Source organism: Streptomyces sp. NPDC032091 (assembly GCF_055580265.1).
This window is the reverse complement of record NZ_JBVILR010000012.1, coordinates 53,907-106,655: the sequence shown is the minus strand read 5'-3', so window position 1 is coordinate 106,655 and position 52,749 is coordinate 53,907. Positions and strand designations below refer to the sequence as shown.

54 protein-coding genes, 1 tRNA gene and 3 pseudogenes (2 of these 58 running past the window's edge) are annotated in these 52,749 nt (G+C 74.3%); 34 read left to right on the top strand and 24 right to left on the bottom strand.

The features are described 5' to 3' along the window. The 3 genes in view from ACZ5NJ_RS20605 to ACZ5NJ_RS20595 are tightly spaced (at most 34 nt apart) and all read right to left on the bottom strand, a layout consistent with a single transcriptional unit that may run on beyond the window. A protein-coding gene (locus ACZ5NJ_RS20605) for a GvpL/GvpF family gas vesicle protein (protein WP_468766493.1) crosses the window boundary here: on the bottom strand, positions 1 to 461 show its 5' portion. 256 nt of this gene lie to the left of the window's left edge; the window shows 461 of its 717 coding nt (coding positions 1-461); its start codon is at positions 459 to 461; its stop codon lies off the left edge, out of view. Positions 462 to 464: 3 nt separating this feature from the next. Further along, positions 465 to 965 (bottom strand): gas vesicle protein GvpJ, encoded by a 501-nt coding sequence (gene gvpJ, locus ACZ5NJ_RS20600; protein WP_468766492.1) that lies wholly within the window; start codon positions 963 to 965, stop codon positions 465 to 467. Between the two features lie 34 nt (positions 966 to 999). Continuing rightward, a complete protein-coding gene (locus ACZ5NJ_RS20595; RefSeq protein ID WP_468766491.1) occupies positions 1,000 to 1,296 on the bottom strand; it encodes a gas vesicle protein GvpO in 297 nt (98 codons plus the stop codon). Between the two features lie 158 nt (positions 1,297 to 1,454). On the opposite strand from ACZ5NJ_RS20595, the gene ACZ5NJ_RS20590 reads away from it, so the two are divergent. Together ACZ5NJ_RS20590 and ACZ5NJ_RS20585 are read left to right on the top strand one after the other, a co-directional pair. After that, on the top strand, positions 1,455 to 2,366 hold the full coding sequence (locus ACZ5NJ_RS20590) for a histone protein (RefSeq protein WP_468766490.1): 912 nt from the start codon (positions 1,455 to 1,457) through the stop codon (positions 2,364 to 2,366). Positions 2,367 to 2,370: 4 nt separating this feature from the next. After that, on the top strand, positions 2,371 to 3,405 hold the full coding sequence (locus tag ACZ5NJ_RS20585; RefSeq protein WP_468766489.1) for an SRPBCC family protein: 1,035 nt from the start codon (positions 2,371 to 2,373) through the stop codon (positions 3,403 to 3,405). 101 nt (positions 3,406 to 3,506) lie between these two features. Here the strand turns inward: ACZ5NJ_RS20585 and ACZ5NJ_RS20580 are convergent, their stop codons facing one another. Beyond that, positions 3,507 to 3,680: a CsbD family protein gene (locus tag ACZ5NJ_RS20580; RefSeq protein ID WP_468766488.1), complete on the bottom strand. Its 174-nt coding sequence runs from the start codon at positions 3,678 to 3,680 to the stop codon at positions 3,507 to 3,509. Between the two features lie 88 nt (positions 3,681 to 3,768). Continuing rightward, positions 3,769 to 4,320 carry a DUF6328 family protein gene (locus ACZ5NJ_RS20575; RefSeq protein ID WP_468766487.1) on the bottom strand — a complete coding sequence of 184 codons (552 nt, stop codon included), beginning with the start codon at positions 4,318 to 4,320 and terminating at the stop codon, positions 3,769 to 3,771. A 334-nt stretch (positions 4,321 to 4,654) separates the two neighbouring features. Between ACZ5NJ_RS20575 and ACZ5NJ_RS20570 the strand changes: the two genes are divergently transcribed. The 3 genes from ACZ5NJ_RS20570 to ACZ5NJ_RS20560 all read left to right on the top strand — a co-directional run bounded on the left by ACZ5NJ_RS20570 (position 4,655) and on the right by ACZ5NJ_RS20560 (position 6,055). Then, the gene (locus ACZ5NJ_RS20570; RefSeq protein WP_468766486.1) at positions 4,655 to 5,113 is read left to right on the top strand and encodes a hypothetical protein; all 459 of its coding nucleotides are present in this window, start codon (positions 4,655 to 4,657) and stop codon (positions 5,111 to 5,113) included. A gap of 119 nt (positions 5,114 to 5,232) precedes the next feature. Then, positions 5,233 to 5,460: a hypothetical protein gene (locus tag ACZ5NJ_RS20565; protein WP_468766485.1), complete on the top strand. Its 228-nt coding sequence runs from the start codon at positions 5,233 to 5,235 to the stop codon at positions 5,458 to 5,460. A 52-nt stretch (positions 5,461 to 5,512) separates the two neighbouring features. After that, positions 5,513 to 6,055 (top strand): NUDIX hydrolase, encoded by a 543-nt coding sequence (locus ACZ5NJ_RS20560; RefSeq protein ID WP_468766484.1) that lies wholly within the window; start codon positions 5,513 to 5,515, stop codon positions 6,053 to 6,055. A 396-nt stretch (positions 6,056 to 6,451) separates the two neighbouring features. Here the strand turns inward: ACZ5NJ_RS20560 and ACZ5NJ_RS20555 are convergent, their stop codons facing one another. Continuing rightward, on the bottom strand, positions 6,452 to 6,949 hold the full coding sequence (locus ACZ5NJ_RS20555; RefSeq protein WP_468766483.1) for an NUDIX domain-containing protein: 498 nt from the start codon (positions 6,947 to 6,949) through the stop codon (positions 6,452 to 6,454). A 114-nt stretch (positions 6,950 to 7,063) separates the two neighbouring features. Continuing rightward, entirely contained in the window at positions 7,064 to 7,750 is a 687-nt protein-coding gene (locus ACZ5NJ_RS20550; protein ID WP_468766482.1) for a MerR family transcriptional regulator, read from the bottom strand. A 170-nt stretch (positions 7,751 to 7,920) separates the two neighbouring features. On the opposite strand from ACZ5NJ_RS20550, the gene ACZ5NJ_RS20545 reads away from it, so the two are divergent. The 3 genes from ACZ5NJ_RS20545 to ACZ5NJ_RS20535 all read left to right on the top strand — a co-directional run bounded on the left by ACZ5NJ_RS20545 (position 7,921) and on the right by ACZ5NJ_RS20535 (position 11,046). Continuing rightward, positions 7,921 to 9,234: a YhgE/Pip domain-containing protein gene (locus ACZ5NJ_RS20545; RefSeq protein WP_468766481.1), complete on the top strand. Its 1,314-nt coding sequence runs from the start codon at positions 7,921 to 7,923 to the stop codon at positions 9,232 to 9,234. A gap of 249 nt (positions 9,235 to 9,483) precedes the next feature. Further along, complete coding sequence (locus ACZ5NJ_RS20540) at positions 9,484 to 10,341, top strand: DUF4389 domain-containing protein (RefSeq protein WP_468766480.1); 858 nt, start codon at positions 9,484 to 9,486, stop codon at positions 10,339 to 10,341. A 342-nt stretch (positions 10,342 to 10,683) separates the two neighbouring features. After that, on the top strand, positions 10,684 to 11,046 hold the full coding sequence (locus ACZ5NJ_RS20535) for a subtilase-type protease inhibitor (RefSeq protein ID WP_468766479.1): 363 nt from the start codon (positions 10,684 to 10,686) through the stop codon (positions 11,044 to 11,046). Between the two features lie 80 nt (positions 11,047 to 11,126). Here the strand turns inward: ACZ5NJ_RS20535 and ACZ5NJ_RS20530 are convergent, their stop codons facing one another. The 3 genes from ACZ5NJ_RS20530 to ACZ5NJ_RS20520 form a co-directional block, all read right to left on the bottom strand. Continuing rightward, on the bottom strand, positions 11,127 to 11,318 hold the full coding sequence (locus ACZ5NJ_RS20530; RefSeq protein ID WP_468766478.1) for a hypothetical protein: 192 nt from the start codon (positions 11,316 to 11,318) through the stop codon (positions 11,127 to 11,129). Between the two features lie 151 nt (positions 11,319 to 11,469). Next, positions 11,470 to 12,402 (bottom strand): M56 family metallopeptidase, encoded by a 933-nt coding sequence (locus tag ACZ5NJ_RS20525; protein ID WP_468766477.1) that lies wholly within the window; start codon positions 12,400 to 12,402, stop codon positions 11,470 to 11,472. A 15-nt stretch (positions 12,403 to 12,417) separates the two neighbouring features. Further along, entirely contained in the window at positions 12,418 to 12,807 is a 390-nt protein-coding gene (locus tag ACZ5NJ_RS20520) for a BlaI/MecI/CopY family transcriptional regulator (RefSeq protein ID WP_468766476.1), read from the bottom strand. A gap of 130 nt (positions 12,808 to 12,937) precedes the next feature. On the opposite strand from ACZ5NJ_RS20520, the gene ACZ5NJ_RS20515 reads away from it, so the two are divergent. Together ACZ5NJ_RS20515 and ACZ5NJ_RS20510 are read left to right on the top strand one after the other, a co-directional pair. Then, positions 12,938 to 13,774 carry an undecaprenyl-diphosphate phosphatase gene (locus ACZ5NJ_RS20515; protein ID WP_468766475.1) on the top strand — a complete coding sequence of 279 codons (837 nt, stop codon included), beginning with the start codon at positions 12,938 to 12,940 and terminating at the stop codon, positions 13,772 to 13,774. A gap of 159 nt (positions 13,775 to 13,933) precedes the next feature. Next, positions 13,934 to 15,382 (top strand): amino acid permease, encoded by a 1,449-nt coding sequence (locus ACZ5NJ_RS20510; RefSeq protein WP_468766474.1) that lies wholly within the window; start codon positions 13,934 to 13,936, stop codon positions 15,380 to 15,382. 33 nt (positions 15,383 to 15,415) lie between these two features. Here ACZ5NJ_RS20510 and ACZ5NJ_RS20505 read toward each other — a convergent pair whose 3' ends face one another. Further along, positions 15,416 to 16,303: a GNAT family N-acetyltransferase gene (locus ACZ5NJ_RS20505; RefSeq protein ID WP_468766473.1), complete on the bottom strand. Its 888-nt coding sequence runs from the start codon at positions 16,301 to 16,303 to the stop codon at positions 15,416 to 15,418. Between the two features lie 151 nt (positions 16,304 to 16,454). After that, positions 16,455 to 16,691, bottom strand: coding sequence for a chaplin (locus ACZ5NJ_RS20500; RefSeq protein WP_468766472.1), 237 nt, complete (start codon positions 16,689 to 16,691; stop codon positions 16,455 to 16,457). A gap of 175 nt (positions 16,692 to 16,866) precedes the next feature. Between ACZ5NJ_RS20500 and ACZ5NJ_RS20495 the strand changes: the two genes are divergently transcribed. After that, complete coding sequence (locus ACZ5NJ_RS20495; RefSeq protein ID WP_468766471.1) at positions 16,867 to 18,414, top strand: serine/threonine-protein kinase; 1,548 nt, start codon at positions 16,867 to 16,869, stop codon at positions 18,412 to 18,414. An 18-nt stretch (positions 18,415 to 18,432) separates the two neighbouring features. On the opposite strand, the gene ACZ5NJ_RS20490 is transcribed toward ACZ5NJ_RS20495, so the two are convergent. Further along, entirely contained in the window at positions 18,433 to 19,026 is a 594-nt protein-coding gene (locus tag ACZ5NJ_RS20490; protein ID WP_468766470.1) for a TetR/AcrR family transcriptional regulator, read from the bottom strand. A gap of 158 nt (positions 19,027 to 19,184) precedes the next feature. Between ACZ5NJ_RS20490 and ACZ5NJ_RS20485 the strand changes: the two genes are divergently transcribed. After that, positions 19,185 to 19,976 (top strand): SDR family NAD(P)-dependent oxidoreductase, encoded by a 792-nt coding sequence (locus tag ACZ5NJ_RS20485; protein ID WP_468766468.1) that lies wholly within the window; start codon positions 19,185 to 19,187, stop codon positions 19,974 to 19,976. Positions 19,977 to 20,208: 232 nt separating this feature from the next. Here ACZ5NJ_RS20485 and ACZ5NJ_RS20480 read toward each other — a convergent pair whose 3' ends face one another. Beyond that, positions 20,209 to 20,670: a C40 family peptidase gene (locus ACZ5NJ_RS20480; RefSeq protein WP_468766467.1), complete on the bottom strand. Its 462-nt coding sequence runs from the start codon at positions 20,668 to 20,670 to the stop codon at positions 20,209 to 20,211. Positions 20,671 to 21,042: 372 nt separating this feature from the next. Further along, positions 21,043 to 22,107, bottom strand: a pseudogene (locus tag ACZ5NJ_RS20475) (glycoside hydrolase family 26 protein); the annotation flags it as partial. A 228-nt stretch (positions 22,108 to 22,335) separates the two neighbouring features. On the opposite strand from ACZ5NJ_RS20475, the gene ACZ5NJ_RS20470 reads away from it, so the two are divergent. The 5 genes from ACZ5NJ_RS20470 (at position 22,336) to ACZ5NJ_RS20450 (ending at position 27,817) form a co-directional block, all read left to right on the top strand. Further along, complete coding sequence (locus ACZ5NJ_RS20470) at positions 22,336 to 22,539, top strand: hypothetical protein (RefSeq protein WP_468766466.1); 204 nt, start codon at positions 22,336 to 22,338, stop codon at positions 22,537 to 22,539. A 291-nt stretch (positions 22,540 to 22,830) separates the two neighbouring features. Beyond that, positions 22,831 to 23,997, top strand: coding sequence for a 4-hydroxybenzoate 3-monooxygenase (locus ACZ5NJ_RS20465; protein WP_468766464.1), 1,167 nt, complete (start codon positions 22,831 to 22,833; stop codon positions 23,995 to 23,997). 134 nt (positions 23,998 to 24,131) lie between these two features. Then, a complete protein-coding gene (locus ACZ5NJ_RS20460; RefSeq protein WP_468766463.1) occupies positions 24,132 to 25,886 on the top strand; it encodes a methyltransferase in 1,755 nt (584 codons plus the stop codon). A gap of 81 nt (positions 25,887 to 25,967) precedes the next feature. After that, positions 25,968 to 26,900, top strand: a complete 933-nt coding sequence (locus ACZ5NJ_RS20455) for an NAD-dependent epimerase/dehydratase family protein (RefSeq protein WP_468766461.1) — start codon at positions 25,968 to 25,970, stop codon at positions 26,898 to 26,900. Between the two features lie 11 nt (positions 26,901 to 26,911). Further along, a complete protein-coding gene (locus ACZ5NJ_RS20450) occupies positions 26,912 to 27,817 on the top strand; it encodes an aldo/keto reductase (RefSeq protein WP_468766460.1) in 906 nt (301 codons plus the stop codon). An 86-nt stretch (positions 27,818 to 27,903) separates the two neighbouring features. Here ACZ5NJ_RS20450 and ACZ5NJ_RS20445 read toward each other — a convergent pair. Continuing rightward, positions 27,904 to 27,978, bottom strand: a tRNA-Trp gene (locus ACZ5NJ_RS20445). A 149-nt stretch (positions 27,979 to 28,127) separates the two neighbouring features. On the opposite strand from ACZ5NJ_RS20445, the gene ACZ5NJ_RS20440 reads away from it, so the two are divergent. The 3 genes from ACZ5NJ_RS20440 (at position 28,128) to ACZ5NJ_RS20430 (ending at position 29,934) form a co-directional block, all read left to right on the top strand. After that, positions 28,128 to 28,718 carry a TIGR03086 family metal-binding protein gene (locus ACZ5NJ_RS20440; RefSeq protein ID WP_468766459.1) on the top strand — a complete coding sequence of 197 codons (591 nt, stop codon included), beginning with the start codon at positions 28,128 to 28,130 and terminating at the stop codon, positions 28,716 to 28,718. A 178-nt stretch (positions 28,719 to 28,896) separates the two neighbouring features. Further along, positions 28,897 to 29,349, top strand: coding sequence for a hypothetical protein (locus ACZ5NJ_RS20435; RefSeq protein ID WP_468766457.1), 453 nt, complete (start codon positions 28,897 to 28,899; stop codon positions 29,347 to 29,349). A gap of 81 nt (positions 29,350 to 29,430) precedes the next feature. Next, the gene (locus tag ACZ5NJ_RS20430) at positions 29,431 to 29,934 is read left to right on the top strand and encodes a metallophosphoesterase family protein (RefSeq protein ID WP_468766456.1); all 504 of its coding nucleotides are present in this window, start codon (positions 29,431 to 29,433) and stop codon (positions 29,932 to 29,934) included. A 64-nt stretch (positions 29,935 to 29,998) separates the two neighbouring features. Here the strand turns inward: ACZ5NJ_RS20430 and ACZ5NJ_RS20425 are convergent, their stop codons facing one another. Beyond that, the gene (locus ACZ5NJ_RS20425; protein WP_468766455.1) at positions 29,999 to 30,211 is read right to left on the bottom strand and encodes a hypothetical protein; all 213 of its coding nucleotides are present in this window, start codon (positions 30,209 to 30,211) and stop codon (positions 29,999 to 30,001) included. Positions 30,212 to 30,483: 272 nt separating this feature from the next. On the opposite strand from ACZ5NJ_RS20425, the gene ACZ5NJ_RS20420 reads away from it, so the two are divergent. The 3 genes from ACZ5NJ_RS20420 to ACZ5NJ_RS20410 all read left to right on the top strand — a co-directional run bounded on the left by ACZ5NJ_RS20420 (position 30,484) and on the right by ACZ5NJ_RS20410 (position 36,799). Further along, entirely contained in the window at positions 30,484 to 34,425 is a 3,942-nt protein-coding gene (locus ACZ5NJ_RS20420; RefSeq protein WP_468766454.1) for a Pls/PosA family non-ribosomal peptide synthetase, read from the top strand. Positions 34,426 to 34,501: 76 nt separating this feature from the next. After that, complete coding sequence (locus tag ACZ5NJ_RS20415) at positions 34,502 to 35,839, top strand: M1 family metallopeptidase (RefSeq protein WP_468766453.1); 1,338 nt, start codon at positions 34,502 to 34,504, stop codon at positions 35,837 to 35,839. 105 nt (positions 35,840 to 35,944) lie between these two features. Continuing rightward, on the top strand, positions 35,945 to 36,799 hold the full coding sequence (locus ACZ5NJ_RS20410) for an Imm49 family immunity protein (RefSeq protein ID WP_468766452.1): 855 nt from the start codon (positions 35,945 to 35,947) through the stop codon (positions 36,797 to 36,799). 145 nt (positions 36,800 to 36,944) lie between these two features. Here the strand turns inward: ACZ5NJ_RS20410 and ACZ5NJ_RS20405 are convergent, their stop codons facing one another. The 3 genes from ACZ5NJ_RS20405 to ACZ5NJ_RS20395 form a co-directional block, all read right to left on the bottom strand. Continuing rightward, positions 36,945 to 37,544, bottom strand: coding sequence for a TetR/AcrR family transcriptional regulator (locus ACZ5NJ_RS20405; RefSeq protein ID WP_468766451.1), 600 nt, complete (start codon positions 37,542 to 37,544; stop codon positions 36,945 to 36,947). Next, the gene (locus tag ACZ5NJ_RS20400) at positions 37,541 to 39,022 is read right to left on the bottom strand and encodes an MFS transporter (RefSeq protein WP_468766450.1); all 1,482 of its coding nucleotides are present in this window, start codon (positions 39,020 to 39,022) and stop codon (positions 37,541 to 37,543) included. Before ACZ5NJ_RS20400 ends, ACZ5NJ_RS20405 begins: the two co-directional genes overlap by 4 nt. A gap of 225 nt (positions 39,023 to 39,247) precedes the next feature. Beyond that, positions 39,248 to 39,481 carry a hypothetical protein gene (locus ACZ5NJ_RS20395; RefSeq protein ID WP_468766449.1) on the bottom strand — a complete coding sequence of 78 codons (234 nt, stop codon included), beginning with the start codon at positions 39,479 to 39,481 and terminating at the stop codon, positions 39,248 to 39,250. Between the two features lie 317 nt (positions 39,482 to 39,798). On the opposite strand from ACZ5NJ_RS20395, the gene ACZ5NJ_RS20390 reads away from it, so the two are divergent. From ACZ5NJ_RS20390 to ACZ5NJ_RS20370, 5 genes are all read left to right on the top strand, one after another. Beyond that, positions 39,799 to 41,037 (top strand): FAD-dependent oxidoreductase, encoded by a 1,239-nt coding sequence (locus ACZ5NJ_RS20390; RefSeq protein WP_468766448.1) that lies wholly within the window; start codon positions 39,799 to 39,801, stop codon positions 41,035 to 41,037. A 143-nt stretch (positions 41,038 to 41,180) separates the two neighbouring features. Continuing rightward, positions 41,181 to 43,562, top strand: coding sequence for a sensor histidine kinase (locus ACZ5NJ_RS20385; protein ID WP_468766447.1), 2,382 nt, complete (start codon positions 41,181 to 41,183; stop codon positions 43,560 to 43,562). After that, positions 43,559 to 43,963: a roadblock/LC7 domain-containing protein gene (locus tag ACZ5NJ_RS20380; RefSeq protein ID WP_079423415.1), complete on the top strand. Its 405-nt coding sequence runs from the start codon at positions 43,559 to 43,561 to the stop codon at positions 43,961 to 43,963. The genes ACZ5NJ_RS20385 and ACZ5NJ_RS20380 overlap by 4 nt, the downstream gene beginning before the upstream one ends. Next, positions 43,963 to 44,334 carry a DUF742 domain-containing protein gene (locus ACZ5NJ_RS20375; RefSeq protein WP_468766446.1) on the top strand — a complete coding sequence of 124 codons (372 nt, stop codon included), beginning with the start codon at positions 43,963 to 43,965 and terminating at the stop codon, positions 44,332 to 44,334. The genes ACZ5NJ_RS20380 and ACZ5NJ_RS20375 overlap by 1 nt, the downstream gene beginning before the upstream one ends. Beyond that, entirely contained in the window at positions 44,321 to 44,923 is a 603-nt protein-coding gene (locus ACZ5NJ_RS20370) for a GTP-binding protein (RefSeq protein WP_468766445.1), read from the top strand. The genes ACZ5NJ_RS20375 and ACZ5NJ_RS20370 overlap by 14 nt, the downstream gene beginning before the upstream one ends. Here ACZ5NJ_RS20370 and ACZ5NJ_RS20365 read toward each other — a convergent pair. Beyond that, entirely contained in the window at positions 44,889 to 45,236 is a 348-nt protein-coding gene (locus ACZ5NJ_RS20365) for a hypothetical protein (RefSeq protein WP_468766444.1), read from the bottom strand. The two genes, ACZ5NJ_RS20370 and ACZ5NJ_RS20365, sit on opposite strands and share 35 nt — an antisense overlap. 113 nt (positions 45,237 to 45,349) lie before the next feature. Then, a pseudogene (locus ACZ5NJ_RS20360) lies at positions 45,350 to 46,072 on the bottom strand (VanW family protein); the annotation flags it as partial. A 427-nt stretch (positions 46,073 to 46,499) separates the two neighbouring features. Between ACZ5NJ_RS20360 and ACZ5NJ_RS20355 the strand changes: the two are divergent. After that, positions 46,500 to 47,150, top strand: coding sequence for a hypothetical protein (locus ACZ5NJ_RS20355; protein ID WP_468766443.1), 651 nt, complete (start codon positions 46,500 to 46,502; stop codon positions 47,148 to 47,150). Positions 47,151 to 47,179: 29 nt separating this feature from the next. Here ACZ5NJ_RS20355 and ACZ5NJ_RS20350 read toward each other — a convergent pair whose 3' ends face one another. Beyond that, positions 47,180 to 47,830: an HAD family hydrolase gene (locus ACZ5NJ_RS20350; RefSeq protein ID WP_468766442.1), complete on the bottom strand. Its 651-nt coding sequence runs from the start codon at positions 47,828 to 47,830 to the stop codon at positions 47,180 to 47,182. 184 nt (positions 47,831 to 48,014) lie between these two features. Between ACZ5NJ_RS20350 and ACZ5NJ_RS20345 the strand changes: the two are divergent. Next, positions 48,015 to 48,799 (top strand): annotated as a pseudogene (locus ACZ5NJ_RS20345) (VOC family protein). Positions 48,800 to 48,866: 67 nt separating this feature from the next. Here the strand turns inward: ACZ5NJ_RS20345 and ACZ5NJ_RS20340 are convergent. Continuing rightward, positions 48,867 to 49,082 (bottom strand): hypothetical protein, encoded by a 216-nt coding sequence (locus ACZ5NJ_RS20340; protein ID WP_468766441.1) that lies wholly within the window; start codon positions 49,080 to 49,082, stop codon positions 48,867 to 48,869. 87 nt (positions 49,083 to 49,169) lie between these two features. Between ACZ5NJ_RS20340 and ACZ5NJ_RS20335 the strand changes: the two genes are divergently transcribed. The 4 genes from ACZ5NJ_RS20335 to ACZ5NJ_RS20320 form a co-directional block, all read left to right on the top strand. Continuing rightward, positions 49,170 to 49,310 carry a hypothetical protein gene (locus tag ACZ5NJ_RS20335; RefSeq protein WP_468766440.1) on the top strand — a complete coding sequence of 47 codons (141 nt, stop codon included), beginning with the start codon at positions 49,170 to 49,172 and terminating at the stop codon, positions 49,308 to 49,310. Continuing rightward, positions 49,307 to 49,747 carry a VOC family protein gene (locus tag ACZ5NJ_RS20330; RefSeq protein WP_468766439.1) on the top strand — a complete coding sequence of 147 codons (441 nt, stop codon included), beginning with the start codon at positions 49,307 to 49,309 and terminating at the stop codon, positions 49,745 to 49,747. Before ACZ5NJ_RS20335 ends, ACZ5NJ_RS20330 begins: the two co-directional genes overlap by 4 nt. 124 nt (positions 49,748 to 49,871) lie before the next feature. Beyond that, entirely contained in the window at positions 49,872 to 51,383 is a 1,512-nt protein-coding gene (locus ACZ5NJ_RS20325) for a hypothetical protein (RefSeq protein WP_468766438.1), read from the top strand. Between the two features lie 276 nt (positions 51,384 to 51,659). Next, a protein-coding gene (locus ACZ5NJ_RS20320) for an Orn/Lys/Arg family decarboxylase (protein ID WP_468766437.1) crosses the window boundary here: on the top strand, positions 51,660 to 52,749 show its beginning. 1,274 nt of this gene lie beyond the right edge of the window; only the first 1,090 of its 2,364 coding nucleotides appear in the window; the start codon lies at positions 51,660 to 51,662; its stop codon lies beyond the right edge, outside the window.

Below are 52,749 nucleotides of genomic sequence, written 5' to 3'. Positions count from 1 at the left end.
CCGAGCTCCAGGGGCAGCCGGGGGTCCGTGTCCCCGGCGATGATCTCCTCGTTGAGGCCGCTCGCGCGCGGTGACTCGTCCAGGATGCTGCGCAGCAGCGGCCCTTCCTCCTGCCCGGCCTTGAGGTTGTACTCCGCGCACCCCTGAACGCCGGCCAGGGCGTCGAGGTAGGTGGCGGCACGCTCGTCGAGGACCCGGCGCACGGTGTCGTCGTCGGGCGCGGTGTAGCCGAACCGCATCGGCAGCGGGGTCCCGTCGGCGAGGAGCCGGTCGAGAACCGCCTGATGGGCGGCGATGTCCCGCCGCCGCGGCCGCACTTCCTCCTCCACGTCGCTGACCACGGCCCGGAGGCCTCCGCTCTCCACCACCCGGACGGGCGGGGCCCCGGAGCCGATGCCGGTGAGCCCGTCCAGGCGGCAGGGGTGATCGCCCCGGGCCACCGCGTACACGTAGACGGCCATGGGTCACTCCCTCTCCCGGCGCGCCGGCCGGCGTGCGGTCCTGCGGCGCCGGACCGGCCGCTCTTCGGCTTCCGGCTCCTCCAGCTCCTCCGGCTCCTCCTGCACGTCGTCCTCGTCCTCGTCCTGGTCCTCGTCGCTCCCGCCGGTCAGCGACTGCTTGACGGCTTCGACCGCGCCGCTGAGGGCGCCCTTGGTCTTGCCCCGGCTGCCGCCCTCGACCATGTCGCCGACGACGTCCGGAAGCTGGGCGGGGGCCTTGCGGCCCGTCTCCAGGTCGAGCCGGTTGCAGGCCTCGGCGAAACGCAGGTAGGTGTCCACGCTGGCCACCACGATGCGTGCGTCGATCTTCACCAGCTCGATTCCGACCAGGGAGACGCGCACGAAGACGTCGATGACCAGTCCCCGGTCGAGGATGAGTTCCAGGACGTCGTAGAGACTGCTGGAGGTGCTGCCTCCGCCGCCGCTCCTGACGGCCGCTCCCGATCCCTGCGGCATCATCGTCATGGCGTCGCTTCCCTTCCCTGCCGGTCCGCCGTTGTCAGCGGTCCGGCCGGTCGACCATGCCCCGGCTGTACCGCCGGGTCCTCTCGTAGGAGATCAGTTCGCCGTCCTCGTCCAGCGACACGGTGTAACTGCCCATGACGCTGGTGGTGTCGGGAATGCGCTCCAGCTCGACCACCTCGACGACCGCCTCCCAGCCGTCCTCCGTGGGCTTCACGGAGGACACCGAGTCGGGCAGCCGTCCCAGCAGCTCGCCGAGCTGCTCGACGGCGGCCCGGAGCACGGCGGCCGCGCCGGGCACACCATGCTTGCGGGGTGGTCGTCGCGTGGCCATGTGCTCCCCTCGTGAACGAATCTCCATGGACTAGCGCCCCTCCCCAGGAGCGCCCGGGCCACACCTCTCATAGAGAACTTTTTGGGCATATGCCGCATATTCCCCTCGGGTGCGAGCAGGCCTCTAGGTATCCACCACCTTCGGAAGGGACCAGGCTGATGGACGACGCGAGCAAGATCGCCCTGGCGGCCGCCATCGCGGGGGGCTACGTACTCGGCCGGGCGAAGAAGGGGCGCATGGCCCTGTCCCTGGCCACCTACCTCGCGGGCCGCAGGTTCGGCCTCGACCCGGGCCAGCTCATGACGCAGGGCCTGAAGAAGCTCGGCGAAATGCCCCAGGTCGCGGAACTCGGTGAACAGGTGCGCGGTGAAGCCTTCGCGGCGGGCCGCAAGGCCCTCGCCGCGGCCGCCAACCGCCAGCTGTCCGGCCTGGCCGACACGCTGCACGAGCGCACCCTCGAACTCACCCGGGGCCCCGAGGACAAGGCGAAGGGCGAAGACGAGGACGAGGACGAGAACGCCTACGAAGACGAGGCCGAGGACGAGGGCCAGGGCTACGAGGACGAGGAGCCCGAGGACGACGCATACGAGGACGAGGCGGAACCGGAGGAGGAAGAGGAGGGCGAGGAGGAAGAAGGAGAGGAGGCCGCCGACGGGGGCCGAGGCGATGAGGAAGAGGAGGAGGAAGAAGAGGAAGAGGAAGAGGAGCAGCCGCGCAAGGCGCGGGCCGCGCCGCGCCCCCGCCGGACCCCCTCGCGTGCCGCCGCCCCGTCGCGTGCCGCCCCCGCCCGCAAGTCGGCCGCCGCGCCGGCGAAGAAGACCGCTTCCCGCGGCAAGCCGTCCAAGAAGACGGCCGCGCCGGCGAAGAAGTCCGCCTCCCCGCGCCGCGCCCCGGCGAAGAAGGCCGCTGCGGCAAGGCCCGCGGCCAAGCCGGCCGCGAAGAAGGCGGCGGCCAAGCGGGCCCCCGCGAAGAAGACCGCTTCCGGCCGGTCGACCCGCAGCGGGACGGCCAAGAAGACGGCGGCGCCGGCGAAGAAGACGTCGGCCCGCAAGTCCTCGACGCGGAGGTAGTGCCATGGCCACCAGCGAACGCTCCCGCTCGGGGAGCAAGACGTCCCCCATGGACCAGCTGCTCGGCGAACTCGGCCAGTACCTCTCGGCCCAGGCGGGCAACCTCGCCGACAAGGCCGCCGACAAGATCGACGACGTCACCGACCAGCTCTACGACGTGGCGGACAGCGGCGGCTCACTGGCCGGCATCGGAGGCCGGCTCCTCCAGGGCGACTCGCCCGTCAAGGCCGCCATGGGCGGCATCGTGGACAAGGCCAAGGAGGTCGGCAGCGGGCTGCTGGGCGGCGGCAAGGGCAAGAGCCGCAAGGGGGGTTCCAAGCCCACCCACATCACCGAGTCCGTCGACATCGGCGTGCCTCTGCGCACCGCCTACGACCACTGGACCCGCTTCGAGGACTTCAGCGGCTTCGCCAAGGGCGTGCGCAGCGTCTCCCAGGACGACGACACCACCTCCGCCTGGAAGGTCAAGGTCGGCCCGTCCACCCGTAGCTGGAAGGCCACCGTCCAGGAACAGATACCCGACGAACGGATCGTGTGGAGCTCCGACGGGCCCAAGGGAACCACCCGCGGATGCGTCAGCTTCCATGAACTGGCCCCCTCCCTCACCCGGATCCTGCTGGTGGTCGAGTACTACCCCTCGGGGCTGTTCGAACGGACCGGCAACCTCTGGCGGGCCCAGGGCCGGCGGATGCGCCTGGACCTGAAGCACTTCCTGCGCCACGTGACGCTCTCCGGCGACGACGAACCCGAAGGGTGGCGCGGCGAGATCCGCGACGGAGAGGTCGTGACCACCCACGAGGAGGCCGTCGAACAGGAGGAGCAGGGGGAGTCCGACGACGAGGAGTACGACGAGGACGAGGAAGGGGCGGCCGAGGAGGAAGAAGAACCGGAGGAGGAAGACGAAGAGGAGGAGGAATCGGACGAGGAGGAGCCGGACGAGGAAGAGCCGGACGAGGAGGAGCCGGAGGAGGAAGACGAACCGGAGGCGGAAACGGAAGAACCGGAGGAGCAGCGCCCCCGCCGCAGGCGCCGCCGCTGACGGTGCCGACGGTGGGCGCTCCCGCCCGCGCCGAGGCCGCCATCCCCACCCGGGGGATGGCGGCCTCGGCACGATCGGCCTGAGCCGGCCCTTCGGCCGTGCTAGTGCTTCAGGGCGTCCTTGGCCTTCTGGCCGGCCTGCTTCGTGTCGGCGACGGCCTGCTCGGCACGGCCCTTCGCTTCGAGGCTCTCGTTGCCGACGGCCCTGCCGGCGGCCTCCTTGACCTTGCCTTTGGCATCCTTGCCGATGTTCTTGGCCTTCTTGCCCGCTGCCATGCGTGCTCACCTCCTGCACAGAGTTTCACTACGCCCTTTTCCCGGCAGATCCGGTGATATGCACCGAAAGGCGATTTTTCTCCGCGCCTCACTGCTGTCCGTCGAGCAGGGCGGTGGCGCCGCGGCGCAGTATCGCCGTGCGGCGGACGAGGACGGTGGGGACGAGCCAGCAGCCCGCACACCACACCACGACCGTCAGGTCCACGACCAGGGCCGTCGGCGCGCCGAGGACCGTGCGCAGCACGATCAGCAGGGCCAGGGCGACCATGCCGAGCAGCAGCACCAGCCCCGTCAGGGTCAGCCGGGCGGCCCACACCACGGCCTCGGGCTTCACCCCGAGGCCGGTGACGAGGCGGTGCAGGCACACGGGAGCGGTGAGCGCTCCGGTGGCCGCGCCGCCGAGGACCACGCACACCACGTACAGGAGGTGGTCGGTGGTCGGGAGACGGCCGAAAACCTGCGTGAACGGGGCGGCCAGCAGGAACGCGAGGAGCAGCTGGACGGCCGTCAGGGCCACGCGCACCTCGTGCAGCAGCTCTCCCCACAACCGGTCGGCCCGTTCGTCACAGCTCTCGTGCCGGTCACCGGGGCCGAGCAGACGGGCCCGCTGGTGCGTCCTCAAGAGCAGCCAGTTCGACATGGCGGCCTCCTCGCGGTGACCTGTGCGTCTTCCCCGACGGCGCGGCCGTCATGCGGCCCGGGCCGCGGCCGCGCCGCCGCTCTCCGGCCGTACGGTGGGGCCTGCGTGGGGCCGCCGATCCCGGCGCCGGCCAGCACCGCACGGCGCTTCGGCGTACGACCACCCGCCCCTGACCCCCCGCCGCCCTCGCCCTGCGGCACCGGCGCGGCGCGTAATCGTCTGCGACCGCGCCCCCCCGCACCGCCCGCCACCGGCGCCGGCATCGGCCTCGCCCCCCATGCCCTGCGCGCCCTGGACGCCATCGGGTCGACGCCGCCCCTGCCCCGGCGGCGCCGTGCCCCGGTGGACGGGCGTGGGCGGCTCCGGCGGCCGGTGGCTGGTCCGCACCGAGACGGCGTACCGGGCGGCCCGCTACGGCGTGCCCCCGACCACCGCCCCGCGCCCGGCCTTCACCGCCGCCCCGGCGGCGGGACTACCGCCGGGCGCCGTCCGCTATGGCCCCGGCCCCGGGCCGGACCTCCCGGCCGACCTGGCGGTCGCCGCCGGTGGCATCCACAGCCCACTGCGTCGGCGAGACCGCCTGCCGGGCCTCGTGGACGCCCCGGCCTGTGCGTCCCGGCATCAGCGAGACGCGGGGGAGGAGGCCCGGTTCGGCGTGACGCCGTTGCCCGACGGCCGCCGCTGTTCCCCCTACGCCACGATGGTGCTCCCCGGAGAAACCGGTGCGGCCCACCTGCGGGCCGAGCTGCTGCGGCGGTTCCGGTCGTGGTGCGACCCCGTCCCGGCCTGCTGAGCGCGTCGGCCGCCTCGCCCCCACCGACGTCCTGTGGCACGACCTCTACGGCCTGGCCGCCCCGCTGCCCGCCCTGCACCGCGGCCGGATCGCCTGCCTCGGCGCCGCGACCTGGACCAGTGCGGCGCTGCCAGGCCATCGAGGACGCGTGGGTCCTGGCCCGCCTGCTCACGCGCGAGGGCCGCACGGAGAAGGCCGTCGCCGGCCAGACCCTGGTCCTCCCGCCGGACGGCGTCCGTCGCGTCGACGCCCCCGAGAACGCCGAGGCGTACATGGCGATGCGCGCGGACGGCGTGGCGAGCGTCCCCGGCGCCGAGGGCGCCCGCACCCTCCCCTGGGCCCAGTGACCGGCCCGTGCCCCGGCTCCTCTCCCGGCGCGCGTCCTCGATACTGGCCGACATGACCGACTCCCCGCCCCCGCCTCCGAACGCGTTCTCCCGCATCAAGATCCGCACCGGAGCCCTGGTGTTCTGCGGCGACGAGGTCGCCCTGATCCGCAGGGACCGCGCCGGCTCCACGCACTACACCCCGCCCGGCGGCAACGTCGAGGACGGTGAGGACCTCACGGCCGCACTCCGCCGGGAGCTGGCGGAGGAACTCGCCCTCGACATCGACCGGGCCGAGGGCGGCGACCTCCTCTGGGTCGTCGATCAGCGCGTCACCCGCCCCGGCCCCACCCCGCCGCCGCGCAAGCTCCACCTGATCTACCGCCTGCACATCACCCCGGACCTGCGCGCGACCCTCGCGGCGTTCGAGCATGACGAACTGCCCGACGGCAGCCACGACATCGGCGCCATCGAGTGGATCGACTACCGGAAGACCGCCGGCCTGCCGATCTTCCCGCCGATCGGCCCCGCCCTGGCGGCCCTGCCCGGCCCGCGTGCGGTGGTGGCCGACGCCTCTCTGGGTGCCGTCACCGACGCGACCTACACCTGGGTGTGACACGGCGGCCGGGCCGGATCAGGGCGGAGGTCGTCCGGGCGCCGGGGGCCCCGCCCGTGATCCGGCAGGCCGGTTCCAGGCGTACGCAACAGCGGTCGGGGCGGGGGCGAGACGGGCCGCGAGGGCGCGTACCGGGTCACCCGTCGCGTCGGCTTCCTCGCACGGCCCGCGCGAGCGGCCGCCCGGCCGGCTCACGGCGGCGGCCCGGAAGGCGGGCCGCCGCCTGCCCGCCCGAACGCCGGTAGAGCTGCGCGGGCCGGCCGGCCCCCGGCCCCGTACGGCCGGTGCGCCGCGTGTGCACCACGTCGCGCAGCCGACCCCGGCCCGCCGGTCCCCGTGGAACGCGGCCCGCACCACCGCACGGGCACCCGCTGACGCGGCGCCGGCGCCCGCCCCTCAGCCGCCCGTCGCCCGCCGGTACCGGGCGAACGCCTCCACCGCGTCCGGGACGAACGGCCACCGCGCCATCAGACCCGGCAACGCCTCCTCCTCCACCCACCCCCACCAGGCGACCTCCGCCGGGTCGGGCGACGGCGTCCCCGTGACCAGCGCATCGTGCACCGCCAGCCAGTACGGGGCGATCGCGCCCTCGCACAGGAACTTGAACCGGAACTCCACCGACGCGGCGGCCGTCCCGAGCTCCTCGGCCAGTTCCCGCCCGGCGGCGGCCGCGTATTCCTCGCCCGCGCCCACGGCCCCGCCGAGCAGCCAGTTGTAGGCGCCCGGGAAGCGCGGGCTGTCGTCCGGGCGGCGGTGGACCAGGACCCGGCCGCCGGTGTCCCGGCACACCCCCACCGCCACCCGGTGCAGCCACCGCCGCTCGACGGCCTCACCGCGCTCCACCACCCCCAGCACCCGGTCGCGCTCGTCGACCCTGTCCACCCATTCCGTCACGCGCGTCCCCCCGCGGTACTCCCGTGCCGGCCGGCCGGCACGGCTCCAGGAATACAGGGGCCCCCGCCGACCCGAACGGCCACCCCGCGACCGTCCCTCACCGGTAGCGCCCGATCAGTGCGCCCCGCACCCCGACGGCGGCCGGGCGGCGTCCTCCTGCGTCATGCGGCGCCGGACCTGGTCCTCCTGGGCGAGGCGCCGCAAAAGTTCGAAGACCGGGGCGCAGATCGCGAAGACGATCACGGCCCGCTCGGCCAGGGCCACCGGGTCGTCGAGGCACTCCGCCCGCTCCAGGTCGAGCCGGGCCACCGACTCGGCCAGCCTCGCGTACGCGGTCAGCTCGCCCGGGGCGTACTGCGCGTCCAGCCGGCGGAGCTCCTTGAGGGCCGTCGTGAGCCCCCGCACGTGCGGAGAGGTGTCCGGCGCCCGCCAGTCGAGGGCCGACAGCAGCTCCGCCACCTCCGTGCCGGCGGCCTCCTCCGCCTCGGCGTCCTCCTCCTCGCCCGCCCCGCCCTGGGAGGAGGCGACCGGCACCGGGAGGGCGTAGCTGATCGCACCGAGGGCGCCCTCGGTGGTGTGGGCCTGGTCGACCGCGCCGAGCACCTCGCGGGTGGCGGCGATGGACAGGCCGCCGAGCGTGGTCAGCGCCTTGATCAGCCGCAGCCGCTCGGCGTGCTCCTCGCCGTACTCGGCCAGGGTCGCGGCGGTCGCCCGGCCCGCGGGCAGCAGGCCCTGCCGCCGGAAGTACTTGATGCTGGCGACCGGAACGCCGGTGCGCCGGCTGAGCTCCGAGATCTTCATGCGGCCTCCCTGCCGGTCGTCCGGGCCGGTGCCCGCCCTCGGCGGTCGCGGCGATTGGACACCACAACAAGATACTGCCAGTATCCAGTAGCTGGATACCAGAAGTATCCAGTTGAGGAACGCGGCCGAAGCAGCCCACCGCAGCCGCACCGGAAGATCCCGGAGAACCGATGTCCCACCCCACGCCCCGCTCCGTGCTCCGCCGACCCCAGCTGTGGATCGGAACGGGACTCATCGCCGCAGTGGTCTCGATGCTGTTCGCCCTGCTCTATGTCGGCGGCAACGTCAATCCCCGAGGCAACCTGCGCGACCTGCCCGTGGCCCTGGTCAACGCCGACGCCGGCGCCGACGCGGGCGGCCGCCACGTCGCCCTGGGCGAGCAGGTCGTCGCGGGCATACGCAAGGCCGCCGAGAAGGACAAGAGCATCGACTGGCAGCTCGTCAGCCGCGAGGAGGCCGACAAGCGCCTCGGCCGGGGCAAGGTCTTCGGCGCCCTCGTCATCCCGCAGGACTTCAGCGCCACGGTGACCGCCCTCGGCGCCCCGCAGGCCGCGCCGGGCAAGCAGCCCGCCCCGCCGACCCTGACCGTGCTGACCAACCAGTCCGCCGGCAGCATCGGCTCCTCAATGTCCTCCCAGGCCGCCCAGAAGGCCGCGCACGCCGCCTCCGCGCAGATCGGCCAGGAGCTCCTCAAGCAGGCCGCGGCCCAGAAGGCCCAGCTGCCGCCGGCCGCCCAGCTCAAGTTCGCCGACCCGGTCACCGTCACCGTCGCCGACGGCCACCCGCTCGGCGCCCGCAGCGCCATGGGCCTGAGCGCCTTCTACTACGCCCTCGTCCTGGTCGTCTGCGGCATGCTCGGCGCCAACCTGGTCAACTCCCAGGTCGACACCGCCCTCGGCTACCTGCACACCGACTTCGGCCCCTTCCGCAAGCGCGAGCCCGTCCAGCACACCAGCCGCGTCCGCACCCTGGCCATCGGCATGGCGCTGATGCTCGGCCTGTCCCTGGTGATGGGCTCCCTCGTCGAGGCCGCCACCGTCGGCATCCTCGACATGGACGCCTCCCACCTGGGCCACCTGTGGCTGTACTCGGTCTCCACCATCGCCGTCGTCGGCATCGGCAGCCTCGCCCTGTTCGCCGCCTTCGGCACCCCCGGCATGCTGCTGGCCACCGTCGTCTTCGTTGCGATGGCCGTGCCCTCCTCCGGCGCGACCGTTCCCCTCCAGGCCCTGCCGGGCTTCTTCCGGGGGCTCTCCGAGTTCGAGCCGCTGCGCCAGATCACCGAGGGCCTGCGCTCCCTGCTCTACTATGGCGCCCAGGCCGACGCGGGCCTGACCCGTGCCTGGGCCTCGATGGGGATCGCCCTCGCCGCCGCGCTGGCCTTCGGCTTCGCCGTCACGGCCTTCTACGACCGCCGGGGCCTGCACCGCATCCCCCGGCCCGAGGCGGAGCCCACCGCCGCCGCGGAGCCGGCCACGGCCTGAGCACCGCACCCCGCGCCACCCGGTCCGGAGCGCCGGTCCCCCGTCGAGGAGACGGAGGGCCGGCGCTCCGGCGTTCCGGCGACGGGGCCCTTCAGGGCAACGGGCGGCCCCGTACGAGCCGGGATCCTTGGAATGGAGTGTTCCGCGGGGTACCCCTGGCAGGGCGTATGCGCGCGGCCCCCGGCCCGCGGCCCGCCGGGCCGGACCGCCGGCCGGGCCCGCGCGCCCCACCGACGGCAGGAGCGCCCCATGACCACAGGCTGGAACCCCCGACCGCCGCAGCCCGGAGACCCGGAGCAGCCCGGACATCCCGCGGCCGAACACCTCCCGGAGCTCGACGTCCCGCCGCCGGGCCGCCAGCGGCGCTGGACGGTACTGCTCCGCTTCCTCCTGCTCCTGCCGCAGTTCATCGCCACGGCCGTCCTCGGCATCGCCGCCTTCTTCGTGACGATCGTCGGCTGGTTCGCCGCGCTGTTCACGGGCCGGCTCCCGGCCGGCGTCGCGGACTTCCTCGGCGGGTACCTGGCGTACGAGACCCGCGTGGCCGGGAGCGCGATGCTGCTGGTGGACCGGTACCCGCCCTTCTCCTTCGACGGGCAGGGGCACCCCGTGCGGATCGAACTGCGCCCGGGCGAACTGAACCGGCTGGCGGTGCTGTTCCGGTTCGTCCTGATGATTCCGGCGGCCATCGTGACCAGCATCCTGCAGTACGGCCTGGCCGTCGTCTGCTGGGTGTTCTGGCTGATCACGCTGGTGCTGGGGCGCATGCCCGAACCCGTCTTCGGCGCCGTCGCGGCGGTACTGCGGTTCCGCATGCGCTACCAGGCGTACACGATGATGCTGACCTCCGCCTATCCCAAGCGCCTCTTCGGCGACGGGCCGCCGGCCGGGCAGCCCCTCACCCCCGCGCCGGCGGCCGTGCCCTCCGGCACCCGCCCGCTGCTCCTCGGTACGCCGGCCAAGGCGCTGGTCGTCCTCCTCCTCGTGCTCGGCGTCCTCGGCGCGGGCGCGTCCCAGACCGTCCAGATCCGGCAGGAACGCTGGGGACCCGTCGACGGGACCGAGACCGGAGCCGGAGTCGGAAGCGCATCAATCCGGACAAGGTGAGTGGCCTCCAGGTGTACGGGGGGTGCGCAGCAGCAGGTCAGCGCACCGGTCCGGGCGGTGGACAGGATGATCACCCGCTGTTTCCACCCGGACACGGAGCGAGCGCACCCCCGCTGAGCTGCCCGAACACCCCTTCGTTCTCCGATATTCGAACACGGTGTCCGTAAACAGGTCATCGACATGCGTTCCACCTTCACATCCGACAGACTCGGCCACATCGAAGCGCGACAACGTAACCAAATGCCGCGCTAAACCTTCGTATCGAAAGCGAGTCCTGTCGTGCGCTACCGCTTCGCTGCTGTCCCTGCCGCCGCTCTCCTGTGCCTGGCCGGCGCGACCGGCATGGCGGAGGCAAAGCCCACCAGCCTGTACGCCCCGTCCGCCATGGTCTTCGCCGTCTCCCAGGGCGACGACACCGCCGGCGCCACGGTCCTGCGCGCCGCCACCCTCAGCTGTATGCCCACCGCCCAGGGCACGCACCCCGACCCGAAGGCCGCCTGTACGGCCCTGAACTCCACCGGCGGCACCTTCGACCGCCTCCTCGCGGCCCCCGACACCAACCGCGCCTGCCCGATGCTCTACTCCCCGGTGACCGTGACCGCGGACGGCGTCTGGCAGGGCAGCAGGGTCTCCTGGAAGCACACCTTCTCCAACGCCTGCGCGATGTCCGCGACCCTCAACGGCAACGCCGTCTTCGCGTTCTGACCCCGTCCGCGCAGACGGCCGTCGACCCCCTTCCGGGCCTCCGGGAGGGGGTCGACGTGTGGAAGGGCCGAAGGGCCGCCTCAGTTGTTGGAGCCGACCGTGTTGTCGTGGCCCGCGTTGAAGACGTCGTCGCCGGCGGACTGGAGCCAGTTGCCGAAGACGAGGGTGTACGACGGCTCGGGCTGGAAGTTCACGTTCACATCGGCGCTCGCGGCCGTGGCGGTGCCGAAGACGATGGCGCCGGCGACGAGGGCGGTCAGCAGGGAACGCATGGGGGAGCACCTTTCAGCTGAAGATCGGAACCCGGCCCAAGCTAGGGTCCGCACCCGTCCGCCGGTTCCTTGCGTCCCGGTGTGTCCTGATCCTCAGCCGTTTGGCCTGCGGAACCCGGCGGCCGGCCCGGCGGAAGGCCGCGCGGGCCGTTCAGCGGGCGTGGGCGAGTTCCAGGAAGCGGTGCAGGTCGTACGCGGCTTCGAGCGCGCACAGGCTGGTGGCCGCGAGCAGCGCCGCGGCGGCGGCCAGGAGCAGGGGCCGGCTTCTCGGCGGAGGAACGAGGAGCGCGGCGACCCGGCGGGGGACCATGCCGGGCCCGGGGCGGCGGCCGAGGATGCCGAGGGCGGCGCCGGGGAGGCGGCGCGGGCTCCGGCTGCGCTTGGCGGCGAGGGCGGCCCGGGCGACGGTCTCGGCGACGGCGCGGCGGTTGCCGGTGTGCCGGGCGGCGTGCTCGTCGGCCCAGCGCTCGACCGTGTAGGCCACCGCGCCGGCCAGGGGCCGCAGGAGGGGATTGGCCGCGGCGGCCAGCTGCGTGAGGGAGACGAACGCGTAGTGGTGGTGGCGCAGGTGGGCGCGCTCGTGGCTGAGGAGGATCTCGTGCCCGGCCGGGTCCAGGGCGTCGAGCATGCCGTGGGTGATGACGATCCGTCCGGGCAGGCCGGGCACGGTGTAGGCCTCCGCACCGGGGTCGTCGGTGACGACGACGGGGCCGGGGCCGGGCAGGCAGGCGGCTTCCAGGGCGGCGGACCACAGGGCGCCGGCCCGCCGCGCTGCCAGCCGGACGGCGGCCGGTACCGCGAGGGCGAGCAGGACGGCGCCCGCGAGCGCGGCGGGCCACGCGGCCGGGTCCTGCCGGGCGATCACCTCGGGCGCGTAGCCCTTGAGCGCGTCCACGAGCGGGATCCGCACCAGGCCGGCCAGCGCGAGCAGGCCCAGCACCAGGGTGCTGGAGGCGGCCAGCAGCAGGCCGGCCGCGGTCAGCAGCCAGGTCGCCAGACGGGGCTCCAGCCGGCGGGCCAGCGGTTCGGCGCTGAGCCCCGCCAGGGCGGGGAAGAGCAGGGGGAGGTACACGGCCAGGTGCATCGCCGGGGAGGCTCCCTATCCCTCGGTGCCCAGCAGGCGGCGCAGCAGGTCCTCGTCGGCGTCGGACAGCTCGTCGACGAACCGGGTGAGGACCGAGGCGCGGTCGCCGCTGCCCTCCATGACCCGGCGCATCTGCCGGGCGGTGAGCCCGGGCTCGTCGGTGACCGGCGCGTAGGCGAAGCTGCGCCCGTGCGGGGAGCGGGCCAGGACGCCGCGCGCGTGCAGCCGGGCCAGGGTGGTGGCGACCGTGGTGTGGGCGGGGGAGCCGGTGAGGCGGCCGGCCACCTCGCCCGGGGTGAGGGCGCGGCCCGCGCCGTGCAGCAGGGCGATGACCTCGTTCTCCAGGGCCCCGTTCGCCCGCCGTCCGCCACTGCCCCGGCCCGGCGGCTCCTCGCTCGTTCCCACCGTCGGCCTCCTCGCGTCCGTCGTCCGCGGTCCAGAGTAACTTCTATTCGCGAATAGAAGTTACTCTGTGCGTCGCGTGCGTCCGAACGGGACGCCCGATGCCCGTTCGACCAATCGAAGGTGAAGGCACGTGAGCGCGATCAGTGTGGGGCAGGCCGTGGTCCTGGGCGTCGTGGAAGGGGTGACGGAGTTCCTGCCGGTCTCCTCCACCGGCCACCTCAAGATCACCGAAGGGCTGATGGGCATTCCCGTCGGCGACAAGTCCGTCGTCGCCTTCACCGCCGTGATCCAGGTCGGGGCCATCGCGGCGGTCCTGACGTACTTCTCCAAGGACATCGCGCGCATCGTCACCGCCTGGGGGCGGGGCCTGGCCAACCGCGAGGAGCGCTACCACCACGACTACAAGTTCGCCTGGTGGGTCATCTACGCCACCCTCCCGATCGTCGTCGTCGGCCTCGCGGCCAAGCCCCTGATCGAGGGGACGCTCGCCTCCCTGTGGGTCGTCGCCGGATCGCTCATCGTCGGCAGCGGGCTGATGTGGGCGGCCGACCAGATGGGCCGCCACAAGCGCGGCGAGGACGACACCTCCCTCAAGGACGCCATGCTCGTCGGCTCCTCGCAGATCCTCGCCCTGCTCTTCCCCGGCTTCTCCCGCTCCGGCGCCACCATGTCCACCGGCCTCATCCTGGACCTGGAGCGCGTCGCGGCCACCCGCCTGTCGTTCTTCCTGGGCATCCCGGCGCTGACGGGCGCGGGCCTGTACGAGCTCAAGGACGCCCTCGGCGCCGGCGTGGACACCCTTCCGCTGATCGTCGGCACCGTCGTCTCGTTCGGTGTCGCCTACGCCTCGATCGCCTGGCTGCTGAAGTTCGTCGCCAAGCACTCCTTCAACGCCTTCGTCGCCTACCGGATCGTCGTCGGCGTGCTCCTCTTCGGACTCCTGGGCACCGGCGTCCTCCACGCCTGACCCCTCCCCACACCCCCGACCGCCCCCGGCCGCCTCAGCGGCCGGGGGCGGCCGTCGTGGCGGAGGCCACCCGACCCGCCCGTCGGAGCGCCTAGTTCCGCAACGCCGGTGCTTCCGGGATGATGTGGCCTCGTCATCCCCGGCGGAAAGGATCGGAACATGGCCACCGTGTGGTCAGGTCAGGGCGCATTCCGTCGCAAGCCGATCGAGCACATCGAGGACCCGGAAGGCGCCCCCAGCGAACGCCTCACCCGCACCCTCGGCCTGTGGCAGCTCACGGCCATCGGAGTCGGCGGAATCATCGGCGCGGGCATCTTCACGCTCGCCGGAACGGTCGCCAACGGCGTCGCGGGGCCGGCGGTGCTCATCTCCTTCCTCATCGCCGGCGTGGCCAGCGCCGCGGCGGCCTTCTCCTACGCGGAGTTCGCCGGCCTGATCCCCAAGGCCGGCTCCGCCTACACCTACGGCTACGCCGTCCTCGGCGAGGTGGCCGGCTGGTTCATCGGATGGGACCTGCTGCTGGAGTACACGGCCATCGTGGCGGTCGTCGCCATCGGCATCTCCGGGTACTTCAACTTCCTCCTGGAGGAGACGGGCGCCTCCCTGCCCACCTGGATGCTCGGCGCCCCGGGCACCGGCGAAGGGCACCGCTTCGACCTCATCGCGGCCGTCCTGTGCCTGTTCACCGCCTACCTGCTCACCCTGGGCATCAAGAACGCGGCCCGCTTCGAGACCATCGTGGTCGGGCTCAAGGTGCTGGTGGTGCTGCTGGTCATCATCGTCGGCTTCTTCCACATCAAGACCGACAACTACACGCCCTTCTTCCCCTTCGGCGTGGGCGGCGCCTTCACCGGAGCGGCCACCGTCTTCTTCGCGGTCTTCGGATACGACGCGATGAGCACGGCGGCGGAGGAGTCCAAGGACGCGCAGCGGCACATGCCCCGGGCGATCATGTACTCCCTCGCCATCGCCATGGTGCTGTACGTCCTCGCCTGCCTGGTCCTGACCGGCATGCAGAAGTACACCGACATCGACCCGGAGAGCGGCTTCTCCAGCGCCTTCAAGGCGGCCGGGCTGCCCGTCGTCGCCGACATCATCGCCGTCGGCGCGATCATCGGCATCCTCACGGTGATGTTCACCTTCATGCTCGGCGTGACCCGCGTGTGGTTCTCCATGAGCCGTGACGGCCTGCTGCCGCGCTGGTTCGCCAAGACGCACCCCACCCGGCACGTCCCCACCCGCGTCACCTGGATCGTGGGCGTGGCCTCCGCCGCCATCGCCGGTTTCGTACCGATCGGGGAGGCGGCGGAACTCACCAACATCGGCATCCTGCTCGCCTTCGCGGTCGTGTGCACCTCGGTCATCGTGCTCCGCTACCGGCGCCCCGACCTGCCGCGCACCTTCCGCACCCCGATGATGCCGGTCCTGCCCGCGGTCGGCGTCATCGCCTCCATCTGGCTCATCACCTACCTGCGCGTGGAGACCTGGATCCGGTTCGTGGTCTGGTTCCTCATCGGCCTGGCCATCTACTTCGGCTACTCCTACCGCAACTCCCGGCTGGCGCGGCCCGCCCAGGGCACGCCTGGGAGCGGCGGCCTCCCCGAGTAGGGGGGCCGGCCCCGGCCCCGGGCGGGCGGCGGGTCAGAGGTCGATGGAGCGGTACTCGTCCAGCACGGCGAAGCCGGTGCTGTCGTACAGGCCCATCGCGACCTCGTTGCCGCCGAAGACGTTGAACATCAGCGCCCCGTCGCCGCCCTGCCGGGCCGCCCACTCGCCGACCGCCATGGCGGCCCGGCCGTGGCCCTTGCCGCGGTGCTCCTCGTGCACTTCCAGGGAGAACCCGAAGGTGACGCCCGGCAGGTAGCCGTGGTTGACCCAGCCGGTGCCGATCACCACACCGCCGGCCTCCATGGCGTAGAAGGCGTGCCCCGGCGTCCGGTAACCCTGGGGGAGCTGCTCGGCGAAGTCCCGGTCGGACTTCTCCTGTGCCTGCTGCGGCGTCAGCGCCCCGGCCCGGACGATGTCCGCGACGTACGAGGCCTCCTCGCGGGCCAGCCAGTCCGCGTACTCCTCCTCGCGGAGCCGGCGGACCGTCAGCCCCGGCGGCAGGGCGGGGCGCTCGGCCACCGCACGCATCCGGATCTGGCCCCGTACGGGGTAGTGGGCGAAGGCCCCCGCCCCCGCGTCGGCCCCCGCCCCCGCGTCGGCCCCCGCTCCGCCGGGGAGCCGGACGCGCACGCTCCGGGCCCCCTGCTCCGCGCACCACCGCTCGGCCCATGCACGGCCGCCCGGTACCGTCAGGTCGTGGATCCGGCCCAGGGCCACCCCGTTGTCCTCGGCCACCTCGACGGCGATCCACCCCGCGCCGTCCGTGGCGAGCGTCCAGCCGTCGATCCCCTGCACGGCCCGCTCCCGCAGGGCCAGCGCCAGGGGCTCCGAGCACCCCGCCTCCCGGTAGGCGGCCAGCAGCCGCTCCTCGAACCCGCTCCGCCACGCGCCCTGTTCGGCGACGATCTGTATCCCCGTCATGCACTCAGCCTAGCCAGGGCCACTGACAGCGCCCGAGCCCCGCCCGTTCGCCCGGTGGCGCGCGGGCCCGGCGGACGTGGTCGACGGCCCCGTCCGGAGGTCTTGCCCTCCGGACGGGACCGTCGCGGCGGCCCTGGGGCCGCGGGGTGGATCAGGTGTTGATGCAGGTGTTGCCGGCCGCCGGGTTGACCAGGCCGATCACGTTGATGCTGTTGCCGCACACGTTGATCGGGATGTGGATCGGCACCTGGACGACGTTCCCGGACAGCACGCCCGGGGAGCCGATGGCGGCACCGCTGGCGTTGGCGTCGGCGACGGCGGAACCCGTGGCGCCGAGGATGCCGACGGCGGCCAGCACGGTGGCGGCGAACGCAGTTCGAATACGCATGTCACTCCAAAGTCGATGACGGACGTCGAAGCAGGATCACACCGCCTGCGCGGGCCACTTCCCGGGCATTCACCCCACCAACGGCGTGTCACGCCCCCGGCGGCCGGACGCCGCTCCCGGGGTGCCCGGCCCGTACAGTTCTGCACGGAAACGGCCGTTCGACGGGGGTGGGTTGGTGGAAGCGCTGAGACCCGGGGATCCGCTCGGCATCGGGGGGTACCGGCTGCTCGCCCGCCTCGGCGAGGGCGGCATGGGGGAGGTGTTCCTCGCCCGGACCGCCTCGGGCCGGGCCCTGGCCCTGAAGACCGTGCACCGGGACCTGGGCCGGGAGCCGGGCTTCGCCGAACGCTTCGACCGGGAGATCCGCACCAACGACCGCGTGCGTTCCCCCTGGACGGTCTCCGTCGTGGACTTCAGCCCGGCCGGCTCCGCGCCGCAGTGGCTGGCCACCGAGTACGTCCCCGCGCCCTCGCTGGCCGACTGGGTGCGCCGCTGCGGCCCCCTGCCGGAACCGGCCGTACGGTCCCTGGCCCGGGAGCTGGCGGCCGCACTGGCCGCCGTACGCACGGCGGGCGTGGTCCACCGGGACATCAAGCCGGCCAACGTCCTGCTGGGCCCGGAGCGGCCGTTCCTCATCGACTTCGGCATCGCCCGGGCCGTCCGGGACCCGCGCCGCACGCGGACGGGCGCGGTCATCGGCAGCCCCGGCTACCTCTCGCCCGAACAGGCCGTCGGCGGCACGGCCGGGCATCCGGCGGACGTCTTCTCCCTCGCCGCCGTCCTCGTGTACGCGGCCACCGGGCGCGGCCCCTTCCTTGACCACGGCGAGGAGGCGAGCCTCCCGGCCCTCCTGTACCGCATCGTCCACGACGAGCCCCGCCTGGACGGAGTGCCGGGGACGCTCCTCCCGCTGCTGCGGGACTGTCTGGCCAAGGAGCCGGACCTGCGCCCCACCGCCGAGGAGGTACGGGCCCGGCTGGGGCCCGCCGGCGAGGAGGAGTGGCCCGGGGCGATCCCGCCTGCCCTCCGGGCCGACACGGCCCGCCGGCGGGCGCGACTGCGCGCACTGCTCACCGCATCCCCGGCGGAGCCGGATCCGGCCCCGGCTCCGGCCCCGGCTCCGGCCCCGGCTCCGGACCCCGCTCCCGCACCCCGGCCCGCCGCCTCCCGGGCTCCCCTGCGCGGGCGTCTGCTGCTGGGCGCCGCCGGAGCGGTCGTCGTCGCGGCGGTCGCCGCCCTGCTGTCCGGCCAACTCCGGGGCGGGGGCGGCGAGGAGAACGGGGGAGGGGCCGCGAAGCCCACCCCGTCCCCGGCAGCCGCATCCGCCCTGCCCGCCGCATGGGTCGGCACCTGGACCGGCCTCGGACCCGGCACTCCCGATGCCGACGGCATCACCCGTGCCCGCACCGGTGACTTCACCGTCACCGTGACACTCCAGGCAGGCGCGGTAGGGGAGTTGACGGGCCGGCAGATCAGCAGTGTGCGAGAGGTCTCCAGCGGCCGGGACCTCGGCTGCACGGAGGCCCTGGAACTGCGCCAACTGCGCGGCTCCACCGCCTACCTGGCCGCAGCCACCAGCCACCCCACCGACCGCACCGCCACCTTCGACTGCCCCCGGGGCAACCTCTACGTGGTCACCATGACGGCCCCCGACACCCTGACCATCGAACGGGAAGGCGCCCAGTCCGCCGGCGCCCCCTCGACCCTGACCCGGACCCACTGAAGTCCGGCGCGCCGACGGCTAAATGGCCGCGGGCGCCGGTGTCGGCGTCGGCGGCGGGCCCGGGCGGGTGAGGGTCAGCAGGGCGTCGACCAGGTCCTCGGCCGGGGCGCCGGTGGCCAGGCGGCGCAGTTGCTGTCCGAAGACCAGCGCGACGGCCGCCCCCGCCAGGCGCTCGGGATCCGGTACCCCGAGACGGGTCAACACCCTTGTGGCCAGCCGGTCGTAGGCGGCGAAGCACTCGGCGGCGGCGGTGCGCAGCCGCTCGTCACGGCCGGCCTGGACGTACAGCTCGAACGGTGCGATGTGACGGCTGTCGAAGGCGTCGCCGCCCGCGACGCTCGCCACCACCCCGGCCGCCTGCCCGATGTCGGAGAACTCCTCGGTGCACGCGTCGGCGAGCTCCGTGAAGTGCCGGGTCTCCTCCGCCACGAAGTGCAGCAGGCTGGTCCGCAACAGCTCGTGCTGGGTGGCGAAGTGGTAGGTGACGGAGCCGAGGGAAACCCCTGCCTCCCGGGCGATCCGCCGGTTGGTGACGGCGGCGATGCCGTCCTGCCCGATGATCCGCAGCACGGCGTCGACGATGCTCTGGCGGGTGTCGGAAGCGGGGGGCATTCCGCCATTCTGCCCCATCAGCCCGCACGCCCGTACTCCCCTGACAGGCAAGGGAGTTGGCGGCCATGGTGTGGACAAGGGGCGGCCCGGTCCCTACTGTTCGTTCGAACGAACAGTAGGGACCGAACAGTAGGGACCGCCTCCGTACGGGAGTCATCGTGGACCTTTCCGGATCGAACGTCCTCCTCACCGGCGCCACCGGCGGCATCGGCGCCGCCCTGGCGGCCCGCCTGACGGCCCAGGGGGCCCGGCTCACGCTCACCGGGCGCCGCGAGCAGGCCCTCAAGGCCGCCGCCGACGCCTACGGCGCCCGTACCGTGGTCGCCGATCTCGCCGACCGTTCCGACGTCCTGCGGCTCGCCGAGAGCTGCGCCGGCACGGACGTCCTCGTCGCCAACGCCGCCCTGCCCGCCAGCGGTGAACTCCTCGACTACTCGCAGGAGCAGCTCGACCGCGCCCTCGACGTCAACCTCCGCGCCCCGGTGCTGCTGTCGCGGCTGCTCGCCGCCCACATGACGGCCCGGGGCCGCGGCCACATCGTGCTGGTCGGCTCCCTCTCCGGCAAGGCGGCGACCGGGTCGACCTCCCTGTACAACGCGACGAAGTTCGGGCTGCGCGGGTTCGCCCTCGCCCTGCGGCAGGAACTGCGGGGCACCGGCGTGGGGGTCTCCCTCGTCCAGCCCGGCTTCGTCCGTGACGCGGGCATGTTCGCCGCGACGGGCGCGACCCCGCCCAGCGGTATCAGGACCGTCAGCCCGCGGCAGGTCGCCGACGGCGTCGTACGGGCCGTCCGCCGCGACCGGTGCGAGGTCAACGTGGCACCGCTGGAGCTGCGGTTGCTCAGCGCGGTCGCCGGGCAGTTCCCCGGCTTCGCCGAGCGGATCCAGGCGCGCGCGGGCCTCGACGGCTCCGTACGGCAGATCGTCGAGGCCCAGCGCTCACACCGCTAGATCACCGCGAACTCAGGGAAAACACCGGCAACACCGGTGATCTGATGCGGTCGTTGTCTCCGGGCATGCGTGTGTCCATTCTCTCGTTCATTCGACTGCGGTCGTCGGGAGACGAGGCCCGGACCGGACGGGGGCGCGACGGAACCGTGACGCTGCGCGTTTTCCCTTTTCGGCGCGGTGCGGCCCTGTCAGGCTCGGCATTACCATTCCCGGGCGGCCCGCCCGGGTGTCTCTAATTGGCCCGGCTATAGCGGGCGGTACCCGTCCAGATGCGTTCGAGCCGGACGCGGGTGCCAGGTCGGGGAGCGTGCCAGATCTGGTCGTGGCCCGCGTAGATGCCGACGTGGCTCATGGTTCCCCCGGTGGGGAAGAAGACCAGATCTCCTGGCGCGCGTTCGGTGCGCGAGATGTGGTCGGTGCTCTCGTACTGGGCTTCCGCGGTGCGGGGGAGGGCCCGGCCGGCCTGGCGGAAGGCGTAGAGCGTGAGGCCCGAGCAGTCGAATTCACCGGGCCCGGTGGCGCCGTAGACGTAGGGGGCGCCCTTCTTGGAGGCTGCGACGGCGACGGCCTTTATGCCGTAGAGGGAGGCGGCCTGGGCGGGGGGCGCGGGTGTGAACAGTACGGCGGTTACGGAGACTACGAGGAACAGGGCCGGAGAGCGGTGGCTCTCCCGGCGTTTCTTTGTTTGGGGCAATCGTGATACCTGCGCATTCAAATACAGGAACAACCCGTGATGGTGACTGTTCTCGGTGACTGCGTTACGGCTCCCGACGACGGCCCATTTTGCACGAGATGTTCTGGCGCGAGGTGTCGGACACGGCTTGGAATATCTCGGTTGGGCAAAGCGAACCGAGATGATATGCCTTCACTTTGTCGGACCATTCCGCCGTCCGGCCCGCCGCGCGGGCCGTGGGACCGGCCGGAAACGAAGAAGCGGCCCACTCGGGCCGCTCGATGTCCCCCGCTCCTCGCCCCCCTGCCTCCTCGTCCCCCCGTCTCCCCTTCCCCCGCGCCCGGTTCCTCCCGTCCCGGGTCTCCCCGCCCCCGCCCCCGCCCCCGGCCCTCACGGCCGGGGGCGGGAGGCCGGACGTCCCTTCCGGTGGGCCGACAGGTACTCCCGGAACACCCGCGCGGAGCGCGGGTTCTCGCCGCACTGCCACACGCCGTGCGGGCAGTAGTCGGTGATGCTGTGGTACAGCGGCCGGTGTTGGGAGATCCACGCCAGCATCCGCCGCATGTACTCCGGGTTGTCGCCGTTGCGGAAGAGCCCCCACTCCGGGTACGAGATCCGCTTGTGGTGCGCCTTCGCGAACTCGACGTGCTGCCGGAGCCCGTAGGGCTGGTCGACCATCTCGTCGAAGGAGTCGCCGGGAGGCTGGTCGTAGGAGTCCATGCCCACGATGTCGACCACGTCGTCCCCGGGATAGCACGCGGTCCACCCGATCGCGTCCGGGCCGCGGTTGGGGGCGAAGTCGAAGCGGAACCGCTGCCCCTCGGCGGAGCGCATGGCGGCCACGATGCGCCGCCAGTACCGCTTCCAGTTCTCGGGGTCGGGCCGGCACCGGTGGGTGTAGTTGAAGCCGTTCATCTCCCAGCCCAGCACGATCACGGTGTCCGGCACCCCGAGGCCGACCAGGCGCTTGCCCAGCTGCCGGAAGTGGTGGTCGTACGCGCCCTCCGCGCCCGAGCGGATCAGCTCGGCGACCCGGTCGTCGGGGACGTCGGCCTCATTGCCCTCGAACATGGGCACGTTCAGGACGAACAGCCTGTCGCGCCTCTCCTTGCGCCACCGCGCCCAGCTGCGCAGGGACTCGGGGGCCCCCTCGATGTTGGCCCAGGTGTCGCCCGGCAGGTAGGTGTGTCCGGCGCGCAGCTCGGCCCCGCCGAGCCAGCGCGAGAGCCCCCGCATCCGGTCGACGCCGGGCGAGCCGTAGTGGAGGTAGGCGCCCACCGCGACGCCCGAACCGCCGCCGCCCCCGGCGGCCGGGTGCGGGGCGGCGGCGACACCGCCCCCCGCCCCCCGGCGCGGAGCCGGGGCCACGCCGCCGCCGGCGGCCAGCACGCTGACAGCGACCAGACCGACGCAGGCGCCGGCCATCCACCGCCCTGTACGGGACACGGTCGCCTCCATGGGCCTCGGGAACCGATGCGCTTGCCAGTGACGGTAGACACTCGTTCCGCACCCGGCCTGTCCGGTGCCCCGATCCTGCGCCATTCGCGGGAGCGGAACCGCCGCCGCTTGGCCCGACCGGGCGAAATCGGGCACCCCCGCCGCCACGGACACGCCGCCGGTGCGCCCCTTCGGGTGACCCGCGTCCGCGACCGGAACCGGACGGGACGTCGCCCCCTCCCCTTCGGCATGAACGCGAATGTGATCACGATCGAGATCCGGGGCCTGGAGCCCGCGGCCCTCAAGGCGGCGGAGCGGATCTCGGCCCTGTTCCCCACGAGCGGTGCCGGACCGGCCCGGCGGACGGGGGGTGAGGCCGAGGTACTCGTCACGATCCGCGCCGACCTCGGCCCCACCCCTTCCGACGACGGCTATACGGACACCTGCGCCTGACCGGCGTCTCCACAGCCGGCTCGGTGGCGGCCCTCGGGCGACCTTCCCGCTCCCGTCACGCCCGCGCGGAGTGGGAGCGCGTGTTCGTGGTCGTGCGCCCGGCGCGTACCACCGGTGGGTCCGACCGCAGGGCTGTCGGTCCCGTCGGCACGGGCCCCACACCGCCGGGGCGATTGTCACTCTATTCCCGCTAAGGGATGGCTGGCGTAGGTTCGTCGATCTTCGCGTGCTTATGCTTCACCCGCTATGACGGAAAGCCACCCATCCCGCGCCTTATGCGCGTCAGCCGACGTGGTCGTCCTCGGTGCCGGTCCGGCCGGGCTCGTCCTCGGAAACCTCCTGCTCAGCGCCGGGATCGACTGCGTGGTCCTGGAACGCGCCTCCCGTTCCCGCCTCCACGACCGCGCCCGCGCGGGGTTCCTCGCCCCCAGCACCGCACGCATCCTCGAACGCCACGGCCTCGCCGACGGCCTGCACCGCCACGGCCGCCGGCACGGCACCTGCGAATTCCGCACCCGGGAGGGCCGGTTCCGGCTCGACTACGGTGCCCTCGGCGGCGGACCGCACCACGTCTACCCCCAGCAGCACCTGGTCACCGATCTCCTCGCCCACTACCTCGACCGCGGCGGACGGATCCGCTTCGACACCGAGGCGCACGCCGTGCACGACGCCGACGGCACCCGGCCGTCCGTCACGGCGTCCGAACCCGACGGCCGGCCCACCCGGTGGACGGCCCGCTACGTCGCCGGCTGCGACGGGCGGTACGGGGCGGCCCGCCGCTCCCTGCCCGCCGGCACCGTCCGCCACCACCACGACCACGGCGTGACCTGGCTCGGCCTCCTCGCCCAGGCCCCGCCGAGTCTCGACGCCGTCGGCTACGCCCTCCACGACCGCGGCTTCGCCGGGCACATGGCCCGTACCGCGGAGGTGACCCGCTACTACCTCCAGTGGCAGCGCGGCACCCCCGCCGACGCCTGGTCCGACCAGCGGATCTGGGGCGAGCTCGACCTGCGGATGGGCGCCGCCGAGCACGGGCCCCTGCACCGGGGCGCCCTCCTGGAACGCGGGCTGTTCGACCTGACCTGCGATGTGATCGAGCCCCTGCGGCACGGCTCGCTCTTCCTGGCCGGCGACGCGGCCGGCCTCCTCGCCCCGGCGGCCGCCAAGGGCGCGAACCTCGCCGTCCTCGAAGCCGAGGTCCTCGCCGAGGCGCTCACCGACGCCCTCACCCGCGGCGACACCGCCGGCCTCGACGGCTATTCGGACCGGTGCCTGGCACACCTCTGGAGGGCGCAGGAGTTCACCGGGTGGATGACCCGCCTCCTGCACTCCGCCCCCGAGCCCGAAGGCGCCGGAGGATCGTTCTTCCAGGCCGGCCTGCGCCGCTCCCGGATCGCCTCGCTGCGGACCTCGCGCATCCACCAGGACTGGTTCGCCGAGAACTACGTCGGCGTCTGACCCCTCCCCCCTTCTCCCACCCCCTCCCTGCCCCGCGCGGCATCGGCCTGCGCCGCGCCGCCCTGCCCTGCCTGCCCGCACCAGTCACGCTCACCGCTTACCGCTCACCACCGGCTCCTGAGGACACCCCCACGATGACGATGACGCTCCTCGACGAAACGATGCTGCGGGACGACACCGCCCGCCTGCGCGCGGCGGCCGCGTTCGTCCGCGAGCACGACAGCGCCTCCCTGCTCCCCCTCCTCCTGCCCGGCATCGACGGGCCGGACCTGCGGGCGCTGGCCGGACACTGCCGTTTCGCCCACGCCGGAACGCTTCTCTTCCCGCCGGACGAGGAGAGCCTGCGCGCCCAACTCGCCGACTGCGGACTGGCGGTGGACACGCCGCCCCAGCCCAGCGTCGTCGTCCGCGAACGCCTCGCCCGGCGCCACCGGCGCGAGCCGGCCGAACTCGACGTCCGGATCCTGCGCCCGCAGGTGCGCGGCGCCGCCGGGGAACGCCGCGCGGTCGAGGTCTTCGCCCTGACCGTGCCCCCGCACTCGGACCTGGAGCGGATCGCCGCCCACGAACGGGCCCGGGGCCACGAGGAGCACCTCGCCTTCGAGGTCGACCACCCGGACCCGCTGGTCCTGCGCGGCCTGTGCGCGATCCTCGCCCGCCACGGAGCGCACCCCGACGGCGGCGGCTACAACCCGCACGAGGACGGCACCGTCTTCTACTTCACCACCCCGGCGGACGAGGCCTACGGCTACCGGCGGCTGGAGCTCTACGCGCACGGCGACCACCGCGACGCCCTCGCCGCCCACCTCGACGACCACCCCGGCCGGCACCCCCGCCCTGCCACCCGCCCGCCCGCCGAAACGCTCCTCCACCTGCTCACCGGTGCCTGGAGCACCCAGGCCCTCGCCTCCTTCGCCCGGCTGCGGCTGCCCGACGCCATGGACACCGGCACCGCGCACCGCCCCGAGGACCTCGCCCGCCGGACCGGCACCCACCCCCGCGGCCTGGCCACCCTCCTGCGCTTCCTCGCGGTGCTCGGCGCGGTCACCCCGGAGGAGCGCCCCGAGGAAGGATTCCGCCTCACAGCGCTCGGGGCCCTGCTGCGCGAGGACGCACCCGCCTCCATGCGCCCGCTGGCCCTGATGTACGGAGGCCCGTTCTACCGTTCCTTCGGGGCGCTCGACCACGCCGTACGGACCGGGCACCCGGCCTTCGACCACCTCTTCGGCGAGAACCACTTCGACCACTTCGCCCGCGACCCCGAACTCGCCGACCTCTTCGACCGCTCCATGGCCGCCAGTTCCCGCATGTTCGAACCGCTCCCCGCCCACCCGGTCCTCACCGCCGCGGCCCGGGCGTCCGCACCCGCAACGGTCGTCGACGTCGCCGGAGGCAACGGGGAACTGCTGCGGCAGGTCCTCACCGCCCACCCGGGCCTGCGCGGCGTCCTCCTCGAACGCCCGCACGCCGTCGCCACCGCCCGCCGCCTGCTCGACGCCGCCGGCTGCGGCACGCGCTGCGGCTACCGCGCCGGCGACTTCGCCGACGTACCGTCAGGAGGCGACGTGTACGTCCTGGCCCGCGTCCTGCACGACTGGGACGACGACCGCTGCCGCGAGATCCTGCGCCACTGCGCCCGCGCGATGCCCGACCACGCCGACCTGCTGATCGTCGAACGCCTCCTGCCCGCCGACGGCTCCCCCTCGCTGGCCACCGCCTGGGACCTGCACATGCTCTGCAACGTGGGCGGCCGCGAACGCCGCGCCGACCACTACGCCCGCCTGCTCGCCGACGCGGGCCTCCACCTGCACGGCCATACCCCGCTGCCGCTGGACGCCCACGTCCTGCACGCCCGCAGGACGCCCGCCCCGGGTCCGGCCGGGGCCTGACCTCGGTCGACAGTTCTGCTTAACACCCTCTCACCAAACGACCACTTCTGCTGATGACGCCGGGCCGCCAGAGTGGAGGGCATGCAAAGGATCTGCGTCATCGGCGGAAGCCGGTACTTCGGAAAGCTCCTGGTCCAGCGGCTGCGGGCGGCCGGCCACCAGGTCACGGTGATCAACCGCGGCTCCGGCCGCCCGCCCGCCGGCGTCGAGCACCTCGTCGCCGACCGCGACGACGAGGCCGCCCTCCTCGCCGCCCTCGGCCCCCGCACCTTCGACGTGGTCGTCGACCAGGTCTGCTACACCCCCGTGCAGGCGGCCATCGCCGCCCGCGTCTTCGCCGGCCGCACCCGCCGGTACGTCATGACCTCCACCATCGAGGTCTACGACCCGGCCACCGCCGCCCTGCCGGCCCTGGCGGCCGGCACCCCGGTGCCGGAGGAGACCGTGGACCCGGCCGCCTGGCCGGTGGACCCGGACCTGCCCTGGCGGGACGGGGCGTACCTGGAGGCCCACTACGCCGAGGGCAAGCGCCAGGCGGAGGCCGTCCTCACCCGGGCCGGCGGCTTCACCTTCGCCTCCGTGCGCAGCGCCCACGTACTCGGCGGCGGCGCCCGGGAGTTCACCGGACGCCTCGCGCACTACACCCGGCGGGTGGCCGGGGGCGAACCGGTCACCGTCCGCCCCGAGGAGCGGCCCACGGTGTTCATCCACTACGCGGAACTCGCGGCCCTGCTGCACTGGGCGGCCACCGAAACGGACTTCGCCGGCCCCCTCAACGCCTGCTCCGACGGCCCGCTCGACGTGCGCGCCCTCACCGCCGCCGTCGCCGCCCAGGCCGGCCGGGAACCGCTGTTCGCGGTGGCCGCCGCGCCCGCGCCGGCGTCACCGTTCTCCTTCGACCGCCACTACGCCATGAGCAACGCCCGCGCGAAGGAACTGGGCTTCGCCTTCTCCCGCACCGCCGACTGGCTCCCGGCCGCCGTCGCCGAAGCCCTCGCCGCACCCACCCCCTGAGGACCCCGCACATGTCGCACCCCACCCCGTACCGCACGCTCGCGCGCACCACCGTCGGCGCCGTCGGCCTGGGCGCCATGCCGCTGTCGATCGAGCACCGACCGGACGAGAGCCGGGCGATCGCCACCGTCCACGCCGCCCTCGACGCCGGCGTCACGCTCGTCGACACCGCCGACAGCTACCACTGGCACGCCGGCGAAGAGGGCCACAACGAACGGCTGATCGCCCGCGCCCTGGCCCGCTACGGAGGCGACACGTCCGGCGTCCTGATCGCCACCAAGGGCGGTCGGGGCCGCCCCGGCGACGGCAGCTGGACCGTCACCGGCACCCCCGGCCACCTCAAGCGCGCCGCCGAGGCCTCCGCGCGGCGGCTGGGCGTCGAGGCGATCGGCCTGTACCAGCTGCACAAGCCGGACCCGGCCGTGCCGTGGGCGGAGTCCGTCGGCGCCCTGCGCGAACTCCTCGACGCCGGAACGATCCGCGCCGCCGGCGTCTCCAACGTCACCACCGACCAGATCCGCGAGGCGCACGCGATCCTCGGCGGCGGCCTCGCCTCCGTCCAGAACCAGTACTCACCCGCCGTCCGCGACAGCGAACCGCAGCTGCGCCTGAGCACCGAACTGGGCCTGGCCTTCCTCCCGTGGAGCCCCCTCGGCGGCATCTCCCGCAGCTCCCTGGACGGCCCCTCCGGCCCGACCTCCGCGGGCACCGCATTCCACCGGGTGGCGGCCGGACACGGCGTCAGCCCGCAGCAGGTCACGCTGGCCTGGCTCCTCGCCCGGTCCCCGTCCGTCATCCCCCTCCCGGGAGCCAGCCGGCCGGCCTCCATCACGGACTCGGCCCGGGCCGCGCACCTGCACCTGACCGACGCGGACCTGTCCCTCCTCGACGCACCCCTGACCCGTCGGCCGGCCTGAGCGGAGCCCCCGCCGGGCAGGTGGACGGCCGAGCACCCGACGGCGAGGCGCACCGGCTCCGCACGACCCCTTCCGCCGCGTCCGGGCGGAGCCGACCGGATTCGAACCGGCGTCCTCACGGTGTTGGAGACCGCGCGCGACGACCCCTGCGCTACGACCCCGCCCTGCCCGCATCCTATGCGGGCCCCCTGCCGCTGCCGGGGCCGCCCGTGGTCGTCCGTGCCCGCGGATCGCCCCCGGCATGTCCGATGAGTACCGGGGGCCTCGTCGGTCTACCGTGCAGACCCGTTCGTCCCGGAGGGAGCGTCAGATGGCCGGTAGTGTGACTTTCGATCTCGGACCGCAGGTGGCCGCCGTGGCCCGGCTCGTCTCGGGTGTGCCCGAGAGTGGGCTCGGCGGGCGTACGCCGTGTCCCGCGTACGCGGTCGGGGACCTGCTGGGGCACCTCGCGGGGCTGGCCGTCGCCTTCCGTGACGCCGCCCGCAAGGACCTCGGTCCCACGACCGACACGCCCCCGGGCCCGCCCGCGCCGCCCCTGCCCGCCGACTGGCGCGAGCGGATCCCGCAGGCGCTCGGTGAGCTGGCCGAGGCCTGGCGGGACCCGGCCGCCTGGACCGGGATGACCCGTGCCGGCGGTGTGGACCTGCCCGGCGCCGTCGCGGCGGCCGTGGTGGCGGACGAACTGGTCGTGCACGGCTGGGACCTGGCCCGGGCCACCGGCCAGGAGTACGCCCCCGACGGCCCCGCGCTGCACGCCTCCCACGCCTTCCTGCTGGCGGCCGCCCAGGAGGCGGGCGCCGGCCGGGGCGTCTTCGGGCCCGTCGTACCGCTACCCGACGCCGCCCCGCTGCTGGACCGGACCGTGGCACTGAGCGGCCGCGACCCGGGCTGGACGCCGTAGGGGGCGCCGGCGCGGGTCGGGGCCAGGGTGCCGGGGGAACGGCTCGTGGGCGGAGAGGTGTCACCGCCCGGGAGGGAGCGGTTCAGCTCGTGCTCACCTCGCGTTCTGATGCCATGTGAAATATCACATGGCGTACGGACATGCGAACACGGCCCAGTACGACGAGAGAGAGAAACCGATGAACCGCTTGGCCCTCCTGGCCGCCGGCGCCGCAGGCCTGACCCTCCTCACCGCCGCCCCCGCCCTCGCCGCCACCCCGCCCGCCCCCGCCGAGGCCGTCACCTCCTGCGGCGCCTCCGGGCTCCAGGCGGGCCTGGCCACCAGGGTGTGCGCCGAAGTCACCGGCACCACCGTCGAGTTCCACGGCACGGTCGCCCTCGCCGGCCCGCCTTCCCCGGGCAGCCCGGCCCCCGCGCCCAAGCAGCTGTTCACGACCCTCTCCGTCGAGGTCGTCGGCGGCGGCGCGCCCGTCACCCGGGACCTGCCCGTCGTCTTCACCGCCTCCACCGTCGAGGTGCGCGGCCAGTCCCTCTCCGCCGCCTGCGGGTCGACCGTCCGCGCCGCCTTCGGCGTGGCCTCGTTCCCCTGGACGGCCAGGCCCGTCGTCCACGAGGTCACCCTCACCTGCTGACCGGCCCCGGCCCGGCCGCGCGCACGCCGGCGGACACCACCGCCGGCGTGTGCGCGGCAGCGCCGCGCGTACGGTGGACCCGTGAGGATCCTGCTGACGTCGGACACGCACGTACCGGCACGGGCCACACGCCTCCCCGAGGCGCTGCTGGCGGCCGTCGACGAGGCCGACGTGGTCGTCCACGCCGGCGACTGGACCGACGAGGCCACCCTCGACCTGCTGGAATCGAGGTCGCGCCGCCTGATCGCCGTCTACGGCAACAACGACGGCCCCGCCCTGCGCGACCGGCTCCCCGAGATCGCCCGCGCGGAGCTCGGCGGCCTGCGCTTCGCGGTCGTCCACGAGACCGGCCCGGCCGCCGGCCGCGAGCGGCGCTGCGCCGCCCGCTTCCCCGACACCGACGTCCTGGTGTTCGGCCACAGCCACATCCCGTGGGACTCCACGGCCCCCGGCGGACTGCGCCTGCTCAACCCCGGCTCGCCCACCGACCGCCGGCGCCAGCCGCACCACACCTTCCTGACCCTCACCGCCGTCGACGGCACGCTGGGTGACCCCGTCCTGCACCGCCTGCCCGCCCGGCCCTGACCGCCCGCGGCCCCGCCCCCCGGTCCGCACGGGCCCCCGGTCCGCACGGGCCCGGCCCGGGGCGTCAGGACTCGCGCTCCATGACCCGGCGGGCCGCCTCCGCCTCGGCCGCCGCCGGGGACAGCTCGTCCAGGGTGTCGAGCTCGTCGTCCGCCCCCAGCTCCTCCTCCCAGGCCGCCGCGAGCCGCTCCTGCTCGGCAGGCGGCCGGGCCGCCACGGCCTCCCGGTGCGCGGGGTCCAGAGCCGTCAGGAAGCGTCCGACCGAATCCGTCGGCATGCCGTTCTCCTTGTCGCCGTGCGGGAGGGCCGGCCGTCGCCCTGCTGCCGCGCCCGGCCCAGCATCGCGAACCCGCACCGGCGCCGTCGGCCGACACGTCCGGCCACCACCCGAAGAGCGGCGTGATCCGGCCACGCCCGGCGCTTCGACCGGAATCACCGGGCCGCGCCACTACGCTGGGGGGCCGTTCGGCGCCGGAACGTGACGACCGGGCAACCGGCCCACGATCGCCCCGGCGCTCCGGACGCTTCCGGAACGAGACGCGAGGGCCGATGGCAATCACACCAGGGCGCGGAGAACTCGACCTGCTCGGCGACGACGGAGCGGCGCCGGGGGGAGGCGAGGGAGGCGGGGAGGCCGACGGGGCCTGCGCCACCACCGCCCGGTTCTCCGCCGGTCCCGCCGCCCCGCCCCGTACCCTCGTCGACGTTTTCGCCGCCACCGTCCGCGCCCACCCCGACGAGCCCGCCCTCGACGACGGCACCGCGCGGCTGACCTACCGGGCCCTCGCCGCCGAGGTCGAACGCCGCCGACGGGTCCTCGCCGCCTGCGGGATCGGACGCGGCGACCGCGTCGGCGTACGGGTGCCGTCCGGTACGAACGACCTGTACGCGTCCGTCCTCGCCGTCCTCGCCGCCGGGGCCGCCTACGTCCCGGTCGACGCCGAGGACCCCGACGAACGCGCCCGGCTCGTCTTCGCCGAGGCCGGGGTCCGGGCCGTCCTGGGCGCCGGCCCCGGCATCGAGGTCACCGGCCCCCGCCCCCGCGAGCGGGTCCGCTCCGCCCCGCCCGCACCCGAGGACGACGCCTGGATCATCTTCACCTCCGGCTCCACCGGCAGGCCCAAGGGCGTCGCCGTCAGCCACCGCAGCGCCGCCGCCTTCGTCGACGCCGAGGCCGCGCTCTTCCTCGCCGACGAGCCGATCGGCCCCGGCGACCGGGTCATGGCCGGCCTGTCCGTCGCCTTCGACGCCTCCTGCGAGGAGATGTGGCTGGCCTGGCGCCACGGAGCCTGCCTCGTACCCGTCCCGCGCGCCCAGGTGCGCGCCGGCGCCGATCTCGGCCCGTGGTTGGTGGACCAGGAGATCACCGTCGTCTCCACCGTCCCCACCCTGGCGGCGCTCTGGGAGCCCGAACACCTCGACGAGGTCCGGCTGCTCGTCTTCGGCGGCGAGGCCTGCCCGCCCGAGCTGAGCCGGCGCCTGGTCACCGAGGGCCGCGAGGTCTGGAACACCTACGGCCCCACCGAAGCCACCGTCGTCGCCTGCGCCTCGCTCCTGACCGGCGAGGAGCCCGTCCGCATCGGCCTCCCGCTGAACGGCTGGGAACTCGCCGTGGTGGACGGGTCGGGCGAGCCCGTGCCGATGGGCGGCAGCGGCCAGCTCGTCATCGGCGGCGTCGGCCTCGCCCGCTACCTCGACCCGGCCAAGGACGCCGAGAAGTACGCCCCGCTCCCGTCCCTCGGCTGGCCGCGCGCCTACCGCAGCGGCGACCTCGTCCGCGCGGAACCCGAAGGCCTGGTCTTCCTCGGACGCGGCGACGAACAGGTCAAGCTCGGCGGCCGCCGCATCGAGCTCGGCGAGGTCGACGCCGCGCTCCAGGCGCTGCCCAAAGTCGCCGGCGCGGCCGCCGCCGTCCGCACCGCACGCGGCGGCAACCAGCTCCTCGTCGGCTACCTCGTCACCCAGGACGGCTGGGACCACGCGGAGGCCCTCGCCCGGCTGCGCGCCGAACTGCCCGCCGCGCTCGTCCCGTTGCTCGCTCCCGTCGACGCCCTCCCGACCCGCACCTCCGGCAAGGTGGACCGCGACGCCCTGCCCTGGCCCCTGCCCGACGCCGGCCACCCCGAGCCCGGCGAACAGCTGTACGGCACCGAGGCCTGGCTCGCCGCACAGTGGAGCGAGGCCCTCGGCGTGCCCGTCACCGGCGCCGACGACGACTTCTTCGCGATCGGCGGCGGCAGCCTCGCCGCCGCCCGGCTCGCCACCCTGCTGCGCACCCGCTACCCGGGCGCGTCCGTCCTCGACGTCTACCAGCAGCCCGTCCTGCGCAAGCTGGCCCGGCGACTGGAGAAGTCCGTACGGGAGGACGGGGCGCCCCGCACCGTCACCCCGGTCCCGCTCCGCTCCCGCGTCCTCCAGACGCTGCTGCTGCTCCCGCTGTTCACCCTGGCCGGCCTTCGCCGCACGGTGGTGCTGTTCGCGCTGGGCAACCTACTGCACCGGTTCGGGCCCTACCCGTGGGCACCGGCCGTCTCCTGGTGGACGGTCGCCGCCGGGGCGGTGCTGCTGCTGAGCCCGCCCGGCCGCCTCGCGATCGCGGCGGGCGGCGCCCGCCTGCTGCTGCGCGGGGTGGCGGCCGGACGCCATCCGCGCGGCGGCAGCGTGCACCTCAGGCTGTGGACCGCCGAACGGCTCGCCGAATGCGCCGGCGCGACCTCCCTCACCGGCGCCTCGCTGGAACGCTACGCCCGGGCCCTCGGCGCCCGGGTCGGCCCCGACGTCGACCTGCACTCCCTGCCCCCGGTCACCGGCATGCTGCGGCTCGGCCGCGGCTGCGCCGTCGAGGCCGAGGTGGACCTGTGCGGGCACTGGCTGGACGGGGACCAGCTCGTCATCGGCCCCGTCCGGGTCGGCGCGGGCGCCGTCGTCGGCACCCGCAGCCTGCTCTTCCCCGGCGCGCGGGTCGGCAAGCGGGCCGAGGTGGCCCCCGGCTCCGCCGTCGTCGGCCACGTCCCCACCGGCCAGCGGTGGGCCGGCGCCCCCGCCGTCGCACGCGGCCGGGCCAAACACGACTGGCCCCGCCCGCGCCCGCCCCGTCCCCTGCTGTGGCGCGCGATGTACGGGGCGACCGGCGTGGGCCTGACGGCCCTGCCGCTGCTCGCCGCCCTGCCCGCCCTGCTCGTCGCGGCCCGGTTCGTACCGGCCGGCGCCGGCCCCGGCCCGGCCCTGCGCGGGGCGCTGCTCGCGGTGGTGCCGGGGGCGCTCGCCTACGGGCTCGCGTACGCGCTGCTCGTGCTGGCCGGCGTCCGCGCGCTCAGCCTCGGCCTGCGGCCGGGCAGCCATCCCACGCACAGCCGGACCGGGTGGCAGGCCTGGGCGGTCACCCAGCTGATGGACCTGGCCAGGGACACGCTCTTCCCGCTGTACGCCGCCCTGGCCACCCCCTTCTGGCTGCGGCTGCTCGGCATGCGCGTCGGCCGCCGCGCCGAGGTCTCCACCGTCCTCGGGCTGCCCAGCCTCACCACCGTCGGCGACGGGGCGTTCCTCGCCGACGACACCCTGACCGCCCCCTGCGAACTCGGCGGCGGCTGGGTGCGGATCGGGCCGTCCCGGATCGGCCGCCGGGCCTTCCTCGGCAACTCCGGCATGACCGCCCCGGGCCGCGGGGTGCCCGACGACGGACTGGTCGGGGTGCTGTCCGCCACGCCCAAGAAGGCCAAGAAGGGCGGCTCCTACCTGGGCCTGCCCCCCGTCCGCCTGCCGCGCTCCGCGGCGGCCGCCGACCGCAGCCGCACCTACGATCCGCCCGCGCGGCTGCTGTGGGCGCGCGGCCTGGTCGAACTCGGGCGGATCGTCCCGGTGTTCTGCTCGGCGGCGCTGGTCGTTCTGACGGCCGCCGCGCTCTGCGCCCTGGCCGCGCCCGGCCGGCTGGGCCCCGGCGGAGCCGCCCTGCTGTCCGGCGCGGTGCTCCTGGCGGCCGGGACGGCCGCCTGCGCGGTCACCGTGGCCGCCAAGTGGCTGCTGGTGGGCCGCCACCGGGTGGGGGAGCACCCGCTGTGGAGCGCCTTCGTCTGGCGCAACGAACTCGCCGACACCTTCGTCGAGGTCCTGGCCGTGCCGTGGCTCGCCGGATCGGTGTCCGGCACCCCGCTGCTGACGCTGTGGCTGCGCGGGCTCGGCGCCCGGATCGGGCGCGGGGTGTGGTGCGAGAGCCACTGGCTGCCCGAGACGGACCTGGTGGCGCTCGGCGACGGCGTCAGCGTCAACCGGGGCTGCGTGTTGCAGACGCATCTCTTCCACGACCGGATCCTGCGGACCGATACTGTGGTGCTGCGCGAGGGCGCCACCCTGGGCCCGGGCGGGATCGTCCTGCCCGGGAGCACGATCGGAGCCCGCGGCACGGTGGGCCCCGCCTCCCTCGTCATGGCCGGGGAGTCCGTCCCCGACGACACCCGCTGGCTGGGCAACCCGATCGAGGCGTGGCGCTCCTGAACCCGCACCCGGCCGGACGCGGCGGCCCGGCCCACCGGCACCCCGGACGAGCACGGCGCAGGGAGCGGAAACGGCAGTGAACGGCCAGCAGACAGCGGCACCGGACCCGTACTTCCCGGAGAACGGCGACCCGCGCTACCGGGCGCACCGCTACGAACTCGCCCTGGACTACCGTCCCGGCCCCAACCGGCTCACCGGCCGCGCCCGGATCAGCGCGATCGCCGGGCCCCTGCCACTGGCCGAATTCCAGCTCAACCTGGCCGAGTTCAGGCTGGGACGGGTCCTGCTCGACGGCCGGGCCCCGCACTACACCCACCGGGCGGGCCGGCTCCGCATCCGGCCCGCCCGGCCGCTGCCCCCGGGCGCCGCGTTCACCGTCGAGGTGCACTGGTCCGGCAACCCCAAGCCGGTGCGCAGCCCCTGGGGCGGCATCGGCTGGGAGGAGCTCACCGACGGCGCACTGGTCGCCAGCCAGCCGGTCGGCGCCCCGTCCTGGTACCCGTGCAACGACCGGCCCGCCGACAAGGCCTCCTACCAGATCTCCCTCAACACCCCCTCCGCCTACACCGTGGCGGCCGGCGGCCGCCTCCTCACGCGGACCACCGGGGCCAGCACCACCACCTGGGTGTACGAGCAGCCGGCGCCCACCTCCAGCTACCTCGTCGGCCTCTCCGTCGGCCCGTACCGGACGCTGCCGCTCGACGGCGCCGGACCCGGCGAAGTCCCCCAGAACGCGCACGTGCCCGCGCGCCTGCTGCCGCGCTTCACCCACGACTTCGCCCGCCAGCCCGCCATGATGCGGCTGTTCGCGGAACTGTTCGGCCCCTACCCCTTCGGCGAGTACACGGTGGTCGTCGCCGACGAGGAACTCGACGTGCCCGTCGAGGCCCAGGGCCTGTCCACGTTCGGCGCCAACCACGTGGACGGCGACCGGGGTTCGGAGCGGCTGATCGCCCACGAACTCGCCCACCAGTGGTTCGGCAACAGCGTGACCATCGCCGACTGGCGGCACATCTGGCTCAACGAGGGCTTCGCCAAGTACGCCGAATGGCTCTGGTCGGAGCGCTCCGGCGGGCGCACCGCACAGGACCTGGCGGCCGCCGCGCACCGGCTGCTCGCCTCCCGGCCGCAGGACCTGCGGCTGTCCGACCCGGGCCGCAAGCTGATGTTCGACGACCGCGTCTACGAGCGCGGCGGCCTCGCCGTCCACGCGCTCCGCTGCGCCCTGGGCGAGGAGGCCTTCTTCCGCATGCTGCGGGACTGGGCGACGCGGCACCGGCACGGCGTCGTCACCACGTCCGGCTTCACCGCCCATGTGGCCCGGTACGCGTCCGGGTCCACGGACGGACTGTGCGCGGCCTGGCTCGACGAACCGGCCCTCCCCCCGTTGCCCCGCCCCGCGCAGGGCTCCTGACGGCCCGTCCGCCGCCCCGCCCCGGTCCGCTGTCGGACCTGGGACTTAGGCTGGGGGACCAGTCGGTGATCAAGGAGCGGTGCGGTGCGGATAGAGCGTCATCAGGTGGACGGAGCGGCTGTCGCGGCGGCCCTGGAGGACTTCGAGGACCGGTTCGGGGCACAGGTCCGCACGATGTCGCGGGGCGGGCGGATGGCCACGTACGAATGGCAGCTGCTCGCGGAGGACCTCCTCGACCACCTGGGCGCGCTGTCCGTCGCCGCGCCCGCCCTCGACACCCCGGAGGCCGGGGCCTACCTGAAGGACGCGGCCGCGGCGGCGGCGGGCGCGGTCTCGTACGCCGCCTACCACACGTACGACTCCTTCCACGTGTTCCTCGACCACGTGAACTTCGGGATGAGTTACCGGCCCGGCGGCGAGCGCGACGACCTGGACGGGGTCACCGCCGGGGAGTGGAACGACGCGTTCTGCCTCGGAGTCCTCGCCGACACCGTCCCGTCGAACGGGGAGGCCTTCCACTTCGCCCGCCAGGAATGGGACGGGAACGCCCCGGGCGACCCCACGACGGAGCTCGTCAAGGGCTTCCTGGCCCAGGTCCTCGGGGACACCGGGGACGAGGACGAGGAGTATCCGCCGAGCGACCGGGCGAAGCTGGCCGCCATCGACGCCGGACTGGAGCGGATCCGCGCTGCCGGGGGAGGCGGTGAGGGGCTCCTGGGGCGGCCCGAGGCCGTGGGGCTGCGGGTGCTGCGCGCCCTGGCCGCCGGCGATCGCGAGGCCTTCGACGCCGAGCTGACCGCGCTCCTGCTGCACCACAGCGCCCAGCCCGGCCCCGTCACCCGGCCGCGCAGCCTCCTCCCGCTGCTGCCACTCGCCCTGGCGGCGCTGGCGTACCGGACGCACGGCTGGCGGCCGGCCGTGGACACGGACTACCTGCCGCTCGCCCTGGTCACGGGCTAGGGGATGTCCGCAAAGTAGCGTCGTCCGCCCGCGGGGCAGGCGGGACTTTGCGGACACCCCCTAGGGAGCGGGCCTGAGGCACACCGCGCCGGCCGGCTCCCACCGCAACCGCACGACGCCGCCCGCGGGCGCTGCTCGTGGTGTCTCAGGTGCCGTCGACGAGGCGCTGGAGGCCCGGCGCGTACAGGTCGGCCAGCCGCTCGGGACTCGCGTGCGCCCCCGCACCGTCCGGGCGGTGCAGGCTCAGGGTGGCGCCCAGGCCCAGCAGCTGGCCGGCGATCAGCTCGGCCCGCAGCCCGGCGTCCGGCCCCGGCAGGGCGCCGGCCAGCCGGTCGGTGACCTGCTCGCGGAAGCGGGCCCGCAGCAGGGTGCGCTCGTCCTCGATGCCGAGGGAGAACACCACCCGCAGCAGCGGGTCCCCGCCGAGCCGGTCCCGCAGCCCGACCATCGTCAGCACCAGGTGCCGCCCGAGCTCCGGCAGCGGGGCGGCGAACAGCGCGTCGGCGGCCGCGCCGAAGTCGGCGACCGTGTTGAACAGGGCCTCCTTGCTGCCGAACCGCTTCACGATCAGCGAGGGGCTCACCCCGGCGGCGGCGGCGATGCCGCGCATGGTGACCTCGGCGTACGGCCGCAGCGTGAACGCCCGGCGCGCGGCCCGCACGATGGCGTCGCGGCCGTTCCCGGCGCCCGCCTCCGCCCCGGCGGTGGCGGCCCGCGCGGCGGTGGGTCCGTCGGTGGTGCTCATGCGCTCTCCCGGGCGGCGGTCGCGGACGCGGACACCGTGACCGTACCGTCCTTCGCGCCCCGCCCGCGCGGCCGGTCCGACGGCAGCGACAGCGTGGCGACCAGCGCGGCGAGCGCCGCCCCCGCGGCGATCAGGAAGACCAGCAGGTAAGCGTGCAGGGTCGGGGCCGTGCGGCCGCCCGCCGTGAACGTCAGATGGGCCAGCACGGCGGCGACGACGGCGCTGCAGCAGGCCTGCCCCACGGACCGCATCAGGGTGTTCAGGCCGTTGGCCGCGGCCGTCTCGCCCACCGGCACCGCCCGCATGACCAGGGCGGGCAGCGCCGAGTAGGCGATCGCCGTGCCCGAGGAGACGACGGTCGCGCCTGCCACGATCAGCCAGAGGCTGTGGCTGGTGTAGAAGCGCACCACGTAGCCGACGGCCATGACCACGGCGGCGAGCGCGAGGGCGGTGCGGGGCCCGTACGCGGCGGAGATCCGGGCGGAGACGGGGGAGAGAGCGACCATGGCCAGGCCGCCCGGCAGCAGGCACAGGCCGCTGACCACGAGGGACGCGCCGAGCCCGTACCCGGTGCTGGCGGGCTCCTGCACCATCTGGCCGGTGACGAGGGAGTTCGCGTAGAAGGCGAAGCCGATCAGCAGGGCCGCGACGTTCGTCAGCAGCACCGCCGGCCGCGCCGAGACCCGCAGGTCCACCATGGGGGAGCGGGTGCGCAGCTCGTAGCGGCCCCACAGCAGGCCCACGGCCACGGACGCGCCCAGCAGGCCCAGGGTGCGCGCGGAGGTCCAGCCCCAGTCGGCGCCCTGGGTGATGGCCAGCAGCAGTCCGACGAGGCACCCCGTCAGACCGAGGGTGCCCAGGAGGTCGAAGCGGCCGGGGGAGCGCACCGGGGACTCCGGGACGATCCGCAGCACCAGGACCAGGTCGAGCAGCCCGAGCGCGGCCGAGGCCCAGAACATCGTGTGCCAGTCGAAGTTCTCCATGACCACCGCGGCGACCGGCAGGCCGATGGCGGCACCGATGCCGAGGGTCGAGCTCATCAGGGCGATCGAGGGCAGCACCCGCTCGGCGGGCAGCTCGTCGCGGATGATGCTGATGCCCAGCGGGATCACCGCGAGGGCCGCGCCCTGCAGGGCCCGGCCGGTGATCAGGACCCCGATGTGGGAGCTGACGGCGCAGAGCACCGAGCCGAGGGTGAGGACCCCGAGCGAGGCCAGCAGCACCCGCCGCTTCCCGTACATGTCCCCGACGCGCCCCAGCACCGGTGTGAAGACGGCCCCGGTGAGCAGGGTGATGGTCACCAGCCAGCCGGCGGCCCCCGGGCTCGCGCCCGTCAGCGTCGGGACGTGCGGCAGCAGCGGGACCACGAGGGTCTGCATCACGGCGACGACCACGCCGCAGAAGGCGAGGACGGGAACGACGAACCGGGCGTACGGGGAGGCGGCCGAGGGGGACGCGGGGGATATCGCGGAGGGCATGCTGCTCCAGAGGGGGAGGAGAGCGGGGCACCCTGGGGGTGCACGATTGTTCACCCCCAGGGTAAACGACTGTGCACCCCCGCGTTCTCCCCCCGCGTCCTCCCCCCGCGTCCTCCCCCCGCGTTCTCCCCCCGCGTCCTCCCCCCCCGCGTCCGCGCGCACGCGGCGCTGTACGGACCGTCGGTGCGGCGGTCCGTACAGCGCATCGGACGAGCGGCCGGTCAGTCAGCCGCAGTCGTCATACCCTCCGCCCCAGTCGTCATCGTCGTCGGACCAGCCGTGGCCGTGGCCGTAGCCGGAGTCGTCGTCGTCCCAGCCGCCACCGTGGCTCGAGTAGGTGACCGCGTGGGTGGGCGCCGCCGCGGAGGCCGTGCCGGCCGCGCCGAGTGCGGCGCCGCCTGCCAGCAGGACTCCGATCGCGGACGCCGCGAAGAGCCGCTTCACTCTCAGTGCTTGCATGGTTCAGAACCCTTCTCGTCACTGCGCCGATTCACGGCGCGAAGCGGTGTGCGCCTCCTTTCGCCAACAGCACGGAGTTTTTTCCTCACACCCGATAAACGCGTGGGGGGCGTATCCGCCGTCAACGTGACCGTTCGGGCCACGGACCCAAGGGCTGGACCGCTCATTCACCAGGCCGCCTGCATCCCCGCAGGTGAAATCCCTGTTCCCGCAGTGGCGGCCGTCTCCTGACCATGCTAGTCACCTACCTGTGAGTCGTCACTTCGGGCGGCGGCCCGGTGCCGAGCACCCGAATTCCCGTGAAGGGGTGTGCCGCTGTGGAGCAGGAACGTACGACGTGCTGCGTGGTGGGGGGCGGGCCGGCCGGCATGGTGCTGGGGCTGCTGCTGGCCCGGGCCGGGGTCGAGGTGACGGTGCTGGAGAAACACGGGGACTTCCTGCGGGACTTCCGCGGCGACACCGTGCACCCGTCGACCCTCTCCCTCCTGGACGACATCGGGCTCGCCGAACGCTTCGCCGCGCTGCCGCAGCGCCGGGTGTCCTCCGTCCAGCTGCCCATCGGCCCGGACCGGTCCCTCGTCACGGTCGGCAACCTCGCCGCCCTGCACGGCACGTACAACTACATCGCGATGGTGCCCCAGTGGGACCTCCTCGACCTCCTCGCCGACGAGGCGGCCAAGGAACCCTCCTTCCGGCTCCGCATGGACACCGGCGCGACCTCCTTCCTCATGGAGCGCGGACGGGTCACCGGCGTGCGCTACCGCACCGCCGACGGCCGCACCGGCGAGCTGCGGGCCACCCTCACCGTGGCCTGCGACGGGCGCGGCTCGCTCGCCCGGGCCCTGCCGGAACTCGGACTGGAGGGCTTCGCCTGCCCGATGGACGCCTGGTGGTTCCGCCTGCCGCGCCACGAGGACGACCCCAGCGGGCTCGTCGGCGGCCTCGGCGACCGCTTCTTCACCGCCCTCATCGACCGGGGCGACTACTGGCAGTGCGCGGCCCTCATCCCCAAGGGCACGGACGCCGAACGCCGCGCCGAGGGGCTGGAACGCTTCATGACCCGCTTCACGCAGGCCGCGCCGTGGCTGGCCGACCGCGCCGGCTCCGTCACCTCCTGGGACGAGGTCAAGCTCCTCGACGTCCGGCTCGACCGGCTGCGCCGCTGGCACCGGCCGGGACTGCTGTGCATCGGTGACGCCGCCCACGCCATGTCGCCCGTCTTCGGCATCGGCATCAACCTGGCCGTCCAGGACGCGGTGGCCGCCGCCCGCCACCTCGTGCGCCCGCTGCGCGCGGGCACCGTGGGCCTGCACGACGTGCGTCGGATCCAACTGCGCCGCTGGCCCACCACGGTGGCGACGCAGGGCCTCCAACGCCTGGCCCACGCCCAGGTCATCGAACCCCTGCTGGCGGGCCGAACGGCCTTCGGCGACCCGCGCCGCGCGAAGCGGATGACGGAACTGGTCACGGAGTCCCGCTGGCTCAATCGCGTTCCCGCGTACTTCATCGGATACGGAGCCCTGCGCGAGAAGCCGCCGAAGGAGTCCCTGCGCTGACCCTCCGCGCGGCGGTGTGGAAGTAGGGTCTCCGTTTATTCGGACTGGCTGGATATGATCGGCATCCTCACCCCACGGGGCCGTGTCGGCAGTTCCCCCATGCCCTCGTCCGGACGGCCCGTCCCCCCCGCTCCCGAGGACCGATGTCTGCGATGGCACCCGAAGGCCCACCGAGCCCGCCGCCCGTCCGGCGCCGCCGCACCGTGCGCCTGCGCACGCTGCTCGTCTGTCTGGCCGTCGTCCCCACCGTGGCGATGGGGGCGCAGACCGCCCTCACCGCGCAGCGCCTGCTGGCCCAGTCGGAGCACCTGCGCGCCGACGTGGAGGCCGGCGAGCGGATCGGGGTGCCGCTGGTCAGGCTGATGAACGAGCTCCAGGCCGAGCGGGCGATGTCGGCGGCCCGCTGGGCGGGCTCGCCCGTCACCGACGAAGCCCTGCGCGACAAAAGAGCCGATACCGACCGGGCCGCCGGGGAGTTCCGCCGGATATCGGGCACCGGCGGCGACCCCGCCCAGGGTTCGGAACACGGTCCCGAGGGCTCCGGCGAGGGACGCCTCGGCGCCGTGGGCGGACGGCTCGACCTGCTGACCGCGTACCGCAAGCGCGTGGACTCCCACAGCGGCAGCGCCGAGCAGACGGTCGGCTACTACACCGGCGTCATCGACGACATCATCCGCGCCTACCAGGATGAATTCGGCCACGCCGAGGACACCGAACTCTCCCAGGAGAGCCGGCCCGCCGTCTCCCTCTTCTCGGCCACCGAGATGGTCGCCCGCGAGGACACCGCCCTCGCGCTGGCCGGCCCCTCCCGGGAACTCGCGGCCACCGGCTTCTCCCAGTTCCTCAACGCCGTCGGCACCCACCGGTACCTCTACGACACCTGGATCGTGCCGTACCTGCCGCCCGCCGAACTGGCCGCGTACGACAAGCTCACCGCCTCGGACGCCTGGCAGGCCAAGCTCCGCGTCGAGAACGCGGTCATCGCCAACCACAAGGACACCGCGACCGGCGTCAAACTGCCGGCCGACGTCGACGAGTGGCCCGCCGCGTACCGAACGTTCGCACCGCGCCTGGCCGAGCTCAACACCGACCGCGCCCGCAGCGTGTTCGACGACGCCGACGCCAAGGCCTCCGAGCTGGAGGCCGAGGTCACCTGGCTGATCGCGGCCAGCGGCGGCGCCCTGCTGCTGGTCACCGCGGTCGTCGTCCTCACCACCCGGTCGGTCCTGCGCCGGCTCGACCGCCTGCACGGCCGTACGGTCGCCATCGCCGAGGAGACCCTGCCCGACGTGGTGGCCCGGCTCCAGCGCGGCGAGCCCGTCGACGAGTCGGCGCTGCCGGCCGTGCGCGGGCGCCAGGACGAGGTCGGCCAGATCGCCGACGCCTTCGCTCGGGTGGTCGCCGCCTCCGTCGACGGGCACCGGCAACTCGCCGCCGAACGGCACGGGTTCGGCCTGTTCGCCTCGGGCATCGCCTCGCGCACCGGGAACCTGGTCAGCCGGCAGCTGAGCCTGACCGAGGACCTCCAGGACACCTTCGGCCACGACGAGGCGCTCCTGGCCCAGCTGATGCGCTCCGACCAGCTGACGGTGGGCATGCGGCGCCAGATCGAGAACCTCCTCATCCTCGCCGGCGGCGAGATCCCCGACCCCCACACCGACCCCATGCGCGTCGCCGACCTGCTGCGCGAGGCCGCCGCGGAGGTCGAGGACTTCCGCCGCATCGAACGCCAGGCCCTGGACGAGGCGAGCGTGCAGCCGCACGCGATCAGCCAGATCAGCCACCTGCTGGCCGAACTCCTCGACAACGCCACGCGGTTCTCGCCCCCGCGCTCGAAGGTGGTCGTCCGCGCCGAACTCGTGGCGGACGGGCTGTCCGTCGAGATCGAGGACCGCGGACCGCGCGTCTCGCCGGCCGGGTACGAGGCCATGAACGAGCGCCTGCACTCGGCGCCGCCCTACTCCGTCCTCGCCGAGAACGCCCACCGCCTGGGCCTCTTCGTCGTGGGCCACCTCGCCGACCAGCTCCAGGCCCGTGTCACGCTGCGCCGCTCGGTGTACGGGGGGACGGCGGCCGTGGTGATCCTGCCGGACGCGCTGCTGACGCCCGCGGCGGAGCCGCCGAGGCCCGCCCGCGCACCGCGGCCCCCGGCCGCGCCCGAACCCGCCGCCGCGCGTGCACCCGTAGCCGTGCCCGTACGGGTCCCCGTACGCGGCCGTACGCCCGAGGCCGAGGCCGAGGGCGAGCCCGGGCCCGAGGCGGCGCCGGCTCCCGCGGCCGCACCCGTACCGCCGAGGCCCGAGCGGGCGCTGCCCACCCGCGCCAAGGCCCCCGCCGACGCGCGGCCGGCCCTGCCCGAGCGCGTCCCGCAGACCCATCTCACCCGGCAACTGCGCGGCCCCCGCGCACCGGAGCCGGAAGGCGGCCCGGACGCGGCGACACCCGAAGAGGTGGCCGACGCCTGGGCGGACTACGAAGAGGGGACCAGGAAAGTGGAAGCAGAGCTCGGAGCGGACCAGCCATGACGACGACATCCAGTGACATGATCTACGGCATCCTGGACAACAACCTGAGCCGGATCGCCGGCATCCAGGGAGCCGTGCTCCTGTCCAACGACGGCATCAAGCTCAGCGCCTACCTGCTGGAGCGGGACCAGGCCGAGCGCATCGCGGCCGCCTCCTCCGGCATCGCCGCCACCATGAAGGCGATATCCCGGGAGATCGACGGCGGCCGGGTCATCCGCCAGCTGGTCGAGATGGACGACCGCTACCTGTGCGTTGTCGGCTGCGGGGAGGGCAGCACGCTGATCGTGGTGACCTCCCGCAAGGCCCGGCTCGGCGAGCTGGGCGGCGAGGCCGTACGGACCGCCCAGGCGCTCGGCGAGTGGCTGGGGACCCCCGAGCGCACCTCCGCGCCGACCGCGTAATGCCGGACGAGCCGCAGCGCCGAAGCCCTCGCCGGACCCGGCTGTACGCGCTCACCGACGGCCGCACCACCGCCGCCCCGCAGACCGTCCTCACGATGGACACCACCATCGTGGCGGCGGTCCCCGCGGACGACGACGACCCCGGCCTGGCCACCGAATGGCGGGCCGTCCTCGCCCTGTGCGCGCCGCCCGCCGGGATGGCGGTCGCCGAGATCGCCGCCCGCATGCACATGCGCCTCACCCCGATGACGCTGCTGCTCGGCGAACTCGCGGACCGCGGGCTGATCGACCACCGGGCGCCCCTGGAGGGCGCCGAGACCACCAATGTCCACCTGCTCATGAAAATCAGGGACAACCTTGCCCGGATATGACACCTCCGACGCCTCCGCCGCCCCGGGTGCGTCCCCGGTCAAGATCCTCGTCGCCGGGGGGTTCGGAGTCGGCAAGACGACCCTGGTCGAGGCCGTCTCCGAGATCGAGCCGCTGCGCACCGAGGAACGCCTGACCAGCGCCGGCGTCGGGGTCGACGACCTGGACGGCATCGAGTCCAAGACCCTGACCACCGTCGCGATGGACTTCGGCCGGATCACCCTGGCCGACGCCGGGGTCGTCCTCTACCTGTTCGGCACGCCCGGCCAGGAGCGGTTCTGGTTCATGTGGGACGACCTGCTGAGCGGGGCCCTGGGGGCGCTCGTGCTGGTCGACACCCGACGCCTGGACCGGGGCTTCCCGGCGATCGACTTCTTCGAGAGCAGGGGGCTGCCGTTCGTGGTCGGCGCGAACTGCTTCCACGGCGAACAGCCCTACACCGCCGAGGAGATCGCCGCGGCCCTGCACCTGCGGGATCCCGCCACCCCGGTCCTGCTGCTGGACGCCCGCTCCCGTACGCAGGCGCGCGACTGCCTGCTGGCCCTGCTCGACGTGGTCATCGCCCGGGCGGGAGCCCCGTCCGGGGCCTGAGCGGGCAGCCCAGGGCGCCGCCCTCCTCCAGGAGGACCCGCAGGGCGTACTCGGCCGCCCGGTGCCGCAGGAACACCTGGGCAGGGGTGCCGGCCGCGAGGTACCGGGCCGCGGCGGCCCCCCTGCGCGTCGCGTCGTCCCGCGTCTCGCGCCAGCCGTGCGCGGTGCGCCGTACGGTGCCGTCCCACGCGGTGTAGCGGGCCATCCAGAACCAGCCGGTCCCGGCGCGGCAGCACCCCCAGAGCACCGCGTCGAGGCCGGCGTCCTCCCGGTCCTTCCCGTCCTGCCCGTGCGCCTGTGTCTCCCGCGTCACGTGCGTCCCCCCGGTTTCGGTCCTGGTTCGGACCGCAGGCTAGGTCAGGGCGGCGGGCGCCAGGGAGTCCGGGTTTCGGCCAACCTGGAGGACGCCGGCCCCCCGGCGGCGGGTCAGGACCGGCTCGGCTGCGGGGCCGGGGAGGCCGCGCCCGCCGACGGGGAGGGGCTCGGCGTCGGGTCCACGGTGCAGACGACCTCGTCGCGCGGGGTGTAGTGGGTGCGGAACGTCTCCCGCTTCACCTCCTGGCCCTGCCGGACGAACACGCGGTCCACCGCCACGTCGAACCCTTCGAGCGGGGTCTGCGCCTCGCAGTCCGGGCCGGAGGCCTCGCGCCTGCCGGGCGGGGTGACGTGCGTACGGGGGCCCAGGGTGGCGCGTACCGCGTCGTACTCCTTCGTCCCGAGCAGGGTGATCGTCACCGAGGTGTCGGTGGACTCGGCCCGGATGGTCAGGGGGTGGCCGGAGTCGTTCCGCCAGCGCAGGTCGAGGGTGCCCCAGGCGACGGTGGCCTCGCGGCCCTCGGGGTACCGCTCGATGTAGAAGGAGTGCGCCCCGTGCTCCACGAACGGCGCGCCCGCGAAGAACACGGCGTTGTACACGGCCGTGGCCACGCTGGAGACGCCGCCGCCGGGCGCCTTCACGTACCGGCCGTCGTTGATCATGACGCCCTCGACGAAGCCGTTCTTCTCGGTGCGCTCGCCGACCGTCCGGTTGAAGCTCCACGTCTGGCCCGGGCGGACCACCGACCCGTTGATCAGCTCGACGGCCCGTCCGATGTTCGCGGTCCGGTACGGGGCGGCGGGGAAGTGGACGGTGAAGGAGGACACCTCCTGCGGGGCCGCCGCCACGCCGACACCGCCGGCCACCACACCACGGGCCGCCGCACGGCCGGCCACTGCCCCGCCGGCCACCACGCCGCCGGCCGCCGCCCCGGCCGGCGCCGGGACCTCGGCGCCGGCGGCGTGGCCGGCCGGGATCAGCAGGGTGAGGCCGAGGCCGAGTACGGCGGCGCCCGCCATCGCGGGCAGGCCGATCCGCCGGTGGTCCGTCAGGCGGTGTGCGCGTCGCATGTCTCTCCTGGGGCGGGGCTCGGGGGATGGGTGCTGCTCGGGGTACGACCGCCGACAAGGATCCCGCCATCAGGGTCAAAAGGGACAAAAATGTGCCCGTTCTCACGCCGGGCGGAGCGGTGGAGGACCGAGGGGAGGGCGGGGGAGGCCGGTGGGAGGCGACGGCGGCGCGGGCGCTAGCGTGATCATCATGTACGCGATCAAGGGCGTGAACGCCACGCCGGGCGGACCGGTCACCGTCCGGTTCCACGACCACGGCTACGTCGTCACGCCGGACCGGCGACGCGGCTCCCTCGCCGAGACCCTCTTCGGGGAGGGAGCGGGCTGCCTGACCCTGGTGGTCCTGCTCGCCTCGGTCGCCCTGTTCGGCCTGCTCCGCAAGGCGGGAGCCCCGGAGGCCGCCGTCACGGCCTGCCTGTGGGCGGGCATCGTCTCGCTCTGCTACGGGGTCCTCATCGTGGCGGCGCAGTGGGCCGGCGGGGTGCTCGTGGACCTCCTGGTCCTGCTGTTCGCCGTGGTCACCTTCCCGGCGCTGCTGATCCCGGGCTACCGGCGGGCGCTGCGCCGCCGGCGGGGCGACGGCCGGCCGGAGGGCGACCCGGGCTGGGTGCCCGCCACGGCCCTCGCCGGAGTGTGGCACCAGCCCGGCCCGCAGGGCGGCGCGGTGGTCACGGTCCAGCGCGCCGACGGGACCGTCACCGCCTACGTCCCCGCTCCCGAACGGGCCCGGGACCTGTACGAACGCTTCGACGCCCTGCTCCGCGCCGGCCGCCCGCCCGCACCGTGGCCGCAGGCCCCGTACCAGCCCTGGCAGGGACAGCCGCCCCGCCCCCGCGGCTGATCCCGCGCCGGGCCGGCCCCCCGGGTGGGCTACAACGCGGCGAGGAGCGCGGGGAGTTCGCGCATGTCGTGGAAGACCGTGGTGTCCGGGCCTTCGAGGTGGTGGGCCGGAGTCAGCCCGCCGGCATAGCCCAGCGAGCGCATGCCGGCCGCACGGGCCGCCAGGACGCCGGGCCGGCTGTCCTCGACCACCACGCAGGCCGCCGGATCGACCCCCATGCGCCGGGCCGCGTGCAGGAACACGTCCGGGGCGGGCTTGCCCCGGGAGACCTCGGAGGCGCTGTAGATGCGGCCCGCGAAGCGCTCGTAGAGCCCGGTCCGGCCGAGGGTGTGCCGCATCTTCTCGTGCGAGCCGCTGGAGGCGACGCAGGTCGGCAGGGCGAGGGCGTCCAGGGCTTCCGGCAGGCCGTCGACGGGGGTCAGGTCGGCGTCCACGGCCGCGCGGTGGAGCTCCTCGAACCGCTCCGCCCACACCGCGGCGGTCTCCTGCCCGAGCTCCACCGCCACCTGCTCCCGGATCGCGGCGTGCGTGCGCCCGATGAACCGGTCCACGACCTCGTCCTCGCTCAGCGGCCAGCCCAGGGAGGCCCCGAGGGCGACCTGCACGCGCACGGCGATGCGTTCGCTGTCGACCAGCACACCGTCGCAGTCGAATATGACGAGTCCAATGGGCTTGATCATGACCGCAGCATAGGGCCTCGGGCGCCTAGGGGGTGTCCGCAAAGTCCCGCCTGCCCCGCCCTGCGGGCGGACGACGCTACTTTGCGGACACCCCCTAGCACCTCCGGCGGCCGCCGGTGTGCCAGGCTGGCGCCACGGCCCGGGCCCCCGGCCCGGAGGGCACCGCACGCGACAGGAGCACCCCATGCTGACCTCCCCACAGGTTCCGGGCGGCCTGAACTGGCTCGACCTGGGCACCCCCGACATCGACGCGGCCGTCGCCTTCTACGAGGGCGTGTTCGGCTGGGAGTTCGTCTCCGCGGGGCCGGAGGCCGGAGGCTACGGCTTCCTGTGGAAGGACGGCCGGACGGTGGCCGCCGTCGGGCCGCTGACCGAGGAGGGCGCCCGCTCCGCCTGGACGGTCTACTTCCGCACCGTGGACGCCGATGCCACCGCCCGGGCCGTCGAACAGGCCGGCGGCTCCGTCCGGTTCCCGCCGACGGACGTGTTCACGGCGGGGCGGACTGCCGGTTTCACGGACCCGTCGGGCGCGGAGTTCGCCGTGTGGCAGCCCGGGAAGACGGACGGCCTGGAACTCGTCAACCCGGCAGCGTCAGCTGGATCGAGCTGTACACCACCGACGCGGCGGCCGTGAAGGAGTTCTACGGCCGCGTCCTGTCGTGGGAGACCCGCGACGTGCCCATGGGCGGGGGCCTCGTCTACACCATCGCCGGACCCGCCGGCGGGGGAGAGCGGACCATGCACGGCGGCATCCTGGAGCTGACCCGGGCCCACCTGGACGCCGGATCGGCCTCCGAATGGCATCCCTACTTCGAGGTCGAGGACTGCGACGCCGCCCTGGTGCGGGCCTCGGATCTGGGCGCCACCGTCATCATCCCCGCCATGGAGGCCGGGGCCGTGGGCCGCATCGGGATGCTGCTCGACCCGTTCGGGGCGCCTTTCGCGGTCGTCACCAGCCCCGCGGCCTGACGCGGCGGCGGCCCGCGGTCCGGCCCGCGGTCCGGCCCGCGGTCCGGCCCGCAGTCCGGACCGCCGCTCAGGTCGCGGGCAGCCGCATCCCGAGCCGCGTCCCCAGGGCGCGGGCCGTGGTGCGCACTTCCTCACCGGTCTCGCCCTCGGCGACGGCACCGAGGACGGCCAGGGCCAGCACGGCCTCGCGGTAGGTGAGCATCGGCAGCCGCTCGGGCCCGGCGTCGGCATCCGCGTCGAGTTCCTCGGCCACGATGTCGGTGTACAGATCGTCAAGTGTCACACCGGCCCAACGCGCCGCCCGCCCGTCGGTTACCCCCTCGGCGGGCCGCCTGATCCCGGCCGGCCCGCGGGTGTGACCCTGAACGGTATGACCACGCCCTCCACGTCCCGCGCGACGGACACCGAAGAGACCGGCCGGCCCGACGCCGCGGTCGAGCACCCCCGGCCGGCCACGGCCCCCGGCCGCCCCCGGCCGGCCACCCGTCGGACGACGGCGGTGGCGGAGTGAACCGGCCGGCCGGCGGGACGCTGCACCACGTCGAGATCTGGGTGCCCGACCTGGAGCGGGCCGTCGGCTCCTTCGGCTGGCTGCTGGAAGCCCTGGGCCATGTGCCGTTCCAGAGCTGGGACGGTGGCCGGAGCTGGCGGCTCGGGACGACGTACCTGGTCTTCGAACAGTCCCCCGCCCTCACCGCCGGGGAGCACGACCGGTGCCGGCCCGGGCTGAACCACCTGGCGTTCCACGTGGAGGACCGGCGCACGGTGGACGACCTGGTCGAGCGGGCCCCCCGGCACGGCTGGACCCTGATGTTCCCCGACCGCCACCCGCACGCGGGCGGGGAACGGACCTATGCCGCCTACCTGGAGAACGCCGACGGCTTCGAGGTCGAACTCGTCGCCCACCCCGGGGACGGGGACGGGGGCGGGGGCGGGGACGGGGACTGACGGCCGGCGAACGGCACGACTTTCGCCACGACCATGACAGCGCGGCCCCCGCACCCCACAATTGACCTGAACCAGGCGGTCGGGGGAGGCGCTGATGGGTCGGGCTCTGCGAATCTGCATACCGGTGGGTGTCGTGGCCCTCGTGGCCTGCGCGCCGCTGTACGCCCCGTACTACTCCACCGTCCTGGTGTGGGAGCTGCGCAAGCTGTTCGCCTGGCTGGCCCTGCCGCTGCTGGCCGGGGGCCTCGTCGTGCTGGTGTGGCTCGCGCGGTGGTTCGTGCGCAGCCGGCGCGCCGGGGGCGGCTCCGGGTCGGGCGGCGCGGCGGGGGGCCTCGGCTGCCTGGCGGCCCTCGCGGGGCTCGCGCTCGCCGCCGGGTGGCTGGTCTACGGGGCGTACCTGCAGGACCGCGCGTACATGACGGCCACGCAGGTCGTGACCGAGCCGGTGCCCCGACTGGCGCCCCGCGCCCCCTACCTCGTCGGCAAGGCCCAGGCCGCCCCGCACCTGGGCGACGTCACCGGCGAGATCGCCGACATCACCTACCTCCCCGACAGGGACCGCTTCGCCACCCTCGTCGAGCGGAAGGGCTGGCTGTCCGGATACGAGGTCGGCCTCGTGCAGGAGGTTCCGCTCGGCGGGACCAGCCGCGCCCAGGAGCGCTGCTCCTTCGACGTGGACGCGGCGGACGCCCGCATCAGCGGCTGGTTCGGCCACAACCTGGGCCGGAAGATCTCCGAGCAGAAACGCTGGGTCCGCTTCGAGGCCGGCGACGCCTACGTGACCTGCCAGGGGGACACGCCCGTCGTGGTCGTACCCCTCAAGCGCCAGACCGGCATCCTGGTCGTCACCGAACGGCCCGCCGGGGTCGCGCTCTACGACGGCAGGACCGGCAAGGTCACCATCACCACCGACACGGACGCCGTCCCCGGCCCCTCCTATCCGCTCAGCCTCGCCTCCCGGCAGCGGGAAGCGGTCGCCGCGGTCGGCGGCTTCACCGACTGGTGGTTCGGACGCAGCGGCTGGGACGCCTCGGAGGACGGGGCGAACGAGGGCAACGACTCGGAGTTCACCCTGCGCTACGCCGACTCCAGCGGCCGCAGCGTCTACGTCACCCCGCTCACCCCGCAGGGCGAGGCCAGCTCGGTCGTCGCCGTCGCGACGGTCCCGTCGCGCGTCCGGGGCACCGGGCTGGCGCCCCTGACCGTCCACCGGCTCGACCCGACCTGGTCCTCGCCGAAGGCGATCGTCGCGCTGATCAAGGCCGAGTACCGGGACGTCTGCTGCTACAACGACGACCAGGTGTTCGAGGTGGTCCCCACCGGCGGCAGCACCTGGACCGCCACGATCGGCAGCGAACAGGACATCCGCTACCGGGTGGAGGGCCGGGGCCAGGTCGCCGGCCGCGAGGCGACCTGCCTGAAGGCGGCCGACGGCGCACTGATCCGCTGCGCGTACGCGGCCCCCGGCTCGCCGGAGGAACAGGAGCTCAAACGGCGCGAGGACGAGAAGAAGGACAAACCCCGCGCCGCCCCACCGGACCTCGGCGACCTCACCGCCTACACCCCCGAGCAACTGGCCGAACTCAACCGCCGCATCAACGAAGAGGTCAACCGCCGGCTCAAGGGCGCGGGTTAGACCGTCTCTTCCGGCCCCCGGGGCCGGCCGCCGTGCGGCCGCCCGGCAGCGTGACGACCGCCGGTACGACGACGAGCGGCGCCGGCACCGCCCGTCACGGCCGATCCGCCCGGCCCCGGCTTCCGCACCGTCCCGGTCAACCGCCGGTGTCCGCCGCGCCCTCCGGCGGGTGAACGGCCGTCGGAGATCGCTCCCGGTCCCGGCGGGCGGGCCAGACTGGCCCCGCCACGTCCCGGCCAGCCGGGACGCCCTGTGAACGGAAGGCGGACGGAACCCATGGCCAACGGCACGGTCCTGCTGGCGCTGCGCGAGGACCCCCTCGGCGGCGGGGTGAGCGCCGAACAACTGCGCCGCATCGGGAAGGAACTCCAGGGGCGCGGACTGGAGCTGCGCCGGGCGGCCGACGCCCGGGACGCCCGGGCGATGCTCCAGACCGAGGCGGGGATCGCCGCCGCGGTCGTGGCCTGGGACCTGCCCGCCGGTACCCCGGGCGGCGGGACACCGGGCGGCGGGACGCCGGCGGCCGCGCGGACGCCCACCGGCGGGGCCGAGGTCCTGGACCGGATCCGGCACCGCTTCAAGGACCTGCCCGTCTTCCTCCTGATGACCGACAGCTCCGACCACGACCTGGAACACCTGCCGCTGTGGGTGTCGGAGACCGTCGTCGGCTACATCTGGCCGCTGGAGGACACCCCCGCCTTCATCGCCGGCCGGGTCGCGGCCGCCGCCCACACCTATATGAAGGAGGTCCTGCCGCCCTTCTTCCGCGCCCTGCGCCGCTTCGACGACGCCCACGAGTACTCCTGGCACACCCCGGCCCACTCCGGCGGTGTCGCGTTCCTGAAGTCCCCGGCGGGGCGCGCCTTCTTCGACTACTACGGTGAGCGCCTGTTCCGCACGGACCTGTCCCTCTCCGTGGGCGAGCTCGGCTCCCTCTACGAGCACACCGGCCCCATCGGTGAGGCCGAACGCAACGCCGCCCGCGTCTTCGGCGCCGACCGCACGTACTTCGTCCTGCATGGGGACTCCACCTGCAACCGCATGGTGGGCCACTACAGCGTCACCTCCGACGAGATCGCCCTGGTCGACCGCAACTGCCACAAGTCCGTCCTGCACAGCCTGGTCGTCTCCGGCGCCCGCCCGGTCTACCTCGTGCCCACCCGCAACGGGTACGGGCTGGCCGGCCCGGTGCCGCCCACCGCCACCGCCCCGGCCGCGGTCGCCGCCCGCATCGCCGCGAACCCCCTCACCGCCGGAGCCGTCTCGGCCGACGCCCAGTACGCGGTGCTCACCAACTCCACCTACGACGGCGTGTGCTACGACACCGTCGCCGCCGCCCGGGCCCTCGCACCGAGCACGCCCCGGC

Excerpts from the sequence above, each read along its gene's own strand:
- gvpJ (WP_468766492.1), bottom strand. The coding sequence starts at position 965 with ATGACGATGATGCCGCAGGGATCGGGAGCGGCCGTCAGGAGCGGCGGC.
- ACZ5NJ_RS20595 (WP_468766491.1), bottom strand. The coding sequence starts at position 1,296 with ATGGCCACGCGACGACCACCCCGCAAGCATGGTGTGCCCGGCGCGGCC.
- ACZ5NJ_RS20590 (WP_468766490.1), top strand. The coding sequence starts at position 1,455 with ATGGACGACGCGAGCAAGATCGCCCTGGCGGCCGCCATCGCGGGGGGC.
- ACZ5NJ_RS20585 (WP_468766489.1), top strand. The coding sequence starts at position 2,371 with ATGGCCACCAGCGAACGCTCCCGCTCGGGGAGCAAGACGTCCCCCATG.
- ACZ5NJ_RS20580 (WP_468766488.1), bottom strand. The coding sequence starts at position 3,680 with ATGGCAGCGGGCAAGAAGGCCAAGAACATCGGCAAGGATGCCAAAGGC.
- ACZ5NJ_RS20575 (WP_468766487.1), bottom strand. The coding sequence starts at position 4,320 with ATGTCGAACTGGCTGCTCTTGAGGACGCACCAGCGGGCCCGTCTGCTC.
- ACZ5NJ_RS20560 (WP_468766484.1), top strand. The coding sequence starts at position 5,513 with ATGACCGACTCCCCGCCCCCGCCTCCGAACGCGTTCTCCCGCATCAAG.
- ACZ5NJ_RS20550 (WP_468766482.1), bottom strand. The coding sequence starts at position 7,750 with ATGAAGATCTCGGAGCTCAGCCGGCGCACCGGCGTTCCGGTCGCCAGC.
- ACZ5NJ_RS20545 (WP_468766481.1), top strand. The coding sequence starts at position 7,921 with ATGTCCCACCCCACGCCCCGCTCCGTGCTCCGCCGACCCCAGCTGTGG.
- ACZ5NJ_RS20540 (WP_468766480.1), top strand. The coding sequence starts at position 9,484 with ATGACCACAGGCTGGAACCCCCGACCGCCGCAGCCCGGAGACCCGGAG.
- ACZ5NJ_RS20535 (WP_468766479.1), top strand. The coding sequence starts at position 10,684 with ATGGCGGAGGCAAAGCCCACCAGCCTGTACGCCCCGTCCGCCATGGTC.
- ACZ5NJ_RS20530 (WP_468766478.1), bottom strand. The coding sequence starts at position 11,318 with ATGCGTTCCCTGCTGACCGCCCTCGTCGCCGGCGCCATCGTCTTCGGC.
- ACZ5NJ_RS20525 (WP_468766477.1), bottom strand. The coding sequence starts at position 12,402 with ATGCACCTGGCCGTGTACCTCCCCCTGCTCTTCCCCGCCCTGGCGGGG.
- ACZ5NJ_RS20510 (WP_468766474.1), top strand. The coding sequence starts at position 13,934 with ATGGCCACCGTGTGGTCAGGTCAGGGCGCATTCCGTCGCAAGCCGATC.
- ACZ5NJ_RS20505 (WP_468766473.1), bottom strand. The coding sequence starts at position 16,303 with ATGACGGGGATACAGATCGTCGCCGAACAGGGCGCGTGGCGGAGCGGG.
- ACZ5NJ_RS20500 (WP_468766472.1), bottom strand. The coding sequence starts at position 16,691 with ATGCGTATTCGAACTGCGTTCGCCGCCACCGTGCTGGCCGCCGTCGGC.
- ACZ5NJ_RS20490 (WP_468766470.1), bottom strand. The coding sequence starts at position 19,026 with ATGCCCCCCGCTTCCGACACCCGCCAGAGCATCGTCGACGCCGTGCTG.
- ACZ5NJ_RS20470 (WP_468766466.1), top strand. The coding sequence starts at position 22,336 with ATGAACGCGAATGTGATCACGATCGAGATCCGGGGCCTGGAGCCCGCG.
- ACZ5NJ_RS20460 (WP_468766463.1), top strand. The coding sequence starts at position 24,132 with ATGACGATGACGCTCCTCGACGAAACGATGCTGCGGGACGACACCGCC.
- ACZ5NJ_RS20455 (WP_468766461.1), top strand. The coding sequence starts at position 25,968 with ATGCAAAGGATCTGCGTCATCGGCGGAAGCCGGTACTTCGGAAAGCTC.
- ACZ5NJ_RS20450 (WP_468766460.1), top strand. The coding sequence starts at position 26,912 with ATGTCGCACCCCACCCCGTACCGCACGCTCGCGCGCACCACCGTCGGC.
- ACZ5NJ_RS20440 (WP_468766459.1), top strand. The coding sequence starts at position 28,128 with ATGGCCGGTAGTGTGACTTTCGATCTCGGACCGCAGGTGGCCGCCGTG.
- ACZ5NJ_RS20435 (WP_468766457.1), top strand. The coding sequence starts at position 28,897 with ATGAACCGCTTGGCCCTCCTGGCCGCCGGCGCCGCAGGCCTGACCCTC.
- ACZ5NJ_RS20425 (WP_468766455.1), bottom strand. The coding sequence starts at position 30,211 with ATGCCGACGGATTCGGTCGGACGCTTCCTGACGGCTCTGGACCCCGCG.
- ACZ5NJ_RS20420 (WP_468766454.1), top strand. The coding sequence starts at position 30,484 with ATGGCAATCACACCAGGGCGCGGAGAACTCGACCTGCTCGGCGACGAC.
- ACZ5NJ_RS20405 (WP_468766451.1), bottom strand. The coding sequence starts at position 37,544 with ATGAGCACCACCGACGGACCCACCGCCGCGCGGGCCGCCACCGCCGGG.
- ACZ5NJ_RS20400 (WP_468766450.1), bottom strand. The coding sequence starts at position 39,022 with ATGCCCTCCGCGATATCCCCCGCGTCCCCCTCGGCCGCCTCCCCGTAC.
- ACZ5NJ_RS20395 (WP_468766449.1), bottom strand. The coding sequence starts at position 39,481 with ATGCAAGCACTGAGAGTGAAGCGGCTCTTCGCGGCGTCCGCGATCGGA.
- ACZ5NJ_RS20385 (WP_468766447.1), top strand. The coding sequence starts at position 41,181 with ATGTCTGCGATGGCACCCGAAGGCCCACCGAGCCCGCCGCCCGTCCGG.
- ACZ5NJ_RS20380 (WP_079423415.1), top strand. The coding sequence starts at position 43,559 with ATGACGACGACATCCAGTGACATGATCTACGGCATCCTGGACAACAAC.
- ACZ5NJ_RS20375 (WP_468766446.1), top strand. The coding sequence starts at position 43,963 with ATGCCGGACGAGCCGCAGCGCCGAAGCCCTCGCCGGACCCGGCTGTAC.
- ACZ5NJ_RS20355 (WP_468766443.1), top strand. The coding sequence starts at position 46,500 with ATGTACGCGATCAAGGGCGTGAACGCCACGCCGGGCGGACCGGTCACC.
- ACZ5NJ_RS20350 (WP_468766442.1), bottom strand. The coding sequence starts at position 47,830 with ATGATCAAGCCCATTGGACTCGTCATATTCGACTGCGACGGTGTGCTG.
- ACZ5NJ_RS20335 (WP_468766440.1), top strand. The coding sequence starts at position 49,170 with ATGACCACGCCCTCCACGTCCCGCGCGACGGACACCGAAGAGACCGGC.